The organism is Pseudomonas sp. C9-3, assembly GCF_032392015.1.
Classification (GTDB): Bacteria; Pseudomonadota; Gammaproteobacteria; order Pseudomonadales; family Pseudomonadaceae; genus Pseudomonas; species Pseudomonas nitroreducens.
In genome coordinates this window covers 3,641,657-3,698,626 of the sequence record NZ_CP135919.1, presented here as the reverse complement: position 1 = coordinate 3,698,626, position 56,970 = coordinate 3,641,657, and the positions used below count along the sequence as shown (strand labels likewise).

General features: G+C 65.1%; 49 protein-coding genes and 1 pseudogene (1 of these 50 running past the window's edge). 36 read left to right on the top strand and 14 right to left on the bottom strand.

Going from position 1 to position 56,970, the window contains the following annotated elements:
• Both moaB and glp read left to right on the top strand, forming a co-directional pair.
• Positions 1–532, top strand: the 3' portion of a protein-coding gene (gene moaB, locus RS899_RS16715; RefSeq protein ID WP_054910453.1) for a molybdenum cofactor biosynthesis protein B. Its footprint begins 8 nt before the window's first position; only the last 532 of its 540 coding nucleotides appear in the window; its start codon lies off the left edge, out of view; its stop codon occupies positions 530–532.
• Positions 529–1,743 (top strand): gephyrin-like molybdotransferase Glp, encoded by a 1,215-nt coding sequence (glp, locus tag RS899_RS16710; RefSeq protein WP_315807629.1) that lies wholly within the window; start codon positions 529–531, stop codon positions 1,741–1,743. Before moaB ends, glp begins: the two co-directional genes overlap by 4 nt.
• Before the next feature lie 211 nt (positions 1,744–1,954).
• Here the strand turns inward: glp and RS899_RS16705 are convergent, their stop codons facing one another.
• The gene (locus RS899_RS16705) at positions 1,955–2,983 is read right to left on the bottom strand and encodes an AraC family transcriptional regulator (protein WP_054910451.1); all 1,029 of its coding nucleotides are present in this window, start codon (positions 2,981–2,983) and stop codon (positions 1,955–1,957) included.
• Between the two features lie 156 nt (positions 2,984–3,139).
• On the opposite strand from RS899_RS16705, the gene RS899_RS16700 reads away from it, so the two are divergent.
• The 6 genes from RS899_RS16700 to RS899_RS16675 all read left to right on the top strand — a co-directional run bounded on the left by RS899_RS16700 (position 3,140) and on the right by RS899_RS16675 (position 10,943).
• Complete coding sequence (locus RS899_RS16700) at positions 3,140–4,735, top strand: FAD-binding oxidoreductase (RefSeq protein WP_315807628.1); 1,596 nt, start codon at positions 3,140–3,142, stop codon at positions 4,733–4,735.
• Between the two features lie 4 nt (positions 4,736–4,739).
• Positions 4,740–6,317 (top strand): glycerol-3-phosphate dehydrogenase/oxidase, encoded by a 1,578-nt coding sequence (locus tag RS899_RS16695; RefSeq protein ID WP_315807627.1) that lies wholly within the window; start codon positions 4,740–4,742, stop codon positions 6,315–6,317.
• Positions 6,318–6,342: 25 nt separating this feature from the next.
• A complete protein-coding gene (locus tag RS899_RS16690; protein ID WP_233299461.1) occupies positions 6,343–7,902 on the top strand; it encodes an FGGY-family carbohydrate kinase in 1,560 nt (519 codons plus the stop codon).
• A gap of 102 nt (positions 7,903–8,004) precedes the next feature.
• On the top strand, positions 8,005–8,928 hold the full coding sequence (gene yegS, locus RS899_RS16685) for a lipid kinase YegS (RefSeq protein ID WP_315807626.1): 924 nt from the start codon (positions 8,005–8,007) through the stop codon (positions 8,926–8,928).
• A 113-nt stretch (positions 8,929–9,041) separates the two neighbouring features.
• The gene (locus RS899_RS16680; protein WP_024766843.1) at positions 9,042–9,971 is read left to right on the top strand and encodes a chemotaxis protein CheV; all 930 of its coding nucleotides are present in this window, start codon (positions 9,042–9,044) and stop codon (positions 9,969–9,971) included.
• Positions 9,972–10,133: 162 nt separating this feature from the next.
• Positions 10,134–10,943, top strand: coding sequence for an MOSC domain-containing protein (locus tag RS899_RS16675; protein ID WP_315807625.1), 810 nt, complete (start codon positions 10,134–10,136; stop codon positions 10,941–10,943).
• 171 nt (positions 10,944–11,114) lie between these two features.
• Here the strand turns inward: RS899_RS16675 and RS899_RS16670 are convergent, their stop codons facing one another.
• Together RS899_RS16670 and RS899_RS16665 are read right to left on the bottom strand one after the other, a co-directional pair.
• Positions 11,115–11,495, bottom strand: coding sequence for a lysozyme inhibitor LprI family protein (locus tag RS899_RS16670; RefSeq protein ID WP_024766845.1), 381 nt, complete (start codon positions 11,493–11,495; stop codon positions 11,115–11,117).
• A 63-nt stretch (positions 11,496–11,558) separates the two neighbouring features.
• Positions 11,559–13,484 carry a transglycosylase SLT domain-containing protein gene (locus RS899_RS16665; RefSeq protein ID WP_315807624.1) on the bottom strand — a complete coding sequence of 642 codons (1,926 nt, stop codon included), beginning with the start codon at positions 13,482–13,484 and terminating at the stop codon, positions 11,559–11,561.
• A gap of 207 nt (positions 13,485–13,691) precedes the next feature.
• On the opposite strand from RS899_RS16665, the gene RS899_RS16660 reads away from it, so the two are divergent.
• Both RS899_RS16660 and RS899_RS16655 read left to right on the top strand, forming a co-directional pair.
• Positions 13,692–15,605 (top strand): ATP-binding cassette domain-containing protein, encoded by a 1,914-nt coding sequence (locus RS899_RS16660; RefSeq protein WP_315807623.1) that lies wholly within the window; start codon positions 13,692–13,694, stop codon positions 15,603–15,605.
• Positions 15,606–15,667: 62 nt separating this feature from the next.
• Positions 15,668–16,354 (top strand): DUF6901 family protein, encoded by a 687-nt coding sequence (locus RS899_RS16655; RefSeq protein ID WP_054910442.1) that lies wholly within the window; start codon positions 15,668–15,670, stop codon positions 16,352–16,354.
• A 44-nt stretch (positions 16,355–16,398) separates the two neighbouring features.
• Here RS899_RS16655 and RS899_RS16650 read toward each other — a convergent pair whose 3' ends face one another.
• A complete protein-coding gene (locus tag RS899_RS16650; protein WP_024766849.1) occupies positions 16,399–16,839 on the bottom strand; it encodes a universal stress protein in 441 nt (146 codons plus the stop codon).
• An 81-nt stretch (positions 16,840–16,920) separates the two neighbouring features.
• Here RS899_RS16650 and RS899_RS16645 point away from each other — a divergent pair, with 81 nt between their 5' ends.
• A complete protein-coding gene (locus RS899_RS16645) occupies positions 16,921–17,355 on the top strand; it encodes a hypothetical protein (RefSeq protein WP_315807622.1) in 435 nt (144 codons plus the stop codon).
• 5 nt (positions 17,356–17,360) lie between these two features.
• Here RS899_RS16645 and RS899_RS16640 read toward each other — a convergent pair whose 3' ends face one another.
• Positions 17,361–18,167 (bottom strand): hypothetical protein, encoded by an 807-nt coding sequence (locus tag RS899_RS16640; protein ID WP_315807621.1) that lies wholly within the window; start codon positions 18,165–18,167, stop codon positions 17,361–17,363.
• A gap of 475 nt (positions 18,168–18,642) precedes the next feature.
• On the opposite strand from RS899_RS16640, the gene fadB reads away from it, so the two are divergent.
• The 6 genes from fadB to RS899_RS16610 all read left to right on the top strand — a co-directional run bounded on the left by fadB (position 18,643) and on the right by RS899_RS16610 (position 26,018).
• Positions 18,643–20,790 carry a fatty acid oxidation complex subunit alpha FadB gene (gene fadB, locus RS899_RS16635; RefSeq protein ID WP_024766852.1) on the top strand — a complete coding sequence of 716 codons (2,148 nt, stop codon included), beginning with the start codon at positions 18,643–18,645 and terminating at the stop codon, positions 20,788–20,790.
• 30 nt (positions 20,791–20,820) lie between these two features.
• Positions 20,821–21,996 carry an acetyl-CoA C-acyltransferase FadA gene (fadA, locus tag RS899_RS16630; protein ID WP_045211692.1) on the top strand — a complete coding sequence of 392 codons (1,176 nt, stop codon included), beginning with the start codon at positions 20,821–20,823 and terminating at the stop codon, positions 21,994–21,996.
• A 123-nt stretch (positions 21,997–22,119) separates the two neighbouring features.
• Positions 22,120–22,383: a DUF1653 domain-containing protein gene (locus RS899_RS16625; protein WP_054910438.1), complete on the top strand. Its 264-nt coding sequence runs from the start codon at positions 22,120–22,122 to the stop codon at positions 22,381–22,383.
• 92 nt (positions 22,384–22,475) lie between these two features.
• Positions 22,476–25,082, top strand: coding sequence for a type I DNA topoisomerase (topA, locus tag RS899_RS16620; RefSeq protein WP_315807620.1), 2,607 nt, complete (start codon positions 22,476–22,478; stop codon positions 25,080–25,082).
• A 67-nt stretch (positions 25,083–25,149) separates the two neighbouring features.
• Positions 25,150–25,671: a DUF6586 family protein gene (locus RS899_RS16615; RefSeq protein WP_315807619.1), complete on the top strand. Its 522-nt coding sequence runs from the start codon at positions 25,150–25,152 to the stop codon at positions 25,669–25,671.
• 107 nt (positions 25,672–25,778) lie between these two features.
• The gene (locus RS899_RS16610; protein WP_024766857.1) at positions 25,779–26,018 is read left to right on the top strand and encodes a hypothetical protein; all 240 of its coding nucleotides are present in this window, start codon (positions 25,779–25,781) and stop codon (positions 26,016–26,018) included.
• A gap of 44 nt (positions 26,019–26,062) precedes the next feature.
• Here the strand turns inward: RS899_RS16610 and sulA are convergent, their stop codons facing one another.
• Both sulA and lexA read right to left on the bottom strand, forming a co-directional pair.
• Positions 26,063–26,536, bottom strand: a complete 474-nt coding sequence (gene sulA, locus RS899_RS16605) for an SOS-induced cell division inhibitor SulA (protein ID WP_054910435.1) — start codon at positions 26,534–26,536, stop codon at positions 26,063–26,065.
• Between the two features lie 13 nt (positions 26,537–26,549).
• Positions 26,550–27,164: a transcriptional repressor LexA gene (lexA, locus tag RS899_RS16600; RefSeq protein WP_315807618.1), complete on the bottom strand. Its 615-nt coding sequence runs from the start codon at positions 27,162–27,164 to the stop codon at positions 26,550–26,552.
• Between the two features lie 251 nt (positions 27,165–27,415).
• On the opposite strand from lexA, the gene RS899_RS16595 reads away from it, so the two are divergent.
• Genes RS899_RS16595 through RS899_RS16580 form a run of 4 tightly spaced genes read left to right on the top strand, consistent with a single transcriptional unit; the run spans position 27,416 to position 30,471 of the window.
• The gene (locus RS899_RS16595) at positions 27,416–28,132 is read left to right on the top strand and encodes a TetR/AcrR family transcriptional regulator (RefSeq protein ID WP_233299450.1); all 717 of its coding nucleotides are present in this window, start codon (positions 27,416–27,418) and stop codon (positions 28,130–28,132) included.
• A gap of 57 nt (positions 28,133–28,189) precedes the next feature.
• Positions 28,190–28,714, top strand: a complete 525-nt coding sequence (locus RS899_RS16590) for a L,D-transpeptidase (protein WP_315807617.1) — start codon at positions 28,190–28,192, stop codon at positions 28,712–28,714.
• An 11-nt stretch (positions 28,715–28,725) separates the two neighbouring features.
• Positions 28,726–29,724 (top strand): beta-N-acetylhexosaminidase, encoded by a 999-nt coding sequence (gene nagZ, locus RS899_RS16585; protein ID WP_315807616.1) that lies wholly within the window; start codon positions 28,726–28,728, stop codon positions 29,722–29,724.
• Between the two features lie 9 nt (positions 29,725–29,733).
• A complete protein-coding gene (locus tag RS899_RS16580; protein ID WP_233299447.1) occupies positions 29,734–30,471 on the top strand; it encodes an S-methyl-5'-thioinosine phosphorylase in 738 nt (245 codons plus the stop codon).
• A gap of 113 nt (positions 30,472–30,584) precedes the next feature.
• Here the strand turns inward: RS899_RS16580 and RS899_RS16575 are convergent, their stop codons facing one another.
• On the bottom strand, positions 30,585–31,244 hold the full coding sequence (locus tag RS899_RS16575; protein WP_315807615.1) for a CsiV family protein: 660 nt from the start codon (positions 31,242–31,244) through the stop codon (positions 30,585–30,587).
• A 12-nt stretch (positions 31,245–31,256) separates the two neighbouring features.
• Positions 31,257–34,721, bottom strand: coding sequence for a transcription-repair coupling factor (gene mfd / locus RS899_RS16570; protein ID WP_315807614.1), 3,465 nt, complete (start codon positions 34,719–34,721; stop codon positions 31,257–31,259).
• Positions 34,722–34,861: 140 nt separating this feature from the next.
• Here mfd and RS899_RS16565 point away from each other — a divergent pair, with 140 nt between their 5' ends.
• The 4 genes and pseudogenes from RS899_RS16565 to sthA all read left to right on the top strand — a co-directional run bounded on the left by RS899_RS16565 (position 34,862) and on the right by sthA (position 40,584).
• Positions 34,862–36,328 carry a glyceraldehyde-3-phosphate dehydrogenase gene (locus RS899_RS16565; protein ID WP_315807613.1) on the top strand — a complete coding sequence of 489 codons (1,467 nt, stop codon included), beginning with the start codon at positions 34,862–34,864 and terminating at the stop codon, positions 36,326–36,328.
• Between the two features lie 108 nt (positions 36,329–36,436).
• Positions 36,437–37,795 (top strand): annotated as a pseudogene (locus RS899_RS16560) (amino acid permease); the annotation flags it as partial.
• A 163-nt stretch (positions 37,796–37,958) separates the two neighbouring features.
• Positions 37,959–38,978, top strand: a complete 1,020-nt coding sequence (locus tag RS899_RS16555) for an FAD:protein FMN transferase (RefSeq protein ID WP_054911313.1) — start codon at positions 37,959–37,961, stop codon at positions 38,976–38,978.
• Positions 38,979–39,189: 211 nt separating this feature from the next.
• Positions 39,190–40,584, top strand: coding sequence for a Si-specific NAD(P)(+) transhydrogenase (gene sthA, locus RS899_RS16550; RefSeq protein ID WP_024766684.1), 1,395 nt, complete (start codon positions 39,190–39,192; stop codon positions 40,582–40,584).
• A gap of 42 nt (positions 40,585–40,626) precedes the next feature.
• Here the strand turns inward: sthA and RS899_RS16545 are convergent, their stop codons facing one another.
• From RS899_RS16545 to RS899_RS16535, 3 genes are read right to left on the bottom strand one after another with little or no spacing between them, the layout of a single operon-like run.
• Complete coding sequence (locus RS899_RS16545; protein ID WP_024766683.1) at positions 40,627–41,349, bottom strand: glycerophosphodiester phosphodiesterase; 723 nt, start codon at positions 41,347–41,349, stop codon at positions 40,627–40,629.
• Positions 41,346–41,678: a hypothetical protein gene (locus RS899_RS16540; RefSeq protein ID WP_054911329.1), complete on the bottom strand. Its 333-nt coding sequence runs from the start codon at positions 41,676–41,678 to the stop codon at positions 41,346–41,348. The genes RS899_RS16545 and RS899_RS16540 overlap by 4 nt, the downstream gene beginning before the upstream one ends.
• Positions 41,675–42,250: a PilZ domain-containing protein gene (locus RS899_RS16535; protein ID WP_064979852.1), complete on the bottom strand. Its 576-nt coding sequence runs from the start codon at positions 42,248–42,250 to the stop codon at positions 41,675–41,677. The genes RS899_RS16540 and RS899_RS16535 overlap by 4 nt, the downstream gene beginning before the upstream one ends.
• Before the next feature lie 124 nt (positions 42,251–42,374).
• Here RS899_RS16535 and RS899_RS16530 point away from each other — a divergent pair, with 124 nt between their 5' ends.
• Genes RS899_RS16530 through RS899_RS16520 form a run of 3 tightly spaced genes read left to right on the top strand, consistent with a single transcriptional unit; the run spans position 42,375 to position 45,569 of the window.
• Positions 42,375–43,628: a lipoprotein-releasing ABC transporter permease subunit gene (locus tag RS899_RS16530; protein WP_045211653.1), complete on the top strand. Its 1,254-nt coding sequence runs from the start codon at positions 42,375–42,377 to the stop codon at positions 43,626–43,628.
• Complete coding sequence (gene lolD / locus RS899_RS16525) at positions 43,621–44,310, top strand: lipoprotein-releasing ABC transporter ATP-binding protein LolD (RefSeq protein WP_024766679.1); 690 nt, start codon at positions 43,621–43,623, stop codon at positions 44,308–44,310. Before RS899_RS16530 ends, lolD begins: the two co-directional genes overlap by 8 nt.
• Before the next feature lie 11 nt (positions 44,311–44,321).
• Entirely contained in the window at positions 44,322–45,569 is a 1,248-nt protein-coding gene (locus RS899_RS16520) for a lipoprotein-releasing ABC transporter permease subunit (RefSeq protein WP_315807612.1), read from the top strand.
• Between the two features lie 145 nt (positions 45,570–45,714).
• Here RS899_RS16520 and RS899_RS16515 read toward each other — a convergent pair whose 3' ends face one another.
• Positions 45,715–46,245: a DUF2062 domain-containing protein gene (locus RS899_RS16515; RefSeq protein WP_054910766.1), complete on the bottom strand. Its 531-nt coding sequence runs from the start codon at positions 46,243–46,245 to the stop codon at positions 45,715–45,717.
• Between the two features lie 162 nt (positions 46,246–46,407).
• Here RS899_RS16515 and RS899_RS16510 point away from each other — a divergent pair, with 162 nt between their 5' ends.
• The 8 genes from RS899_RS16510 to murB all read left to right on the top strand — a co-directional run bounded on the left by RS899_RS16510 (position 46,408) and on the right by murB (position 53,262).
• The gene (locus RS899_RS16510; protein WP_315807611.1) at positions 46,408–48,618 is read left to right on the top strand and encodes a DNA internalization-related competence protein ComEC/Rec2; all 2,211 of its coding nucleotides are present in this window, start codon (positions 46,408–46,410) and stop codon (positions 48,616–48,618) included.
• A 71-nt stretch (positions 48,619–48,689) separates the two neighbouring features.
• Positions 48,690–49,325, top strand: coding sequence for a MotA/TolQ/ExbB proton channel family protein (locus tag RS899_RS16505; protein WP_315807610.1), 636 nt, complete (start codon positions 48,690–48,692; stop codon positions 49,323–49,325).
• Entirely contained in the window at positions 49,322–49,771 is a 450-nt protein-coding gene (locus RS899_RS16500) for an ExbD/TolR family protein (protein ID WP_045211644.1), read from the top strand. The genes RS899_RS16505 and RS899_RS16500 overlap by 4 nt, the downstream gene beginning before the upstream one ends.
• Positions 49,771–50,769: a tetraacyldisaccharide 4'-kinase gene (gene lpxK / locus RS899_RS16495; RefSeq protein WP_315807609.1), complete on the top strand. Its 999-nt coding sequence runs from the start codon at positions 49,771–49,773 to the stop codon at positions 50,767–50,769. The genes RS899_RS16500 and lpxK overlap by 1 nt, the downstream gene beginning before the upstream one ends.
• Positions 50,770–50,827: 58 nt before the next feature.
• Positions 50,828–51,013, top strand: a complete 186-nt coding sequence (locus RS899_RS16490) for a Trm112 family protein (RefSeq protein WP_009621404.1) — start codon at positions 50,828–50,830, stop codon at positions 51,011–51,013.
• A gap of 4 nt (positions 51,014–51,017) precedes the next feature.
• Positions 51,018–51,782 (top strand): 3-deoxy-manno-octulosonate cytidylyltransferase, encoded by a 765-nt coding sequence (kdsB, locus tag RS899_RS16485; RefSeq protein ID WP_315807608.1) that lies wholly within the window; start codon positions 51,018–51,020, stop codon positions 51,780–51,782.
• Positions 51,782–52,246, top strand: a complete 465-nt coding sequence (locus RS899_RS16480) for a low molecular weight protein-tyrosine-phosphatase (RefSeq protein ID WP_315807607.1) — start codon at positions 51,782–51,784, stop codon at positions 52,244–52,246. The genes kdsB and RS899_RS16480 overlap by 1 nt, the downstream gene beginning before the upstream one ends.
• Positions 52,243–53,262: a UDP-N-acetylmuramate dehydrogenase gene (murB, locus tag RS899_RS16475; RefSeq protein ID WP_315807606.1), complete on the top strand. Its 1,020-nt coding sequence runs from the start codon at positions 52,243–52,245 to the stop codon at positions 53,260–53,262. Before RS899_RS16480 ends, murB begins: the two co-directional genes overlap by 4 nt.
• A gap of 275 nt (positions 53,263–53,537) precedes the next feature.
• On the opposite strand, the gene rne is transcribed toward murB, so the two are convergent.
• A complete protein-coding gene (rne, locus tag RS899_RS16470; RefSeq protein ID WP_315807605.1) occupies positions 53,538–56,723 on the bottom strand; it encodes a ribonuclease E in 3,186 nt (1,061 codons plus the stop codon).
• Positions 56,724–56,970: the final 247 nt, after the last annotated feature.

Sequence of the window (56,970 nt, the reverse complement as noted above, 5' to 3'; positions counted from 1 at the left end):
CAAGGCCGAGCAGCCATTCGTCCCGCTGAACATCGCCGTGCTTACCGTCAGCGACACCCGCAACCTGGAGAGCGACACCTCCGGCCAGCTCTTCGTCGACCGCCTTAAGGCCGCCGGCCACAACCTCGCCGCTCGCGTACTGCTCAAGGATGACCTCTATCGCATCCGCGCCCAGGTCGCGACCTGGATCGCCGAGGACGAGGTGCAGGTCGTGCTGATCACTGGCGGTACCGGCTTCACCGGCCGCGACAGCACCCCGGAAGCCGTGACGTGCCTGCTGGACAAGGTGGTGGACGGTTTCGGCGAGCTGTTCCGGCAGATTTCCGTGGCCGACATCGGCACCTCCACCGTGCAGTCCCGCGCGCTGGCGGGTCTGTCCAACGGCACCCTGGTCTGCTGCCTGCCGGGCTCCACCAACGCCTGCCGCACTGCCTGGGACGGCATCCTCGGCGAGCAACTGGACGCCAGTCATCGTCCCTGCAACTTCGTGCCGCACCTGAAGAAGGCGGCGCCCTGCGAGAGCCGCGGATGAGCTGCTGCGACAGGCCCGGCCTGCTGCCGGTCGAGGACGCCCTGGCGCGCTTGTTGGCGCTGGCCGAACAGTCTCCGATCTCCGAGTGCGAAACCTTGCCGTTGGCCGACGCCGATGGCCGCGTGCTGGCCGAGCCGCTGCTGGCCGGCCTGGACCTGCCGCCCTGGCCGAACAGTGCCATGGACGGTTACGCGCTGCGCCTGGCCGACTGGCAGGGCGAAGCGCTGCCGGTAAGCCAGAAGATCTTTGCCGGCCAGGCCGGTGAGCCGCTGCAACCGGGCACCTGCGTGCGCATCTTCACTGGCGCGCCGGTGCCGCAAGGCGCCGACTGTGTGGAAATGCAGGAGAACGCCGAGGTGCTGGAGGATGGCCGTGTGCGCTTCCTCGAAGTAATGGAAGCCGGCCAGCACATCCGCCCGCAGGGCCAGGAAACCCGCAAGGGTGACTGCGTGCTGCCGACCGGCACGCGCATCGGGCCCATCGAGATCGGCCTGGCTGCGTCCCTCGGTCACGCCGAATTGAAAGTGCGCCGCCGCCCGCGCGTGGCGCTGCTGTCCACCGGCGACGAACTGGTTGAGCCGGGCACGTCGCTGGCGCTGGGGCAGATCTACAACAGCAACCGTCACCTGCTACGCACCTGGCTGCTGCGCTTCGGTTGCGAGGTGGTGGATGCCGGAATCCTTCCAGACGACCTGGAGCGCACCCGCGCCGCACTGGCTGGTCTGTCGAACGTCGACCTGATCCTCTCCACGGGCGGCGTCTCCGTCGGCGAGGCGGACTTCCTCGGTGCGGCCCTGCGCGAAGCGGGCGAACTGGCGCTGTGGAAGCTGGCGATCAAGCCGGGCAAGCCGCTGACCGTCGGCCACTACCAGGGCGTGCCGGTGATCGGGCTGCCGGGTAACCCCGCATCCACCCTGGTGACTTTCGCGCTGCTGGCGCGGCCCTACCTGAAGCGCCGTCTCGGCATGCAGAAGGTCGAGCCGCTGCGCCTGCAGGTGCCCGCCGGGTTCAACTGGACCAAGCCGGGCAACCGCCGCGAGTACCTTCGCGCGCGCCTGGAGAATGGCCGGGCAGTGCCCTATGCCAACCAGAGTTCCGGCGTGCTGCGCAGCGCGGCCTGGGCGGAAGGATTGGCAGAGGTGCGCGAAGGGACGACGGTGGCCGAGGGTGATAGGCTGACCTTCATTCCGTTCAGCGAACTCCTCGACTGATACGTTTGTTGTAGGAACGAGGGGCACGCCCAGTCCTTGCTCGCTCCTGCAGATTTCCTGTGATTATCGATGGGGGCGCAGGAGAGGGGGCATCCGTGATTCGGCCGACAGGGCGGGCCGGTTTGCCATCGCAGACGGAGTCCGCTCCTGCGCAAAGCCACCCACTGTGCGGACGCAGGGAATCACGCCCGCTCAATGAAAAACGCCGGTCTCAGACCGGCGTTTTTTTATGCTGCTGGCGATACTCGCCCGGCGTCTGGTCGGTCCAGCCCTTGAAGCTGCGGTGGAACGAGCGCGACTCGGTAAAGCCCAGGTACTGGGCGATGTCCTGGATCGGCAGGTCGCTGTGTACCAGGTAATGTTCGGCCAGCTCCTGGCGCAGCTCGTCGAGGATCTGCTGGTAGCTGGTGCCGGCCTGCTGCAGGTGGCGCTGCAGGGTGCGCACCGTCATCTCGAAACGTTCGGCGACACGCTCCTTGCGCGGCAGGCCATCCTTGAGCAGCAGGCGCAGGGCGTTCTTCACCCGCAGCGGCAGCGGTTCGTCGTCGTCCAGCTCGGCCATCAGGGCCAGGGCGTGTTCTTCCAGGGTGCGCAGCAGGTTGGCGTCGGCCTGGCGCAGGGGATAGCTCAGCAGTTGCAGGGGCACCAGCAGGGCGCTGAAGGGTTGCTCGAAACGCACCGGGCAGCCGAATAGCTGCTCGTACTCGGCGATGTCGGTGCCTTCGGGCTGTGCGTGTTCGAACCAGACTTCCTGCGGCGAGCCGCTGGTGTCGGCGATCCAGCGCGCATACAGCAGCCAGGACGCCAGCACGTTCTCCACCATGTGCCGCCGGATCTGCGCGGCCTCGTGGCGACAATTCCAGATCAGCTTAATGTGGTCTTCGCCAGGCTCCAGGCGGCTGACACCCATGTCGCCGACCAGCTTCTCGTAGGGAATGATGCGGCCCATGGCTTCGCCCAGGTTGGCGCAGTTCATGGTGATGTAGCCCAGCACGCTCCACGAGCCCGGCTGCACGAAGCGTGCGGAGTGCAGGCCGAACAGCGGGTCGCCGGAATGCGCGCACAGATGCTGCAGCAGGCGTTCGTGAGCCTCGCTGGGCAGGCGCTGGCTGTTGTCGCTCAGTTGCGAGCGCTCAAGCCCCGCGGCCTTGAGGGCGACGTCCAGGTCCATGCCGAGGGACTCGGCGTGGCGCAGGTATTTCAGCAGTGCAGGGACGGAGGTATAGCCGAGGGAATGCATGGCGTTCGTTCTTGTTCTGGTGTCTCGATCGGCAACTGCGCCTGTCTTGATCCGACAGTGACAGGGCAGGGCGGCTGGCTAGTATAGGCAGCCATCAAGCAGCACCGAAATAGCAATCGAAATTGCAGACAGAGACCCTGAATAAAAGGAGCGGGCATGCGACGCTGGAACGGCTGGGGTGAAGAAACGACGGTGGTGGAACTGCCCGACAACGGACGCGGTTTTCTCGCCGAACTGGTCGGCCCGGGCCTGACGCTGCCGGACGCGACGCTGGAGCAGGTACTGGCCAAGGTACCGGCCTCGCGCCTGCCCGAGCATCCGCTGGTGGTGCGCGAAGCCCGCGACCGCCTGCTGCACGCCCGAGGCCAGAGCCTGCCGGACTGGCTGGCGATGCGCGAAGGCGAGTTCGGCGTGTTCCCCGATGGCGTGGCCTACCCGCAGACTGCCGAGCAGATCCGCGAGCTGCTGAAGTTCGCCGAGCTCTGGGACTGCCTGGTGATCCCCTACGGCGGCGGCACCTCGGTGGCCGGCCATATCAACCCGCCTGAGTCCGACAAGGCGGTGCTCACCGTTTCCCTGGAACACATGAACCGCCTGCTGGAGCTGGACGAGCAGAGCCTGATCGCCACCTTTGGCCCCGGCGCCAACGGCCCGCAGGTGGAAAGCCAGCTGCGCGCCCGTGGCTATACCCTCGGCCACTTCCCGCAGTCCTGGGAGCTTTCCACCCTCGGTGGCTGGGTTGCCAGCCGCTCCAGTGGCCAGCAGTCGCTGCGCTACGGGCGCATCGAGCAACTGTTCGCCGGCGGCACACTGGAAACCTTCGCAGGTAGCCTGGAGATCCCGACCTTCCCGGCATCCTCCGCAGGCCCGGACCTGCGCGAGGTGGTGATGGGTTCCGAAGGCCGCTTCGGCATCCTCTCGTCGGTGAAGGTGCGGGTCACGCGCATCGCCGACGATGAGCGTTTCTACGCGGTGTTCCTGCCGTCCTGGGAGCAGGCGCTGGAGGGCATCCGCACCCTGGTGCAGGCGCGCGTGCCGCTGTCGATGCTGCGTCTGTCCAACGCCATCGAAACGACCACTCAACTGGCCCTGGCCGGCCATCCGGGGCAGATCGCCTGGTTGGAGCGCTACCTGAAAATGCGCGGCGCTGGCGAAGGCAAGTGCATGCTGACCTTCGGCGTCACCGGCGACCGTGCGCAGAACGCCACTTCCCTGCGCGCCGCACGACGCCTGCTCAAGGGCTTCGGTGGCGTGTTCACCGGCACCCTGCTGGGCAAGAAGTGGGCGCAGAACCGTTTCCGCTTCCCCTACCTGCGCGAGGCGCTGTGGGAGAACGGCTACGTGGTGGACACCCTGGAAACCGCCACCGACTGGTCCAACGTCGACAACCTGCTCAACCGTATCGAGGCCAGCCTGCGCGAAGGCCTGGCCGCCGAGGGCGAGCGCGTGCACGTGTTCACCCACCTGTCGCACGTCTACGGCGAGGGTTCGAGCATCTACACCACCTACGTGTTCCGCCCGGCCGCCAGCTATGCGGAGACACACGAGCGCTGGCGCAAGCTCAAGCATGCCGCCAGCCAGACCATCGCCCAGAACCGCGGCACCATCAGCCACCAGCACGGCGTGGGCAAGGACCACGCGCCTTACCTGCCGGTGGAAAAGGGCCCGCTGGGCATGGCGGCGATCAAGGCGCTGGCCGGGCATTTCGATCCGTCCGGCCGGCTGAACCCCGGCACCTTGCTGCAGGACTGAGCCCATGCCTGCCTGGAACGCAGCCTGGCGCGCGCAGGCGCTGCCGGAGCTAGCGGCGCGCGACTGGGACCTGATCGTGGTCGGCGGCGGCATCACCGGCGCCGGCATCCTGCGCGAAGCGGCACGGCGCGGTTGGCGCTGTCTGCTGGTCGAGCAGCGCGATTTTGCCTGGGGCACCTCCAGCCGCTCATCGAAGATGGTTCACGGTGGCCTGCGCTACATCGCCAAGGGCCAGTTCGGCCTGACCCGTGACTCGGTGCGCGAGCGCCAGCGCCTGCTGGGCGAGGCGCCGGGGCTGGTCGATCCGCTGAGCTTCATCATGCCGCACTACCAGGGCGGCTTCCCCGGCCCGCGGGTGTTCGGCACCCTGCTGTCGCTGTACGACGCGCTGGCGGGACGGCGCAATCACCTGTTCCATCGCCTGGAGGAACTGCGCTACCTGGCGCCGGGCCTGAAGGAAGATCGCCTGCTGGGCGGCACCCGCTTCCAGGATGCGGTAACCGATGACGCGCGCCTGGTCATGCGTGTGCTGGGCGAAGCGCGAGCCGAGGGAGGCGAAGCACTGAATGGTTTGAAGGTGATCGAACTGGATCGCCGCGACGGTCGCGTTCAGGGGCTGGTTGCCGAGGATCGCGAGAGCGGCGAGCGCTTCACCTTCCGTAGTCGCGCCGTCGCCTTGGCCACTGGCGCCTGGGCTGATGCGCTGCGGCAGAAGCACGGCAGCGAGCACATCCGCCCGCTGCGTGGCAGCCACCTGTTGCTGCCGGCCTGGCGCCTGCCGGTCACCCATGCGTTCAGCTTCATGCACGGGCAGGACAAGCGTCCGGTCTTTGTCTTCCCCTGGGAAGGGGCGACCGTAGTCGGCACCACCGACCTGGATCACCGGGAAACCCTGGACGATGACGCGGCCATCAGCCGCGAAGAGCTGGAGTACCTGCTGGCCGCCTGCGCGCAGCAGTTTCCTGCTGCGCAGATCACCGCCGGTGATGTGCGCTCCACCTGGGCCGGTGTACGCCCGGTGGTCAGCGATGGTGCGCCCTCGCTCAAACCGTCGGATGAAAAGCGCGAGCATGCGCTGTGGGTCGAACCCGGGTGCGTGACTCTTGCTGGCGGCAAGCTCACGACCTTCCGCCTGCTGGCGCTGGAGGTGCTTGCCGCTTGTGCGCCAATGCTGGAGCGCCAGCTGGAAACTGCGCCGGACCACGTCTTCGCGGCTGTCGAGGACGTCGTCCTGCCGGGCCTCATTCCTCCTCAGCAGCGCCGCCTGTGTGGGCGCCATGGGCGCTCCTTGCCGGAACTGGCGCGCCTCCTGAACGAGGTGGGCAGCGAGTGTATCGGCCATACCGATTCGCTCTGGGCCGAACTGGCCTGGGCGGCGGAAGGCGAACTGGTGCTGCACCTGGACGACCTGCTGCTGCGTCGCACCCGTATTGGCCTGCTGCTGGCCGATGGTGGCGCTGCCGAGTTGCCGAGGATTCGCGCCTTGTGTCAGCGCCGCCTGGGCTGGGACGACGCGCGCTGGAAACACGAAGAACAGGACTACCTGGAGCTGTGGCGCCGCAGCTACAGCCTTCCGCACTGACCGACTCTCCATGACCAAGAGCCCCATGAATAACAATAACTATCTGCTGGCCATCGACAACGGCACTCAGAGCGTGCGCGCGCTGCTCTTCGACCTCCAGGGCAACCTGGTGGGCAAGGGCAAGGTCGAGCTGGAAGCGTATTTCTCCTCGCAGCCCGGTTGGGCGGAGCAGCACCCGGACTATTACTGGGAGCAGCTGGGCGAGGCGTGCAAGCGCCTGTGGGCCAGTGTCGACATCGACCGCAGCCGCATCCGTGGCGTGTCGCTGACCACCCAGCGCGGCACGGTGATTCACGTCGACGAAGCCGGTCAGGCCCTGCGCCCGGCGATCATCTGGCTGGACCAGCGCCGCGCGGAGCTGGGCGATCCGATCAGGGGGCCCTGGGGCTGGCTGTTCAAGCTGGTGGGCGCGCAGGGCGCGGTGGACTACTTCCGCACCCAGGCCGAAGCGAACTGGGTGGCCCAGCAGCAGCCGGACATCCACCAGCGCACCCACAAGCTGCTGCTGCTCTCGGGCTTCCTCACCCAGCGCCTGTGCGGGCGTTACGTGGACTCGGTGGCCTGCAGCGTTGCCTACCTGCCGTTCGACTACAAGAAGCTCGCCTGGGCTGCGCCGCGGGACTGGAAGTGGCAGGCGATCGACGTGCGCCCCGAGCAATTGCCGGAGCTGTACAAGCCCGGTGAGAAACTGGGCGAGATCACCGCCGAGGCCAGTCGCCTGACCGGTATTCCCGAAGGCCTGCCGCTGATCGCCGCTGGCGCCGACAAGGCCTGCGAAGTACTCGGCGCGGGCGCCATCGACCCGACCGTGGCGTGCCTGTCTTACGGCACCACAGCGACCATCAACACCACCCGTTCGCGCTACCTGGAAACCATCCCGCTGATCCCGCCGTACCCGGCGGCGATTCCCGATCACTACAACACCGAGGTGATGATCTACCGCGGCTTCTGGATGGTCAGCTGGTTCAAGCGCGAGTTCGGCCTGCGCGAGATGCAGCGTGCCGAGGAGCTGGGCATCGAGCCGGAGAAACTCTTCGACGAACTGGTCAATAGCGTGCCGGCCGGCTCCATGGGCCTGATGCTGCAACCCTACTGGACGCCGGGCATCCGTGAGCCGGGCCTGGAGGCCAAGGGCTCGATCATCGGTTTCGGCGACGTGCACACCCGCGCGCACATCTACCGCGCCATCCTCGAAGGCCTCGCCTACGCGCTGCGCCAGGGCAAGGAGCGCATCGAGAAACGCTCCGGCACCCGTATCCAGCGCCTGCGCGTGGCCGGTGGCGGCTCGCAGAGCGATGCGGCGATGCAACTGACCGCCGACATCTTCGGCCTGCCGGCGGAGCGCCCGCACGTCTACGAAGCCTCCGGCCTGGGCGCTGCCATCGATTGCGCGGTGGGGCTGAAGCTTTATCCGGACTTCGCCAGCGCCATCGCCGCCATGACGCGCGTCGGCGACGTCTTCCACCCGCGCCCCGACGCGCAGCGGACCTACGAGCGGCTGTACAACGAGGTCTACCAGCGCATGTACAAGCAGCTCAAGCCGCTGTACCAGAGCATTCGGGAGATCACCGGCTACCCGGCCTGAACCGCCCATTCCCGATTCAGTGATGAAAAGCGAGGAAATTTTCCCGCGCTACTCTGGGTCCATTAGTTGACGCTCAATGGACTACTCGCGAGGAAGCCGACCATGACCCAGCCCAGGGCCCTGCTGATCCTGCACGGCAAGCAAGCCGCCAACGACGAAGTGCGTGCCGCCGTGCTGGCCACGCGCGAAGCGGGGCGCCAACTGGATGTCAGGGTGACCTGGGAGGGCGGTGATGCTAGGCGGCTGGTGGAGGAGGGCCTGGCGGCGGGATACACCACGCTGATCGCCGGCGGTGGCGACGGCACCGTGCGCGACGTCGCCGAGGCGTTGGTCCAGGCCGGCGGCAAGGCCAGCCTGGCCATCTTGCCGCTGGGCACCGCCAACGACTTCGCCCGCGCCGCCGGCGTTCCGCTTGAACCCGCGGCTGCGCTGGCCTTGCTGGACGTGCTGCCGCGCCCTATCGATCTGGGGGAGGTCGACGGGCAGTTCTTCCTGAACATGGCTACGGGTGGCTTCGGTTCGAAGGTCACCGCCAACACCCCGGAAGACTTGAAGAAGCTGCTCGGCGGCGCAGCCTACCTGCTGACCGGCCTGACGCGCTTTTCTGAAGTCCATGCGGCCCAGGGGCGCTTTACCGGACCGGATTTCGGGTGGGAAGGCGAATTCCTCGCCCTGGGCATCGGCAATGGCCGACAAGCCGGCGGCGGACATGTGCTCTGCCCGCAGGCCACGGCGGATGACGGGCTGCTGGACGTGAGCATCCTGCCCACCCCGCAGGACATGGTCGGAACGCTGGGCGCATTGCTGGGCAGCAGCGGGTTCGGCACTCAGGACGTCTTCGTCCGGGCGCGCTTGCCCTGGGTCGAGGTCGAAGCCCGCGAGGGCCTGGACGTCAATCTCGACGGTGAGCCGCTGGAGGGCCGCAAGCTGCGCTTCGAGGTGCGCCCGGCAGCGCTCTCGATGCACCTGCCGGCAGACTCGCCGCTGCTCTCGTCCACTGGGCGGCTCGCTGCCCAACAAGGCTGATCGCGCTGGTCCGGACCGGACAAGTCGTGCATGATGGCGTACGGCCAGTATCTTGTTGGCGCCGATACGGCCGATAGCTCTCCCGCACGACTCATTCCGAATCTGGAGCAGGCATGGCCGGTATTCTCGACACTGTCGATCAACGCACCCAACTGGTAGGCGAGAACCGCCTGGAAATCCTGGTCTTCCGTCTCGCCGGGCGGCAGCAGTTCGCGATCAACGTGTTCAAGGTGCAGGAAGTCCTGCAGCTGCCGCGCCTGACGCTGATCCCGCAGCGCCACCCGATGATCTGCGGGGTGATCAACCTGCGCGGCCAGACGCTGCCGGTGATCGACCTGTCGCGCGCCATTGGCATGCGCGCGCTGACCCCGGATGCCAACAGCACCATCATCGTTACCGAGTACAACCGCTCGGTGCAGGCGTTCCTGGTGGGCGGGGTGGAGCGCATCCTCAACCTCAACTGGGAGTCGATCCAGCCGCCGCCCGGTGGCGCCGGCCGCCAGCATTACCTGACCGCGATCACCAAGGTGGAAGACCGCCTGGTGGAGATCATCGACGTGGAGAAGGTGCTCGCGGAGATCGTGCCGATGAACACCCGTGTCTCCAGCGACCGCCTGGACGACACGCTGCTCAGCCAGACCCGTGGCCGCGAAGTGCTGGTGGTGGACGACTCCAGTGTCGCCATCTCCCAGCTGCGCGATACCCTTGGCCAGCTCGGCCTGCGCCTGCATGTGGCGACCGACGGCCTGCGCGCACTGCAGCAGCTCAAGCGCTGGGCCGATGAAGGCCTGGACATGGAAGAGAAGCTGCTGATGATCTTCACCGACGCCGAGATGCCTGAGATGGACGGCTACCGGCTGACTACCGAGATCCGCAACGACCCGCGCCTGCGTGACCTCTACGTGGTGCTGCACACCTCGCTGTCGGGTAGCTTCAACGACGCCATGGTGAAGAAAGTTGGCTGCGACGACTTCCTCTCCAAGTTCCAGCCGGACCAGCTGGTGGAGGTAGTACGCCGCCGCCTGCAGAAAGTTCCCGCCTAGCTGCTTTTTGTAGGAGCGAGCTTGCTCGCGAACCGCTTGATGCCGTTGCCTCCGGAAAAAAGTGTTCGCGAGCAAGCTCGCTCCTACAAGTTCGTTGCCATTGCTAGACGCCCGTTCCACACCGTATAAGGTCGCTTTCGCCTGCACGAAAGGAAGCCTCCGATGTACACCCTCAGCGAGCTCTACCGCTACCCGGTCAAATCCACTGCCTACGAGCCCCTGGAGTCCGTCCGCCTGGACGCCCTGGGCCTGGAAGGGGATCGACGCTGGATGGTGGTCGACTCCGCCAATGGGCGCTTCCTCACCCAGCGCCTGCTGCCGCAGATGGGTCGTATCGAGGCGCGCTGGCAGGACGATTTCCAGGCGTTGCGCCTGCGTGCACCGGGCATGGACGACCTGCTGGTGCAAGTGCCGGGACGCGATGACAACCTGCGTGGCGTGCTGATTTGGCGTGACATGCTGCAGGTGCCGGATGCCGGCGATGCCGCCGCCCAGTGGCTGAGCGCATTCCTCGAGCGTGATGTGCGCCTGGTGCAGATGCCCGAGCAGCGTGCGCGGCAGGTGGACACCGCCTACGCCGAGCCCGGCGAGCACGTGCACTTCGCCGATGGCTTCCCGCTGCTGCTGATCGGCCAGGGCTCGCTGGACGACCTGTCGACGAAGGTTGGCCGCCCGCTGGAAATGCTGCGCTTCCGCCCGAACCTGGTGGTAACTGGCGCCGAACCGTTTGCGGAAGACGGCTGGAAGCGCATCCGCATCGGCGACGTCACCTTCAAGGTGGCCAAGCCCTGCGCGCGCTGCATCCTCACCACCATCGACCCACATACTGGCGAGCGCGACGCCGCCCGTGAGCCGCTGGCCACGCTACTGGGTTACCGCAACGTCAATGGTGAGGCGCTGTTCGGCGAGAACCTGATCGCCCTGAACAGCGGAACACTGCGCGTGGGTATGGAAGTAGAAGTTCTGGAATAGGGCGCATAGTCACATCACGCGTAGGGTTGCGCGCCTGGCCCCAACGTGCAGGAGCGAGCTTGCTCGCGAATCCGCCTGCCGCTTGTGCCGCCGGAAACTTTTCGCGAGCAAGCTAGCGCCTGCAGGTAACCGCAGGGCGAACAACCTTCACGGTTGTTCGCCGTCAGCGCCTTACAGCTTGCTGTCGACGCAACCGGTGCTCTGACACTCGCGCTCACGCTCGCGCAGCACGGCCAGACGCTCGTTGGTCTTGTCCACTGCGCACTGCAGGTTGACGAAGTAACCGCCGTCGCGCTCGTAGCTGCACTGGGCGTCGCGGTCCTTGATCCAGGCGATCTGGCTCTTCTTCAGCGCGGCCTTCTGGCCGTCGTTGAGCATCTTGCGCAGGGTGCCGAATTCATTGTTCAGCTCGCGGTCTACCTGGGCGTACTCGGTGCTCAGGCAATACACGCTGTCGAAGGCGTTGCGCGGCTTCTCGCAGGCGGCGAGGGCGAGGTCGGCGCTGAGCAGGCCTGCGGCAAGCATGGAGAGGGAGAGAACGGTCTTGCGCATGGAAATTTCCTTTTTTCCTTGAGGGAATGAAAACCGCCCGGCGGGTGCCGGGCGGTAGATGGATCAGAGCTCGTCGAAGAAGCGTTCGTGCCAGTCGACGATGGGTTGTGGCGCATTGAGCTTCTGTCCGTAGATCACCGCGTAGGACAGCACGTTCTGCACGTAGGAACGGGTCTCGTCGAACGGAATGGTCTCCACCCATACGTCGAAGGCCAGGTGGCGCGCATCCTTCAGCCATTGCCTTACGCGGCCGGGGCCGGCGTTGTAGGCGGCGGTGGCGAGCACGCGGTTGCCGTTGAACTGGCCGTGAACCTGGCTCAGGTAGGCGGCGCCGAGCTGGATGTTCACATCCGGCACTATCAGTTGCTGCGGCGAGGCCAGCGGGATGCCGAACTTGCGCGAGGTTTCCTTGGCGGTGGCCGGCATCAGTTGCATCAGGCCGGTGGCGCCGACGCCAGAGCGCGCATCGGACATGAAGGCGCTTTCCTGGCGGGTGATGGCGAACACCCAGCTGGAATGCAGGCCGCGGTTGCGCGCCTCGCGCACCAGCGTGTTGCGGTAGGCCATGGGGAAGCGGATATCCAGGTCATCCCAGTACTTGGCCTGGCTGATGGCGCGGATCGCCGGGAAGTACCACTGCATGTCGTAGGCGATCTTGGCCTGGGCCAGCAGTTCGTCGTGACTCAGGTGACGGGCGGCGTGGTACCACTCGCGGCGGGCGTTGATGATCTCGCCGCGGGCGTAGAACTCCAGCGCGCGGCGGGTGCTCGGCGCATTGCGCACCCGCTGCATCGTCCCGGCATCCGGCGATACCGGTCGGTTGTTCAGCTGGTACGGTGCGTTGATCCGGTCGGCAGCGAGGAAGCCATAGAAGTCACGCTCGTCGGCCACCGGCTTGTACAGGCTGACGGCTTGCTTGTTCTGCGGCTGCGCCAGTTGCAGCGAACGTGCTTGCCAGTACTTCCAGCGGTTGGTCTCGGCCAGCGACGGCGGCAGCGCGCGGGTCAGTTCGTAGGCTTCTTCCCAGCGGCCCAGGCGCAGCAGCAGGCGCAGGCGCCATTCGGTGACGGTGTCGTCGCGCAGCTGCGGGTCGTACTTGACCATCATCGGCAGGGCGCGCGGATCGTAGCGGCGCGCCAGGCTCAGGCCTATCTCGCGGGCGATGGAGACCTTCTCGTCGCTGGAGAAGGGCAGCACCGAACTGTAGTAGTCCAGCAGGGTGATGGCTTTTTCCGGGTCCTGCTTGGCCAGGCGGCGCAGGCCGAGGCCGACGACGTCGGCGGTGGCGTGGTCGCGGGCGCTGAAGCGGGTGGTCTGGCTCAGCTGCGCGGGGTTCTGCGCCACGTTGACCATCAGTGCGCCCTGGCTGCCGAGGGTCGGCAAGCGTTTGGAGAGCACGGTGGCGAGGCTGTAGTTGCCTTTCTCGGCGGCCAGCTTCAGGCGCTTCCAGACCTTCTCCTCGGTGAGCTGGCCATCGGCCTGCCACATGGCGAAGGTAGTGTCGCAGGCGTCGGGCTGCGGCTTGCCGACCAGCCAGAGCTTCTCGGCGGTGGCATAGCCCTCGGCCTTGTTGCCATGGCCGAGCTGATACTGGCCGTAGAGACAGTCCAGTTCGGTGAAGTTCATCTTCGGGTCGTAATAACGGACGAAGGTGTTCCAGTCGCCCTGATCGGCCAGCTGGCGCATCCAGCGCAGCTTCAGCCAGTTGATCTGCGGCAGGTCGCCGTGCTGCTCGATGAAGCGCTCGATCTCGGCGTTGCTGGCGCTTCTCAGACGGTTGGTCAGCTCGTCATAGGCCAGGTACGGCTGCAGCGGATAATCGGCCAATGCCGACTGGTAGCGGAAATACGGGCCGCTGTCATTGCGCGCCAGTGCCTTCTGCGCCTCGTCGTACATCTGGCGCTGCTGGGGCAGGGACGCTGCATTGGCTGTCGAAGCGGACAGGCTGAGGATCAGGCAGGAGAACAGTGAGAAAAGGCGACCGCGCATGGCTCTTCCGGGAAGATGATCGGTGGGCGCTGGATGGCGCGCGCCCGCTGCCCTGTAGCTTAGCCTGTTGCGCGAGGGCGGCGAAAGCGCCACCACAGATGCATCGCGCGAAGGCGGACGCCTGTCTCGCCGCGCGAGTTTGCGCGCGACCCTCTGACTTTTCCGCGCTTTCCCTTAAACTGCGCGCCCTGTTTGTGGAGATACCCAATGACCCTGCTCAAGTTCACCGACGTGTCCCTCGCCTTTGGCACCACTCCGCTGCTGGATAAGGTGTCCTGGCAGATCGCCCGGGGTGAGCGGGTGTGCGTCATTGGCCGCAACGGTACCGGCAAGTCGAGCATGCTCAAGCTGGTCAAGGGCGAGCAGAAGCCCGACGACGGCGACATCTGGCGCGCCCCGGCGCTGAAGATCGGCGAGCTGCCGCAGGAGTTGCCGCGCGCCGACGACCGCACCGTCTACGACGTGGTCGCTGAAGGTCTGGCCGAGGTGGGCGAGCTGCTGGCGCGCTATCACCACCTGAGCATGCACATCGAAAGCGAAGAGGACCTGAACAAGCTGGCGCGCGTCCAGCAGGAGCTGGAGGCCCGCGACGGCTGGCGCCTGGGGCAACTGGTGGACACCACGCTGACGCGCCTGCAACTGCCGGCCGACAAGACCCTCGCCGAGCTCTCCGGTGGCTGGCGTCGCCGCGTGCTGCTGGCCCAGGCGCTGGTGGCCGAGCCCGACCTGCTGCTGCTGGACGAGCCGACCAACCACCTGGACATCGGTGCCATCGCCTGGCTGGAAAATGCCCTGGCCGACTTCCCCGGCGCCGTGCTGTTCATCACCCACGACCGTGCTTTCCTGCAGGCCGTGGCCACCCGTATCCTCGAACTGGATCGCGGCCACCTGATCGACTGGAACGGCGACTACGCCAGCTTCCTCGTGCATAAAGAGCAGGAATTGGCCGCGGAAGAGGTAGCCAACGCGCTGTTCGACAAGCGCCTGGCCCAGGAGGAAGTGTGGATTCGCCAGGGCATCAAGGCCCGTCGTACCCGCAACGAAGGCCGTGTGCGAGCGCTGAAGGCGATGCGCAACGAGCGTGCCGATCGCCGTGAGCGCCAGGGCAAGGCCAGTTTCCAGCTGGAGACTGCGGAAAAGTCCGGCAAGCAGGTCATCGTCGTCGAGAACGCCGGCTTCGCTCACCCGGGCGGCCCGGCGCTGATTCGTGATTTCTCCCTGGTGCTGCAGCGCGGCGACCGCATCGGCCTGCTGGGCGCCAACGGTACCGGCAAGACCACCCTGCTCAAGCTGTTGCTGGGCGACCTGCAGCCGACTTCCGGCAGCGTCAAGGAAGGCACCCGACTGGAAGTGGCTTATTTCGACCAGTTGCGTCACCAGCTGGAGCCGGAAAAGACCGTCATCGACAACATTGCCGAAGGTCGCGAATTCATCACGATCAACGGGCAGAATCGCCACGTCCTCAGCTACCTGGGCGACTTCCTGTTCTCCCCGCAGCGCGCCCGTACTCCGGTGAAGGCGCTCTCGGGTGGCGAGCGGGCACGCCTGTTGCTGGCGAAGCTGTTCAGCAAGCCGGCCAACCTGCTGGTGCTGGACGAACCGACCAACGACCTGGACGTGGAAACCCTGGAACTGCTCGAAGAAGTGCTGCTGACCTTCGACGGCACCGTACTGATGGTCAGCCACGATCGGGCCTTCCTCGACAACGTGGTCACCAGCACCCTGGTGTTCGAAGGTGAAGGTCGCGTGCGCGAATTCGTCGGCGGTTACCAGGACTGGCTGCGCCAGGGCGGCTCGCCCAAGTTGCTCGGTGTAGGTGAAGAGAAGGGTGACAAGCCCGCTGCTGCCGCCGTTGTCGAGCAGCCGGTGGCAGCGGTTGGTACGCCGGTCGATGCCGCGCCGAAGAAGAAACTGAGTTACAAATTGCAGCGCGAGCTGGAAGCCATCCCCGGGCAGATCGAGGCCCTGGAAGGCGAGATGGCAGCGTTGCAGGAAGAAACCGCGTCGCCGGACTTCTACCAGCGCCCGCAGGGCGAAACCCAGGCCGCCCTGGCGCGCCTGAGCTCCCTGCAGGAAGAGCTGGACCGGCTGATCGAGCGCTGGGCCGAACTGGAAGAATAATCCGGTCGGTCCGGCGATGTGCCCGTGCATATCGCTGATCAAAGACTGCTAGGAATGGCCGAATGGCAATCGAGTACCGCATCACCCTGGATGATGAGCACGAGTTCAGTTATCGCATCGAACTGGAGCGTCAGTACGACGCGCAGATCGCCGCCCAGGCGCCGCGCTGGACGCGCCTGGACTACAACCGTTGCAGCAACTGCCCGCTGAACCCGGCGCAGCACAGCCACTGCCCCGCAGCAGTGGACCTGCACCGGGTGATCGAGGATTTCCGTGGTTTGCCGGCGTTCAAGAAAGTGTCGGTGCAGGTGCGTACGCCGGAGCGCGAATACGTCAAGCATGCCGGGCTGGAAGAGGGCTTGCGGGCGCTGCTCGGCGTGATCATGGCGACCAGCGCCTGTCCGCTATTGGGCCGACTCAAGCCGATGGCGCAGCAGCACCTGCCGTTCGCCAGTAACCAGGAGTTCATCCTGCGCGCGGTGTCGCTCTACCTGATGCGGCAGTATTTCAATTTCCGCGAAGGGCGGCATGCGGATTGGGAGCTGAAGGGGCTGGTGAAGCAGTTCCAGCAGTTGCAGCTGGTCAACCAGGCGTTCTGGCAGCGCATTCATGAGACCTGCGACGGTGACTCGAACCTGAAGGCCTTCCTCAGCTTCTTCTCCATGGCGTCGAGCATGAGCTATTCGCTCGAGGCGCAGTTGCAGAAGGTGCGCCCGCTGTTGATGAGCGGGGACATGCTCGGGGCCTGAAACGAAGCGGGCCCCGCAGGGCCCGCTGTCTCACTCGAGTTGGCTCAGCTGGTTTTCTGCAGGCGCACGGCGAGAACGTCGCAAGGCGCACCGTGCAGCACGTCGTTGGCGGTGGAGCCCAGCAGCAGGGCGAGGCCGTGGCGGCCGTGGCTGCCGACGACGATCAGGTCGCAGTCCTGCTCATCGGCGAGGCGGTGGATTTCCTGGCGCGGTTGGCCGTAGACCAGGTGGCACTGGGAGCTGGTGATTTCGGCGTAGGTGAGGGTGAACTGGTGCAGGCGTTCCTTGGCCTGGTCGAACTGCTGCTGTTGCAGCATCGACAGGTCCATCGGCACGTCGCCACCGAAGGCCATGGCCATGGGCTCGACCACATGCACCGCCGAGAGCCGGGCATCATTGGCCTTGGCCAGCGCGACCGCCCGCTTCATCACCGGGTCGCATTCTTCGGTAAGGTCGACGGCGACCAGAATGTGTTGGTAGGGCATGAGCGTCTCCTCCGGGGGACTCGATAATTATCAGTATGGCCCTAACGGCCGTGCTTGACCTGTTTGACCGGTATACCCGATATGACCACGTGGATGGTAATTCTTCTTATCGCATTGGTGCTCAGCCCCCTGACCTGGCTGATTCCTTCGCGCGGCCAGCGCGGGCAGATGGACTTGCGCCTGCAGGCGCGGCGCCTGGGCCTGGCCATGCAGATGGCGCAGCAGGACTGGCCGCACTGGCTGGAACGGCAGCCGCCGCGCCAGTGCGCCCAGTACCACCGCGCGCGTGGCAGGAACCGCGATGTCTGGTGCTACTGGCAGAGCGAGCCGGGTGTCTGGCTGGACCGCTGGCGCGAGGCGAGCGCCCCGGCTGAGCTGGCCCAGGCGCTGGCCAGCCTGCCGAAGGATGTCTACATGGTCGAGGCCACGCCCCAGTTCCTGGCGCTGTACTGGGGCGAGCGGGGCGACAGCGGCGATCTTGAGCGTGTCGCGACCTTCCTCAAGCAGCATGCCTGAAGCGATCAGCTCTGCTGCGCGGCATAAAGGCCGGAGACCTTCTCCAGGTCTTCAATGATGCGGTCGGAGTACTTGTTGATCAGGAACGGCACGCTGTTCTGGTTGTAGTTCTGCAGCGATTTTTCGATGTAGCGCCACTTGATCGCCACGCCGCGCAGCTCCTGGCCGATCTCCGGAGTGGTCTGCGGCGCCTGCTGCAGCTTCACCAGGTTGATCGCGAAGCGGTTGGCGAGGTCGTCCAGCGGGCGCTCCTCGCCGCCGCCGAAGAAGCTGGCGCCCACCGAAGCATTGCGCGAGGCGTAATCCACCGCGATGTCCTGCATCAGCAGGCTCTGCTCACGGGTCTGCTGGGTCAGCGGCGGGACCTTGCTGCCGCTTTCTTCCTGGATCTTCGCGTAGAGCTGCTCGGCGGTGTCCAGCAGCTTGCGGTTCTGTGCGGCGAGGTCGGCCACCGGTTGCAGGTCGGTGTAGCCGCTCTTGTCCAGTGCGCCGGTGAGGGTGTGCAACTGAGCCGCGTAGGCTTTCCATTCATCCTGCAGATCGCTTCTGAGCTTCTTTGATTCGTTGCCGGGCATTTCCCCCAGCTTGCCCAGGGCGTCAGTCGCGCTCTGCGACGAGGCGTCGACCATCTTGGCGTACTTCTGGTCGCCTTCCATCGCGTTGAACATGAAGAAATCGCCAAGGCTGCGCTGGGCGGCCAGGCGCGTCTGGTGGACATTGAGCAGGTCGCTGGCGGTGTCGGCGGCAGCGATGAGGGGCAGGGCGGTGAGCGCGAGCGCGGACAGCAGACGCACGAGCGGACGGCTGGACATCGTTCCAACTCCTTGGAGCCATGGGCTTCTTGTTGTTTTGTTTTGCACAGGTTCCAGGCGTCCGCCAGCGTTGGCAGGAGGCAGATCGCCATTGCGCCCGACTCTAGCGCGGGCCATGGGGTTTGAACAGTGGCTGTCGGGACGGTGGTGCCAGGTAGCAATTGTCATGATAGGCGTGATGAATGGGGTATCAGGACTGCGCTGAATGCTCCGGCCCAGACGCCCCGGCCGCTTTGCGACTGTTACGTCTCGCCGATTGACAAGCATTGGCTTTTGCTAGAAGGTGGGCGCACCCAAATCAAACGGGCGTATGAATCGAGCGTTTGCCCTGCGCAGCGACTTGATCAGAACGCCCCGGCTATCGCGTCGGCGGGTGTGCCGCAAGCTTTGGGACTATCCTCGGCGACTGCCGGGCCGTCCCGATACACGGTGTCCGACGTGTGATTTCAAGCTTCCCTAGCGTGGAGATCAGTTGATGATTTACCAAGGTAAAGCCATCACGGTTAAGGCTCTTGAGAGCGGCATCGTCGAACTGAATTTCGACCTCAAGGGCGAGTCCGTCAACAAGTTCAACCGACTCACCCTGAATGAACTGCGCCAAGCAGTCGATACCATCAAGGCCGATGCGTCCGTCAAGGGCGTGATCGTGACCAGCGGCAAAGGCGTGTTCATCGTCGGCGCCGACATCACCGAGTTCGTCGACAACTTCAAGCTGCCTGACGAAGAGCTGCTGGCCGGCAACCTCGAAGCCAACAAGATCTTCAGCGACTTCGAAGACCTCAACGTTCCGACCGTAGCCGCGATCAACGGCATCGCCCTGGGCGGCGGTCTGGAAATGTGCCTGGCGGCCGACTTCCGTGTCATGAGCGCCACCGCCAAGGTCGGCCTGCCGGAAGTGAAACTGGGTATCTACCCGGGCTTCGGCGGCACCGTTCGCCTGCCGCGCATCATCGGCTGCGACAACGCGGTCGAGTGGATTGCCTCGGGCAAGGAAAACAAGGCTGAAGACGCGCTGAAAGTCGGCGCCGTCGATGCCGTCGTGGCTCCCGAGCAGCTGCAAGCCGCCGCTCTGGACCTGGTCAAGCGCGCCATCGCCGGCGAGCTGGACCACAAGGCCCGCCGTCAGCCGAAGCTGGAAAAGCTCAAGCTGAACGCCATCGAGCAGATGATGGCCTTCGAGACCGCCAAGGGCTTCGTTGCTGGCCAGGCCGGCCCGAACTACCCGGCTCCGGTCGAAGCGATCAAGTCGATCCAGAAAGCCGCCAACTTCGGTCGTGACAAAGCGCTCGAAATCGAAGCCCAGGGCTTCGTGAAGCTGGCCAAGACTTCGGTTGCACAGAGCCTGATCGGCCTGTTCCTGAACGACCAGGACCTGAAGAAGAAGGCCAAGCAGTACGACGAGATCGCCAAGGACGTGAAACTGGCCGCCGTACTGGGCGCCGGCATCATGGGCGGCGGCATCGCCTACCAGTCCGCTTCCAAGGGCACTCCGATCCTGATGAAGGATATCCGCGAAGAGGGTATCCAGATGGGTCTGAACGAGGCCTCGAAGCTGCTGGGCAAGCGCGTAGAGAAAGGCCGCATGACCCCGGCGAAAATGGCCGAGGCACTGAACGCCATTCGCCCGACCATGTCCTACGGCGACTTCGGCAACGTCGACATCGTCGTCGAAGCCGTGGTCGAGAATCCGAAGGTCAAGCAGATCGTTCTGGCTGAAGTTGAAGGCGTAGTGAAGGAAGATGCGATCCTCGCGTCGAACACCTCCACCATCTCCATCAACCTGCTGGCCAAGGCGCTCAAGCGTCCGGAAAACTTCGTCGGCATGCACTTCTTCAACCCGGTGCACATGATGCCGCTGGTAGAAGTCATCCGTGGCGAGAAGTCCAGCGACGTCGCCGTCGCCACCACCGTAGCCTACGCCAAGAAGATGGGCAAGAACCCCATCGTGGTGAATGACTGCCCCGGCTTCCTGGTCAACCGCGTGCTGTTCCCGTACTTCGGCGGCTTCTCCAAGCTGCTGGGCTTCGGTGTGGACTTCGTGCGTATCGACAAGATCATGGAGAAGTTCGGCTGGCCCATGGGCCCGGCCTATCTGTCCGACGTGGTCGGCATCGACACCGGCCACCATGGCCGTGACGTGATGGCTGAAGGCTTCCCGGACCGCATGGCCGTGGAAGGCAAGACTGCCGTCGACGTGATGTACGACGCCAACCGCCTGGGCCAGAAGAACGGCAAGGGCTTCTACGCCTACGAGACCGACAAGCGCGGCAAGCCGAAGAAAGTCACCGACCCGCAGGCTTATGAGCTGCTGAAGTCCATCGTCACCGAACAGCGCGAGCTGAGCGACGAGGACATCATCAACTACATGATGATCCCGCTGTGCCTGGAAACCGTGCGCTGCCTGGAAGACGGCATCGTCGAGACCGCTGCCGAGGCCGACATGGGCCTGATCTACGGCATCGGCTTCCCTCCCTTCCGTGGCGGTGCCCTGCGTTACATCGACTCCATCGGTGTGGCCGAATTCGTCGCACTGGCCGACAAGTACGCCGACCTGGGTGCGCTGTACCACCCGACCGCGAAGCTGCGTGAAATGGCCAAGAACGGCCAGAAGTTCTTCGGTTGAGTGCGCAACGAATAGAGCGAGAGTGAATTTATGAGCCTGAATCCGAGAGACGCCGTCATTGTCGACTTCGGCCGCACCCCGATGGGCCGTTCGAAGGGTGGCATGCACCGCAACACCCGCGCGGAGAACATGTCCGCGCACCTGATCAGCAAGCTGCTGGAGCGCAACCCGAAGATCGACCCGGCGGAAGTCGAGGACGTGATCTGGGGCTGCGTGAACCAGACCCTGGAGCAGGGCTGGAACATCGCGCGCATGGCGTCGCTGATGACCCAGATCCCGCACACCAGCGCCGGCCAGACCGTCAGCCGCCTGTGCGGTTCGTCCATGAGCGCCCTGCACACCGCCGTGCAGGCGATCCAGACCGGCAACGGTGACGTCTTCGTCATCGGTGGCGTGGAGCACATGGGCCACGTCGGCATGATGCACGGCGTCGATCCGAACCCGCACATGTCCCTGTACGCCGCCAAGGCGTCGGGCATGATGGGCCTGACCGCCGAGATGCTGGGCAAGATGCACGGCATCACCCGCGAGGCGCAGGACAAGTTCGGCGTGCGTTCGCACCAGCTGGCCTGGAAAGCGACCCAGGAAGGCAAGTTCAAAGACGAAATCATCCCGATGGAAGGCTACGACGAGAACGGCTTCCTGAAGATCTTCGACTTCGATGAAACCATCCGTCCGGAAACCACCCTGGAAAGCCTGGCCGCCCTGAAGCCGGCCTTCAACCCCAAGGGCGGCACCGTGACCGCGGGTACTTCCTCGCAGATCACCGACGGCGCTTCCTGCATGATCGTCATGAGCGCCCAGCGCGCCCAGGACCTGGGTGTACAGCCGATGGCCGTGGTTCGCGCCATGGCCGTGGCGGGTGTTGATCCGGCGATCATGGGCTACGGCCCGGTTCCGTCGACCAACAAGGCGCTCAAGCGCGCCGGCCTGACCATCAACGACATCGACTTCTTCGAGCTCAACGAAGCCTTCGCCGCACAGGCCCTGCCGGTGCTGAAGGACCTCAAGATCCTCGACAAGATGGAAGAGAAGGTCAACCTGCACGGCGGCGCCATCGCCCTGGGTCACCCGTTCGGCTGCTCTGGTGCGCGTATCTCCGGCACCCTGCTGAACGTGATGAAGCAGAACAGTGGCACCCTGGGCGTGTCCACCATGTGCGTGGGCCTCGGTCAGGGCATCACCACCGTCTTCGAACGCGTCTAAGCTTTCGTTGATGGGAGAGCCGGGGCCTTGTGCCCCGGCTTTCGTTTTTGTCGGGTGGGGATTGCCCGGCGGCCGCGCAATCAGCACAATCGCCGCCTTTTGGCCGGCGGAGGGAGAACCGACATGCACTTGCAGCCCGGATTGTATCGACACTACAAGGGACAGCAGTACCGCGTGCTCGGCGTCGCCCGGCATTCGGAGACCGAGGAAGACCTGGTGATCTACCAGGCGCTTTACGGCGAATTCGGTCTCTGGGTACGCCCGCTGAGCATGTTCACCGAGGCGGTGGAAGTGAATGGCGAGAAGGTTCCGCGATTCGCTCTGATCAGCGCCGAAGATGATCCGTTGGGTCTCCAGACCGGCCCGTCCGGCGAAACCCAAGCTTGACCTTGGCGCGACCGCCACTATATATAGCGGTGCCGCTCCAAGCGCCTCCCTCCTTGTAAATTCATCTTTTCGACGCAGGAATCTTCCGATCCATGGGTAAATCGCTGGTCATCGTGGAATCACCGGCCAAGGCCAAGACCATCAACAAGTACCTGGGCAACCAGTACGTGGTGAAGTCGAGCATCGGCCACATCCGCGACCTGCCCACCAGCGGCTCGTCCGCGTCGAAGGAGCCTGCGGCGAAAGCGCGCAAGACCGCTTCCGAGGCGCCGGCCCTGTCGCCGAAGGAGAAGGCCAAGCGCCAGCTCGTCACCCGCATGGGCGTCGACCCGGAGCACGGCTGGAAGGCCAAGTACGAGATCCTGCCCGGCAAGGAAAAGGTGATCGAGGAACTGCGCCGCCTGGCCAAGGACGCCGACACCATCTATCTCGCAACCGACTTGGACCGCGAAGGGGAGGCCATTGCCTGGCACCTGCGCGAGGCTATCGGTGGCGACGACTCGCGCTACAAGCGCGTGGTCTTCAACGAAATCACCAAGAAGGCCATCCAGGAGGCCTTCTCCCAGCCCGGCGAGCTGGATATCAATCGCGTGAATGCCCAGCAGGCGCGCCGCTTCCTCGATCGCGTGGTGGGCTACATGGTCTCCCCGCTGCTGTGGGCGAAGATCGCTCGTGGCCTGTCCGCCGGCCGTGTGCAGTCGGTGGCGGTGAAGCTGGTTGTGGAGCGCGAGCGCGAGATCCGCGCCTTCGTCCCGGAAGAGTACTGGGAAGTGCATGCCGACCTCGGTACGCCGAAGAACGACAAGGTTCGCTTCGAAGTGGTGCGCGAGAAGGGCGAAGCCTTCAAGCCGCTCAATGAAGCACAGGCCATGGCTGCCCTGGAGAAGCTCAAGGCTTCCAGCTACAGCATCGCCAAGCGCGAGGACAAGCCGACCTCCAGCAAGCCCTCGGCACCGTTCATCACTTCCACCCTGCAGCAGGCCGCGAGCAATCGCCTGGGCTTCGGTGTGAAGAAGACCATGATGATGGCCCAGCGTCTCTACGAAGCCGGCTACATCACCTATATGCGTACCGACTCGACCAACCTGTCGGCCGACGCCATCGATATGGTGCGCGGCTTCATCGACAGCGAGTTCGGCAAGAAATACCTGCCGGCCAAGCCGAACTTCTACTCCAGCAAGGAAGGCGCCCAGGAAGCGCACGAAGCGATTCGTCCTTCCGACGTCAACCTGCGTCCGACCCAGCTGTCGGGCATGGAGCGCGACGCCGAGCGCCTGTACGACCTGATCTGGCGCCAGTTCGTGGCCTGCCAGATGCCGCCGGCCGAGTACCTGTCCACCACCGTCAGCGCCGCTGCCGGTGACTTCGAGCTGCGTGCCAAGGGCCGCATCCTCAAGTTCGATGGCTATACCAAGGTGCTGCCGCAGCAGAGCAAGCCGGGCGAGGACGACGTCCTGCCGGTCATGAACCAGGGCGACGCGATGAAGCTGCTCAAGCTCGACCCGAGCCAGCACTTCACCAAGCCGCCGGCACGCTTCTCCGAAGCCAGCCTGGTCAAGGAGCTTGAAAAGCGCGGCATCGGTCGCCCGTCCACCTACGCGGCGATCATCTCCACCATCCAGGAGCGCGGCTACGTCACCACCCACAACCGCCGCTTTTACGCGGAAAAGATGGGCGACATCGTCACCGACCGTCTCAACGAGAGCTTCTCCAACCTGATGGACTACGGCTTCACCGCCGGCATGGAAGAGAACCTCGATGACGTGGCCCAGGGCGAGCGCGACTGGAAAAATGTGCTGGACGAATTCTACGGCGACTTCCGCAAGAAGCTCGACCTGGCCGAAGCCTCCAACGACGGCATGCGCGCCAACCAGCCGACCCTGACCGACATCCCCTGCCGCGAGTGCGGCCGGCCGATGATGATCCGTACTGCCTCCACCGGCGTGTTCCTCGGCTGCTCGGGCTACAGCCTGCCGCCGAAAGAGCGCTGCAAGGCGACCGTGAACCTGATTCCGGGCGACGAGATCGCCGCGGATGACGAGGGCGAATCCGAGTCCCGCGTGCTGCGTGGCAAGCATCGCTGCCCGATCTGCAGCACCGCGATGGATGCCTATCTGGTCGACGAGAAGCGCAAGCTGCACATCTGTGGTAACAACCCGGATTGCGCCGGCTACGAGATCGAAGAAGGGCAGTACCGCATCAAGGGTTACGAAGGCCCTAGCCTGGAATGCGACAAGTGCGGCAGCGAGATGCAGCTCAAGACCGGCCGCTTCGGCAAGTTCTTCGGCTGCACCAACCCGGCCTGCAAGAACACCCGCAAGCTGCTGAAGAATGGCGAGCCTGCACCGCCGAAGATGGACGCCATTCGCATGCCGGAACTCAAGTGCGAGAAGGTGGACGACATCTACGTACTGCGTGACGGCGCTTCCGGCCTGTTCCTGGCCGCCAGCCAGTTCCCGAAGAACCGCGAGACCCGTGCTCCGCTGGTGGTCGAACTGCTGCCGCACAAGGACGAGCTGGATCCGAAGTACCACTTCCTGCTCGCCGCGCCGGCAAAAGACCCGGATGGCCGCCCGGCGGTGATCCGCTTCAGCCGCAAGACCAAGGAGCAGTACGTGCAGTCCGAAGTCGACGGCAAGCCCACCGGCTGGCGTGCTTTCTTCGACGGCGGCAAGTGGAAGGTCGAAGACAAGCGCTGATGGAAGGCGCGCCCCGCTGAGGCGGGGCGTGCTTATACTGCCGAAGTCGACTGCAGAGGGCCCGGTCATGGCGAACGAACTCTATACCCGCACCAACCAGAAGCTGTTCTTCGCCGGCCTTGCCCTGGAAGCCTGGCGCAGCGCCGAAACGGCGCGTGCGATGAATGCCCAGGCGCGCATTCAGGCCGAGCGCGAATCGGCGCTGTTCCATCTCTATGGTGCCGTGCTGGGCGTGGCCCATGAGATCGCCGGCTACTACCGCCTGCCCCAGGCCGGTGCGCCGCGCGTCGATATGCTGCTGAATGCCGAGGTGCTGGCCGCCGCTCCAAGCCCGGAGCTGGCCGAAATGGTCGAGTTGGCGCAATCGCCCGAAGCCTGGCTGGGTCGCCTGCTGGCCGCCTATGCCGCGCTGTTCCAGCCCCCGAGCGAGCCGAAGAAAGCCAAGGTCGATCCGACCCAGCCGCTGATCCAGGCGGTGAATGTCGACGACGAGACGCCGCACGAACTGGGCAATGAAGAGCTGGAAGCCTGGCGCAAAGCCCTGAAGGATCTGGTGCTGCGTTTCCGCGCTTCGCTCACCGAGCTCTGATTCCCGCTTCACACTGTGCCGGCCTTCCGGTCGGCCGATGCGCGCTTTGGCTAGGGCGTAGTGGGTGTGGCTGTTACACTACGCGTTCTGCTGTGGAGAACTTCGCTATGCCAACCTCATTTCTGGAAATTGTCGAGCTGCCTGACGGGCGCATTGTGCTGCGTCGCGCGGACGAGGAGGAGGCGCTGGTGACCCTGGAGTTCTCCGCCGATGCCAAGGGCTTCCTGCAGGGCCAGCACATCGAGATCGCCAAGGCGATGTTCAATGTCGGTGTGCAGATGGCTGGTCGTCTCGCCGAAGGTGGCGACATGGGCATGGACGACGAAGGTCCGCGCGTCCTGCACTGAGTCCTGCCGCCTCACCGCGCTCGCGGTGAGGCTTCTTGTTCAGTTCATCCCAGACGAATATTCAGACTCTGCGCCTGGCCGGCAACGGCAGCGCGGGAAAGCTGCCTGCGCGCGTTTTCGCTGAGATTCAGCCAGCTCACCACCGTGTGGCTGTTGCCCAGGCGTAGCGCTTCGCAGGCCAGGGCCTGTGCTGCAGCCTGGTCGCGGGCAGGCAGCAGGAGGATGCGTTCGCGGTTCAGGCCGGCCTTGCGCAGCCAGTCCGGCGTCAGGCTGGAGGGTGGGGCGATCAGTGTCAGCCAGCGGGAATCGCTTTCCTCGCTGAGTCCACGGAGCATCGGCGCCAGCAGCGTCAGGCATTGGCCGGGTAGTCCGCGCAGGGCAATCTCGCTGAAGGCGCTATCGTCGGCAACCGGTTCGGCTTCCAGCAGTTCAGGGAGCAGGGGAGCAGTACCGCTCGCCCAGAGTGCTTCCTGGAACAGCGGGAGTTGCGGCAGGTTCTGTGGCTGCGGGTACTGCATGGTTGTCTCCTGTTCAGCGACGGATCACGCCGACGCTCAAGCCTTCGATGACCAGTTCCTGTTCCTTGAGGTCCACCTCGATGGGGGCGAACTCCGGGTTCTCGGCGAGCAGCCAGACCTTGCTGCCTTCGCGCTTGAAACGCTTCACCGTGACTTCTTCACCCAGGCGAGCGACCACGATCTGGCCGTTGCGCGCCTCGCGAGTGACGTGCACGGCGAGCAGGTCGCCGTCCATGATGCCGACGTCCTTCATGCTCTGGCCGCGTATGCGCAGCAGGTAGTCCGCCGGCGGATTGAAGAAGGTGGGGTTGATCCGGCAGGTGTCGTCGACGTTCTGCTCGGCGAGGATCGGCGCGCCGGCAGCGACGCGGCCGATGATCGGCAGTTCGTCGTCATTGGCAGCGGCCTTGGGCTCGAAGCCAGGGATGCGAATGCCGCGGGAGGCGCCTGGGGTCATCTCGATGGCGCCTTTGCGGGCGAGGGCTTTCAGGTGCTCCTCGGCGGCGTTGGGCGACTTAAAGCCGAGTTCCTGGGCGATCTCCGCGCGGGTGGGCGGATAGCCGTTGGCTTCCAGGCAGCGTTTGATGAAGGCGAGGATCTCGGCTTGGCGCGGCGTGAGCTTCAGCATGTCCATACTCTGGCTTTTTATACAGTGCCTGGAATTATATACAGTGATGGCGGGCTGGCAATGCTTTTATTGGGCGAGGCTGTTGGTGGAACGTTCGTGCATGTAACCTTTGGACGCTGGCAGGCGTCTTGCTGTACATACGGTCTCTCGTCGCATTGCCATGATATTGGTAACAATCCATCGCACTTTGCTTGACAATAGAAGACGCTGAAACGTATGTTTCAAACAAGTGTTTGTCAGGCGGAGTAGCCATGGCCCAGTCGGAAACCGTCGAACGCATCCTGGATGCTGCGGAACAGCTGTTCGCGGAGAAAGGCTTCGCCGAAACCTCCTTGCGTCTGATCACCAGCAAGGCGGGGGTGAACCTCGCGGCGGTGAACTACCACTTCGGCTCGAAGAAGGCGCTGATCCAGGCGGTCTTCTCGCGCTTCCTCGGCCCGTTCTGCGCCAGTCTCGAGAAGGAGCTGGATCGCCGCCAGGCCAAGCCCGATGCGCCGCGTGCCACGCTGGAAGAGCTGCTTGAACTGCTCGTGGTCCAGGCCATGGCCGTCAAGCCGCGCAGCGGCAATGACCTGTCCATCTTCATGCGCCTGCTGGGCCTGGCGTTCAGCCAGAGCCAGGGGCACCTGCGCAAGTACCTCGAAGAGGTCTATGGCAAGGTGTTCCGCCGCTACATGCTGCTGGTGAACGAGTCCGCGCCGCGTCTGCCGCCGCTGGAACTCTTCTGGCGCGTGCACTTCATGCTGGGTACTGCGGTGTTCAGCATGTCCGGCATCAAGGCGTTGCGCGCCATGGCCGAGAACGATTTCGGGGTGAATACTTCGATCGAGCAGGTGATGCGTCTGATGGTGCCGTTCCTGGCCGCCGGGATGCGCGCCGACAGCGGCGTCAGCGATCCTTCGCTGGCTGGCGCCCAGCTCAAGCCGCGCACCAAATCCAGCACCGCGCCGGCACCCGCCAAGGTTTGATCCAGGGCCCGGCCTTGCGCTGGGCTGTATCGGCCTGATCGGCTACAGTAGCCGGCCATGGCTGATCTCGATCTTCTGCATATCTCCCTTGCTGACCAGATGCTCTACGGCTTTGCCGCTGGGCACCTTGTCGTGCGTTTTCCTATATCCAGCGCCGCCAACGGCGGGGGCGAATGCAACGGTTCCGGCTGCACGCCGCGCGGCTTGCACCAGATTCGCGCGCGTATCGGCGAGGGGCTGCCCAAAGGTGCGGTGCTGAAAGGGCGCCGCTGGACTGGCGAGACCTGGACGGCCGCTCTTCACGATGAGTTTTCCGGCCGTGACTGGATCCTCTCGCGAATCCTCTGGCTCAGTGGCTGCGAGCCGGGGCGCAACCGGTTGGGCAAGATCGATACCTTCCGCCGCTACATCTACCTGCACGGTACGCCGGACTGCGAGCCCATGGGCACGCCGCTGTCCCATGGCTGTATCCGCCTGCGCAACGACGACCTGCTGGAACTCTTTCCCAGGGTTCCCCTCCATTGCCGGGTCCGAATCGAAGAGGCCGCCTGTCCCGAGTGGCGCGTGGCGCAATTGAATTGAAAGGAATGTACATGCAAGGCTCACTGATGCTCGACATCGGCGGCACCTGGCTCACCGCCGAGGACCGCCAGATCCTGCGCCAGCCGGAAGTCGGCGGCCTGATCATCTTCGCCCGCAACATCGAGTCTCCGCGCCAGGTGCGCGAGTTGATGGCCGCCATCCGTGCGGTGCGCCCCGATTTGCTGCTCGCGGTGGACCAGGAAGGTGGCCGCGTGCAGCGCCTGCGCCAGGGCTTCCTGCGTCTGCCGGCCATGCGTGCCATCGCCGATAACGCCAATGCCGAACGACTGGCCGAGCAGTGCGGCTGGCTGATGGCGACCGAGGTGCTGGCGGTGGGGCTCGACCTGAGCTTCGCTCCGGTGCTGGATCTGGACCACCAGCGCAGCGCCGTCGTCGGCAGCCGCGCCTTCGAAGGCAATCCGGAGCGTGCCGTTGCGCTGGCTGGTGCGTTCATTCGTGGTATGCGCGCCGCCGGCATGGCCTCTACCGGCAAGCACTTCCCCGGCCACGGTTGGGCGGAAGTCGATTCCCATGTGGGGATTCCCGAGGACGAGCGCACGCTGGAGCAGATCCGCGCCGTGGACCTGGTGCCGTTCCAGCGTCTTTCCGGCGAGCTGGATGCGCTGATGCCGGCCCACGTGATCTACCCGCAGGTCGACCCGAATCCAGCCGGCTTCTCCCGTCGCTGGCTGCAGGACATCCTGCGCGGCGAACTGGGCTTCGACGGCGTGATCTTCAGCGATGACCTGTCCATGGCCGGCGCCCATGTGGTCGGCGATGCCGCCAACCGCATCGAGGCGGCCCTGAGTGCCGGCTGCGACATGGGGCTGGTGTGCAATGACCGCGCCTCCGCCGAGCTGGCCCTGAGTGCCCTGCAGCGCCTGAAGGTCAGCGCGCCGCAGCGCCTTGAACGCATGCGTGCCAAAGCCTGGCCGGGCATCGAATACAAGCAACTGCCGCGTTGGCAACAAGCCGTCGGCGAACTGCGTGCCGCACAACTGATCGACTAAGGATTTGCCATGACTGTCTACGCCATCATCGGCGGTACCGGCCTGACCCAATTGGAAGGGTTGACCCTGAAGGATGCCATCGAGCTGGAGACGCCCTACGGTGCCCCCTCGGCGGCCGTTCAGCGCGGCGAGTTCGCCGGCCGCGAGGTGCTGTTCCTCGCTCGCCACGGCCATCCGCACCGTTTCCCGCCGCATCAGGTGAACTACCGCGCCAACCTCTGGGCGCTGCAGCAGGCTGGCGCCCAGGCTGTGCTCGCGGTGAACGCCGTGGGCGGCATCCATGCTGCGATGGGGAGTGGTCACCTGTGTGTGCCGCACCAGATCGTCGATTACACCTGGGGGCGCGAGCACACCTATTTCGCCGGCGACATTGACCATGTCACCCATATCGACTTCAGCCACCCCTACGATGAGCCGCTGCGCCAGAAGCTGATCGTCGCACTGCAGGCGTTGGGTTATGCGTACAGCAGTCATGGTGTCTACGCGGCAACCCAGGGGCCGCGCCTGGAAACCGTGGCGGAGATCGCCAAGCTGGAGCGCGACGGCTGCGACATCGTCGGCATGACCGGTATGCCCGAAGCCGCGCTGGCACGTGAGCTGGATCTGCCATATGCCTGCCTGTCGCTGGTGGTGAATCCGGCGGCGGGCAAGTCCAGCGGCATCATCACCATGGCCGAGATCGAGCAGGCGCTGCACGACGGCATCGGCAAGGTGCGCGAGGTGCTGGGGCGCGTGCTGGTGAGCTGAGCCTATACTGTAGGAGCGAGCGAACCGCTTGGCACCGCGCCTTGCGGGTTCGCGAGCAAGCTCGCTCCTACGAAGAGCAAAAGAAAAAGCCCGGCGATTGCCGGGCTTTTTCTTTATTGCGCGGGCTGGGCCGGCGGTGGGGCGTCGAAGCCACCGTCTGCCGGAGCGGCCGGTGCAGGCTGCTGCGGTGCGTCCGGGCCGGTCGGCGCCTCGTCTTCCATGCCCGGCGGTGGGGCGGCGGCCGGCTTGGCGTTGAGCGGGGTCACTTTAATCAACATGCCCAGGCTCGGGTGGTCGAGGTAGGTCAGCACGCTGTTCTTCAGGCTGGCTTCCTGGACCATGTGCTGGCTGGCGGCGAGCAGGCCGTCCTGGCCGAACTGGTTGATCCAGAAATCGGTCTGGGTGTTCACGAAGCGTTGTTGGCTGAGAGTGACGGTACCTTCCACCGGGAAGTGGCTGTCACGCTGGGTGCCCTCCGTCAGGGAAACCTTCACCGGGTTGGCATCGATCTCCTGGCGCCAGGCCTTGTGCATCAGCACCTGGAAGCCTTCGTTCTGCTTGAGCTTGGCGACCTGGGCGTCCATGGCGGTAGGGCGCGAGCTGTCCGGGCCGGGCGGTTGCGCACCCTTGGCCCAGTCATCCGGGGCGGGGCGACTGGCGAGCACGACGTCGCCGGACTGCTGGAAGAGGATCAGCTCTACCTGGTAAGGCTCGGCAAAGGCCGCCGGCGACAGCAGTGCCAGCGACAGCAGCAGGGGTTGGAACAGGCGCATTGCACGGAATCCTTAGTGAGTCTGTGGCGTGAGGCGCTCGAGCAGCGCTTCCAGCGTGTTGAACCGTTCTTCCGGGCGCTCCATGGGCACCTGGAACTTGAAGAGGGTGGCCCCTTCGAATTTGTACCGATTGGGCTGGCTCTGGATCATCTTGATCAGCACCAGCGGGTCGACGCAGGTATCGGCGGCGAATTCTACCCGGCCTCCCTGGGGCCCGGCATCTACCTTCACTATCCCGAGCTTTTCCGCCTGCAGTTTCAGCAAAGTCAGACGGATCAGGTTCTTCGCCGGCTCTGGCAGCAGGCCGAATCGGTCGATCATTTCCACCTGCAGTTCGCGCAGGCCGTCTTCGTCGGCGGCGTTGGCGATGCGCTTGTAGAGGATCAGGCGGGCGTGGACGTCCGGCAGGTAGTCTTCCGGGATCAGCGCCGGTACGCGCAGGTTGATGTCCGGGCCGCCGCCCAGCGGCTGTTCCAGGTTCGGCTGCTCGCCCTTGCGGATGGCCTTTACGGCGCGCTCGAGCATTTCCATATAGAGGGTGAAGCCCACCGCCTGGATCTGCCCGCTCTGGCCATCGCCGAGCAGTTCGCCGGCGCCGCGGATCTCCAGGTCATGGGTGGCCAGCACGAAGCCGGCGCCGAGGTCCTGGGCGTTGGCGATGGCTTCCAGGCGCTTCTCGGCGTCCGGGGTCATCTGCTTGCGTGGCGGGGTGAGCAGATAGGCGTAGGCCTGGTGGTGGCTGCGGCCGACCCGGCCGCGCAGTTGGTGCAGCTGGGCCAGGCCGAATTTGTCGGCGCGCTCGATGAGGATGGTGTTGGCGCTGGGCACGTCGATGCCGGTCTCGATGATGGTCGAGGCCACCAGCACGTTGAAGCGCTTGTGGTAGAAGTCGCTCATCACCCGTTCCAGGTCGCGCTCGTTCATCTGCCCGTGGCCGATGCCGATGCGCGCTTCGGGAACCAGCTCCGCCAGGTCGCGGGCGCACTTCTCGATGGTCTTCACTTCGTTGTGCAGGAAGTACACCTGGCCGCCGCGCAGCAGCTCGCGCAGCAGGGCTTCCTTGATCACCGACTTCTGCTCTTCCATGACGAAGGTGCGCACGGACAGCCGGCGCGCCGGTGGCGTGGCGATGATCGACAGGTCACGCATGCCGGCGACCGCCATGTTCAGTGTGCGCGGGATCGGCGTGGCGGTGAGGGTGAGGATGTCCACCTCGCTGCGCAGCGCCTTGAGCTGCTCCTTCTGGCGCACGCCGAAGCGGTGCTCTTCGTCGATGATCACCAGGCCGAGGTTCTTGAACTTCACATCGTCCTGCAACAGTTTGTGGGTGCCGATGACGATGTCGACCTTGCCCTCGGCGAGCTGACCTACGGCGCCTTCGACCTCCTTGGCGGACTTGAAGCGGCTCATCACCTCGACCGTTACCGGCCAGTCGGCGAAACGGTCGCGGAAGCTGTTGTAGTGCTGCTGGGCGAGGAGGGTGGTCGGCACCAGCACGGCGACCTGCTTGCCGCTGTGCACCGCAACGAAGGCCGCGCGCATGGCCACTTCGGTCTTGCCGAAGCCCACGTCGCCGCAAACCAGGCGGTCCATCGGCTTTTCCGAGAGCATGTCGGCGACCACCGCTTCGATGGCGGTCTGCTGGTCCGGGGTTTCCTCGAAGGGGAAGCCGGCGGAGAAGGTGGCGTAGTCGACCTGCGGGTCCTTGAAGGCGTAGCCCTTGCGCGCGGCGCGGCGGGCATAGATGTCGAGCAGTTCGGCGGCGACGTCGCGGACCTGTTCTGCGGCCTTGCGCTTGGCCTTCTGCCAGGTTTCCGAACCCAGCTTGTGCAGCGGCGCCAGGGCATCGTCGCTGCCGGTGTAGCGGGCGATCAGGTGCAGATTGGCCACCGGCACGTAAAGCTTGGCTTCGTCGGCGTATTGCAGGGCGAGGAATTCGGCGTTCTGGCCGTCGATCTCCAGGGTGATCAGGCCCATGTAGCGGCCGACGCCGTGGTCGATGTGCACCACCGGCGCGCCTTCGCGCAGCTCGGTGAGGTTCTTGATGACGTTCTCGCCACCGTCGCGGGTCTTCTCGCGGCGCCGACGCTGCATGACGCGCTGGCCGAACAGCGGGCTCTCGGCCACCAGGGCGATGCCCGGCTGGCCCTTGTCGGCGTCCAGCAGCAGGCCTTCGTCCATCGGTGCGATGGTGATCGCCAGGCGGTCCTTGTGCGCCAGGAAGCCCGGCCAGCCTTCGACCTCGACCGGGCGCAGCTTCAGTCGCGCCAGCAGTTCCAGCAGCACTTCGCGGCGGCCGGCGGACTCGGCGGTGAAGAGGATGCGTCCGTCGAACTGCTCGATGAATTGGCGCAGGCGCGCCAGCGGCTCGGTGGCCTTGGCCTCGATGGCCAGCTCCGGCAGCGGCTCGGCAGGGAAGCGCTCGCGTCCGACGCCGGTCTCGATGGGCTCGGGGCTGACCACCACGCGCGGCCAGTTCTTCAGGCGGGCGAAGCAGTCCTCTACCGGCAGGAAGACTTCAGCGGGCGGCAGCAGCGGGCGTTCCGGGTCGTAGCGGCGGTCTTCGTAGCGGTTGCGTACGTCGGTCCAGAACTGCTCGGCGGCGGTTTCGATGCCCGGCAGGGAGAACACCTGGGTGTCCTGGGGCAGGTAGTCGAACAGCGTCGATGTCTCGCCATCTTCGAAGAACAGCGGGATGTAGTACTCGATGCCGGCAGGTGTCAGGCCGCTGGCCAGGTCCTGGTAGATCGGGCAGCGGCGATAGTCGACGTCGAAGCGCTCGCGGAAGCGGCCGCGGAAGCCGGTCACCGCTTCCTTGCGCAGCGGGAACTCGCGCGCGGGCAGCAGGCGAATGCTCTCCACCTTGTCGATGGAGCGCTGGGTTTCCGGATCGAAGGTACGAAGCGTCTCGATTTCGTCGTCGAACAGGTCGATCCGGTAGGGCAGTTCGCTGCCCATGGGGAACAGGTCGATCAGCGCGCCGCGCACGGCGAACTCGCCGTGTTCGTAGACGGTATCTACGCAGAGATAGCCGGCGGCTTCGAAGCGGCTGCGCATCTGCTCGACGTCAAGCTTCTGGCCGACGTCCAGCACCAGGCTGCTGCCAAGCAGGAACTTGGCCGGCGCCAGACGGTGCAGGGCGGTGGTGATGGGCACCACCAGCACGCCGCGGCGCAGTTCGGGTAGCTGATAAAGGGCGGCGACGCGCTGGGAGATGATGTCCTGGTGCGGCGAGAAGACGTCGTAGGGCAGGGTTTCCCAGTCCGGCAGCTGCAGAACCGGCAGGTCTGGCGCAAAGAAGCGCAGCTCCTGCTCCAGGCGCTCGGCGCTCTGGCTGTCGGCGGTCAGCAACAGGGTGAAACGTTTGGCTGGGCCGGCCGCTTCAGCGATGGCCAGGCTCAGGGCGGCCCCGGGGAGGTTGCCCCAGGATTGCTTGCCGGCAGCTGTCGGCAATGTAGGGATACGCAATACGGACACGGGCGTTCGTGGCTCCGGTCGAGGGATTTGACCGGTCGGATTGTAACTATCCCGATTGACGGATGTCAGTCATACGACCGCTGCGGATTGCCGGCGATTGTTCACGCCGTCATAATGTAGCCCCTTTTTTCTTCTCCTACATGTGGAAGGTATTGCCCGTGACCCAGAAGCCCGACCAGTGTCTCGGTGAGTGGATCGATCGTGAAGCCCTCGCGGAAGCCATGATTCCGCTGATCGGCCAACTCTACCGTAACAACAACGTGGTGACCTCGATCTACGGCCGTGGCCTGATCAACCGTTCGGTGATCGCGATTCTCAAAGCGCACCGTTTCGCCCGTCACCGCCTGGCCGAAGAAGGCGGGCTGTCGGTTCACGACACTTTCCCGATCCTCAAGGCGATGAGCGAGCTCAAGCTGGGCGCCGCTTCCGTCGACCTGGGCAAGATGGTCGCCAAGTTCAAGAGCGAAGGTAACGGTCGCAGCATCGAGCAGTTCACCAAGGACGAGCTGGCTGACGTGGTCGGCAAGCAGAATGGCGGCGCCCGCGAAGGCACCGACGTCGTCCTGTACGGCTTCGGTCGTATCGGCCGCCTGCTCGCGCGCATCCTCATCGAGAAGACCGGTGGTGGCGACGGCCTGCGCCTGCGCGCCATCGTCGTCCGCAAGGGCGCCGAGAACGACCTGGTCAAGCGCGCCAGCCTGCTGCGCCGTGACTCCGTGCATGGCCCGTTCGATGGCACCATCACCATCGACGAGGAACACAACACCATCACTGCCAACGGCAACCTGATCCAGGTGATCTACTCCAACGACCCGGCGTCGATCGACTACACCCAGTACGGCATCAAGAAAGCCCTGCTGGTGGACAACACCGGCAAGTGGCGTGACGCCGAAGGCCTGGGCCAGCACCTGAAGTGCCCGGGTATCGACCGCGTGATCCTTACCGCTCCGGGCAAGGGCGCGCTGAAGAACGTCGTGCACGGCATCAACCACGGCGACATCACCGCTGACGACAAGATCGTTTCCGCCGCTTCCTGCACCACCAACGCCATCGTGCCGGTGCTGAAAGCCGTCAACGACCAGTACGGCATCGTCAACGGCCATGTCGAAACCGTTCACTCGTTCACCAACGACCAGAACCTGATCGACAACTTCCACAAGGGCAGCCGCCGTGGCCGCGCTGCGCCGCTGAACATGGTGATCACCGAGACTGGCGCCGCGACCGCTGCCGCCAAGGCTCTGCCGGTTCTGAAGGGCAAGCTGACCGGCAACGCCATCCGCGTTCCGACGCCGAACGTTTCCATGGCGATCCTGAACCTGAACCTGGAAAAGGCCACCACCCGCGAAGAGATCAACGAGTACCTGCGCCAGATGGCCATGCACTCGGACCTGCAGAAGCAGATCGACTTCGTTGCTTCCCAGGAAGTGGTCTCCACCGACTTCGTCGGCTCCCGCCACGCGGGCGTCGTCGATGCCGAAGCGACCATCGCCAACGACAACCGCGTCGTCCTGTACGTGTGGTACGACAACGAGTTCGGCTACAGCTGCCAGGTCGTCCGCGTTATGGAAGACATGGCTGGCGTGAACCCGCCGGCTTTCCCGCGCTGATCCAGGCGGTCTAGATAAACGGGAGCTCTCGGGCTCCCGTTTTTCGTTACTGGCTCCACCATAATCATCAATAAAATCTGCCAATTCCTGAACCTGGAAAGACTTCAAATGGATGGACAACATCTGCATGAAGGCGAGCTGAAGCGCGGTCTGAAGAACCGCCACATCCAGCTGATCGCCCTCGGCGGCGCCATCGGTACCGGCCTGTTCCTGGGCTCGGCCGGCGTCCTGCAATCCGCCGGCCCGTCGATGATCCTCGGCTACGCCATCGGCGGCTTCATCGCGTTCCTGATCATGCGCCAGCTGGGCGAGATGATCGTCGAGGAGCCTGTCGCCGGTTCCTTCAGCCACTTTGCGCACAAGTACTGGGGTGGTTTCGCCGGCTTCATGTCGGGCTGGAACTACTGGGTGCTGTACATCCTGGTGGGCATGTCGGAGCTGACCGCGGTCGGCAAGTACATCCAGTTCTGGTGGCCGGACTTCCCGACCTGGGCGACGGCGGCCGTGTTCTTCGTGCTGATCAACGCCATCAACCTGTTCAACGTGAAGGCTTTTGGCGAAACCGAGTTCTGGTTCGCGATCATCAAGGTCGTCGCCATCATCGGCATGATCCTGCTCGGCGTCTGGCTGCTGGTCAGCGGCACCGGCGGCCCGCAGGCCTCGGTGAGCAACCTGTGGGCCCACGGCGGCTTCTTCCCCAATGGCTGGAAGGGGCTGATCATGGTCCTGGCGATCATCATGTTCTCCTTCGGTGGTCTGGAGCTGGTCGGTATCACCGCCGCCGAAGCCTCCGAGCCGAAGAAGGTGATCCCCAAGGCGATCAACCAGGTCATCTATCGAATCCTGATCTTCTACATCGGCGCCCTGGCCGTGCTGCTCTCGCTGTACCCGTGGGATGCCCTGCTGCAGAGCATCAACAGCGCTGGTGACCCCTACAGCGGCAGCCCGTTCGTGAAGGTCTTCTCGCTGCTGGGCAGTGAGTACGCGGCGAACATCCTGAACTTCGTGGTGCTCACCGCCGCGCTGTCGGTCTACAACAGCTGCGTGTACTGCAACAGCCGCATGCTCTACGGCCTGGCCGAGCAGGGCGACGCGCCGCGCGCCTTCGCCAAGGTCGATGACCGTGGCGTACCGCTGCTGGCCATTGGCGTGTCGGCCTTCATCACCCTGGCGTGCGTCGTGGTCAACTACGTGATCCCGCACCAGGCGCTGGAGCTGCTGATGTCCCTGGTGGTCGCCGCGCTGGTGATCAACTGGGCGATGATCAGCCTGGCCCACATGAAGTTCCGCAAGGCCATGGCGGCCAAGGGTGTGCAGCCGTTCTTCCGCGCGCTGTGGTATCCCTTCGGTAACTGGCTGTGCCTGGCCTTCGTGGTGTTCATCCTGGGCATCATGCTGCAGATCCCTGGCATCGACGTGTCGGTGTATGCGATCCCGGTGTGGATCGTGCTGATGGGCGCCTGCTATTTCCTGTTCAAGCGCAAGTCCCCGGCCAAGGCTGACGCCTGAGCCGGTTGAGGAACGGGAGCTTCGGCTCCCGTTTTCTTTTGGTAATGCACCTTTGCCACAGCGGAAACAGTGCGGCGGGGTGCTTGCGGTAGAATGCCCGGCGCCGCGCGCCTGCCGGCTGATGGAGAAGACCTTGTCCCGTGCAAGCCTGTTGATCGTGCTACTGGTCGCGACCTTGACTGGCTGCGGGCAGTCCATCGAACGCTTCGGCGGCCCGACCATGGGCAGCAGCTACACGGTGCAATACGTGCCCACCGGCAAGGCGCCGGACGCTGCGAAGCTCAAGGCGGAGGTCGATACGATTCTGGCCAGCCTCGACGAGCAGTTCTCTACCTACCGCGACGATTCCGTGGTCTCCCGCTTCAATGCCCTGCCGGCCGGCGCCTGTATGGCTTTGCCGGCGGACATGCTCAAGCTCTGGCGCTATGGCGAGGAGCTGTCGCAACAGAGCGGAGGCGCCTTCGACCTGACCGTCGAGCCGCTGATGAACCTGTGGGGCTTCGGCCCGCAGTCGCGCCGCGAGCAGGTACCGGCCCCGGCCGATCTGCAGCGTGAACGCGCCCGCGTTGGCCATCAGCATCTGCGCCTGGAGGGCGAGCAGCTGTGCAAGGACGTCAATGCACAGTTGGACTTCGACAGCATCGTTGCGGGCTATGCGGTGGACAAGGTCAGTGCGCGCCTGGCCGAGATAGGGCTGACCGACTATCTGGTGGAGATCACCGGAGAACTCAGGGCCGTGGGCCGCAAGCCGGACGGCACGCCCTGGCGCATTGCCCTGGAAGTGCCCAGCGGCGAGCGCGAGCGGCAGGTGGAGCGCTCGGTGGCGGTGGATGGTTTCGGCCTGTCCACCTCGGGCGACTACCGCAATTATTTCGAGGAAGGTGGGCAGCGCTACTCGCACACCTTCGATCCGCGCAGCGGCACGCCGGTCAGGCACTCGCTGGCGGCGGTCACAGTGGCCGATGCACAGGCGCTGCGGGCCGATGGCCTGTCGACCCTGTTGATGGTGCTGGGGCCGGAGGAGGGCTATACCTTTGCCGAGCGCAACGGGCTGGCAGCTTTCTTCATCGTGCGCCAGGGCGAAGGTTTCGTGACCCGCGCGACGCCGCGCTTCGAAGCGCTGTTTCCGTCGCCTGAATGAAAGCTTCGGCGGGCATGATGGCGGCCCGCAGTGAGGGGCAAGGCTTGTAGTGGCGGCAAAATTCGCCTACCTGCCGACCAACCGCTAATGTGCAGCCTTTTGCCGCAGGGCTAAGCTGCGCCAATGATTTCGATCCGCCTCGGCGCATGTGGTGCCGGGGCTTCGCCGGGAGCGCCAAGCGGGCGCCCCGGCCTGTTCTGAAGGAGTACGCATGGCTGTCTACAACTACGACGTGGTGATTCTCGGCACGGGCCCGGCAGGCGAGGGGGCGGCGATGAACGCCTCCAAGTACGGGCGCAAGCTGGCGGTGGTGGACAGCCGTCGCGTGGTCGGCGGCAACTGCACGCACCTGGGCACCATCCCGTCCAAGGCGCTGCGTCACTCGGTGAAGCAGATCATCGAGTTCAACACCAACCCGATGTTCCGCCAGATCGGCGAGCCGCGCTGGTTCTCCTTCCCGGACGTACTGAAAAGCGCCGAGCGGGTGATCTCCAAGCAGGTTTCCTCGCGCACCGGCTACTACGCGCGCAACCGCATCGACATGTTCAACGGCACCGCCAGCTTCGTCGATGAGCGCACTGTCGAAGTCGTGACGCCCAGCGGCGCCGTGGAGCGCCTGGTGGCCGACCAGTTCGTCATCGCCACCGGTTCGCGCCCGTATCGTCCCTCGGACATCAACTTCAATCACCCGCGCGTCTACGACAGCGACACCATCCTCTCGCTGAGCCACACCCCGCGCCGTCTGATCATCTACGGAGCCGGCGTGATCGGCTGCGAGTACGCCTCGATCTTCAGTGGCCTGGGTGTGCTGGTAGACCTGATCGACACCCGCGACCAGTTGCTCAGCTTCCTCGACGACGAGATCTCCGATGCGCTGAGCTATCACCTGCGCAACAACAACGTGCTGATCCGTCACAACGAGGAATACGAGCGCGTGGAAGGCCTGGACAACGGGGTGATCCTGCACCTGAAGTCCGGCAAGAAGATCAAGGCGGATGCCCTGCTGTGGTGCAACGGCCGTACCGGCAACACCGATCGCCTGGGCCTGGAAAATATCGGCATCAAGGTCAACAGTCGCGGCCAGATCGAGACGGACGAGAACTACCGTACTTCGGTCTCGAACATCTATGCCGCGGGCGACGTGATCGGCTGGCCGAGCCTGGCCAGCGCCGCTTACGACCAGGGCCGTTCCGCCGCCGGCAACATCGTCGAGCACGATGGCTGGCGCTTTGTGAATGACGTGCCGACCGGCATCTACACCATTCCGGAGATCAGCTCCATCGGCAAGAATGAGCAGGAACTGACGGTCGCGAAGATTCCCTACGAGGTAGGCAAGGCCTTCTTCAAGGGCATGGCCCGCGCGCAGATCTCCAACGAGCCGGTAGGCATGCTGAAGATTCTGTTCCACCGCGAGACCCTGGAGATCCTCGGCGTGCATTGCTTCGGCGACCAGGCTTCGGAGATCGTCCACATCGGCCAGGCGATCATGAACCAGCCGGGTGAGTTGAACACCCTGAAGTACTTCGTCAACACCACCTTCAACTATCCGACCATGGCCGAAGCCTACCGCGTAGCGGCGTTCGACGGCCTGAACCGGATTTTTTGAAATACCCCGACCGGCGGCCTGAGCCGGTCGGGGGGAACCTGCTCAGCGATTCCCGATCGTGGCAGTGGCCAAACCGGGAAAGTCTGTGATCAGGCTATCCACGCCAAAATCGGCGAGCCGGCGCATCAGGGCCGGCTCGTTGACCGTCCAGACCGACACATGCAGCCCCTGCTTCTGCGCTTTCAGCAGGCGCTCCGGGGTGCACAGCATCCAGTTCAGCGCCAGCAGATCGCAGCCGTAGTGCGCGGCGACCTTCAGTGGGTCGAGCCAGGCGTATTCGGCCACCAGCCCGCGTGACAGGTCCGGCGCCAGTTCCTCCAGCGCGCGCAGCACCGTGCGCGAGCTCGATGTCACGGTAATCCGGTCGCGCAGACCGAAACGGCCCACCAACTGGTGGATCGCTTGTACCGTGCGGCTGGCACGATCCTTCGACGCGCTTTTGACTTCCAGCTGCCAGTGTTCGAACTCGCAACGCTCGAACAGCTCCGCCAGGCGCGGGATCGGGCAGGGGCGCAACCAGCCGGGGCCGCCTTCGCGGGCGTCCATGGTCACCAGGTCATCCGCCAGTTGCTCGGAGACCTTGCCGCGGCGACCGGTAGTGCGCTTGAGCGTCGGGTCGTGGATGACCATCAGCTCGCCGTCGCGGGACAGGTGCAGGTCCAGCTCACAACGCTTCACGCCGTGCTCCAGGCAGTGCAGGAAGCTGTTCAGGGTGTTTTCCGGTGCTTCGCCTTTGGCGCCGCGATGGCCATAGATCAGAGTCACTGGGGCTCCTTGGGAGTCGGTGAAAGGTCCTTGAGGTACTGCGAGCGGTGCTGGCGGACGGCATCGACCACCACCCCGCTCTCGAAATAGACGCTGAATTCGCGGTAGTCCCAGCGGGTGATCGGTGGCTTGCCCACCGCCGGGTGTTCCTCGTCCGGCAAGCCGAAGCGTTCCAGCACGGCTTTCTGGCTCTCGCCGCGGTTCGGCAGCACGATATGCGGATCGCCCTGGTCGCCCACGGGTATCGAGAGGGTATCGGCCAGCAGTGGCAGCGGGGTGACAAGGCTCAACAGGAGCAGCAGGTAGCGCAAGCAGATGCGTTTTTTCATTCTTCGCGGGCCTTGGCCTGCCGGCGCTCCAGTGCCTGGCGCTGGAGGATGTGACGAGCCAGCAGCTGACGCGGGGCGTCGCCGAGCATCTCGAATTCGGTGCCGATCTCGTAGTCGCCCTCGGCTTGCTGTTGGCAGTGGGTGACCTTCGCGCGCAGCAGCAGGCCCAGACCGTGGGGTAGCAGGACGATCTTCAGCGCCAGGTCCTGGCCGACCGGGAGCGGCTGGGCATCGCGGAAGTTGATGCCGCCTTCGGATAGCGTCACCCGGCGCGCCGGGCCGATCTCGCTGAGCAGGCTCTGGGTGAGCGCCTGGGCGATCAGGTCGATGCGCTTGTTCATCACCTTGAGATAGCTGGCCAGGGGGCGGTCGCGTTCGTGAATATGCCGCAGCAGGTGCTGCGACTCGAAGTCGGCCAGGTGCAGGTCGCTGAGCAGATTGAACAGCGCGGAATCATCCTGAAGCACTTCTTGCGACTGGATTTCGTCCTCGCGCAGCGGGCGAAATTCCAATGCGAGCGTATCTTCAATACGATAGTATTCGCGGCGGTTATCCGCGTCTGGAGTGGACATGGCGAACCCACGGCGGCAGTGATGGTCTGAGTGTAAAGCCGCCTGCCCGGCCTCGCCACACGGAAGTCGCACGCCAGAAGGATCTGACGCTCGACGCACTCTTCATCTTCTCAATCGGCCCCTCATGTTCAGACCACTTTCCGTCTACATCGGAACGCGCTACACACGCGCCAAACGCCGCAGCCACTTCGTTTCCTTCATTTCGCTCACATCCATGATCGGACTCGCGCTGGGCGTGGTGGTGATGATCGTGGTTCTGTCCGTGATGAACGGCTTCGACCATGAGATGCGTACCCGCGTGCTGGGCATGGTGCCCCACGCCACGGTCGAGTCCTACCAGCCGATTTCCGACTGGCAAGGCATCGCCGGGCAGATCAAGACGCAGCACCCCAACGTGCTGGAGGTCGCGCCCTTCATCCAGATGCAGGGCCTGCTCAGCGCCGGCGGCACAGTGCAGAAGGTGCTGATCAACGCCGTCGACCCGAACGAGGAGAGCAAGGTCTCGATCATCGACCAGTTTTTCCAGGAAGGTTCGCTGCAGAGCCTCAAGCCCGGCGAGTTCGGCATCCTGATCGGCGACAAGGCGGCGAAGAACCTCGGCGTGAAACTGGGCGACAAGGTCACCTTCATCGCTCCGGAAGTCTCGGTCACGCCGGCGGGTATGTTCCCGCGCATGAAGCGCTTCACCGTAGTCGGCACCTTCCACGTCGGCGCCGGCGAGCTGGACGGCTACGTCGCGATGGTCCACATCGACGACGCGGCGCGCATGCGCCGCCTCAAGGAAGGCCAGGTCGAAGGCCTGCGCCTGAAGCTCGACGACCTGTTCCAGGCGCCGCGCACTGCCTGGGAAATTGCCCGCACCCTGAAGGGCAACGACTACTTCGCCCGTGACTGGACCCGCAGCCACGGCAACCTGTACCAGGCCATCCGCATGGAGAAGTCCATGATCGGCCTGCTGCTGTTGCTGATCGTCGCGGTCGCCGCGTTCAACATCATTTCCACCCTGGTGATGGTCGTCACCGACAAGAAGGCCGACATCGCCATCCTGCGCACCCTGGGCGCCACGCCGGGGCAGATCATGGCGACCTTCATGGTCCAGGGCACGGTGATCGGCGTCATCGGCACCTTCATCGGCGGCGTGCTGGGCATCCTCGCGGCGCTCAACGTCAGCTCGGCCATCGCCCTGCTGGAGCGGTTGCTGGGCCACAAATTCCTCAACGCGGACGTCTATTTCATCGATTACCTGCCCTCGCAACTGATGAGCGAGGACGTGATCCTGGTCTGCAGCGCCGCGTTGATCCTGAGTTTCTTCGCCACCCTGTATCCGGCCTGGCGTGCGGCGCGCACCCAGCCCGCGGAGGCATTGCGTTATGAGTAACAACGATCAGGCCGTCCTGAGCTGCCGCGACCTCGGCAAGCGTTACGAGGAAGGCCCGCAGTCGGTCGAAGTGCTGTCCAACGTGCAGCTGGAACTGCTGCCCGGCGAGCGCGTGGCCATCGTCGGCAGCTCCGGCTCGGGCAAAAGCACCCTGCTGAACATGCTTGGCGGTCTCGATACGCCCAGCACCGGCAGCGTCTGGCTGGCCGGCGAGCAGCTGTCGGCGCTAAACGAGAAGCAGCGCGGCCTGCTGCGCAACCGCGCGCTGGGCTTCGTCTACCAGTTCCACCACCTGCTGCCGGAGTTCACCGCGCTGGAGAACGTCTGCATGCCGCTGCTGATCGGCAAGACGCCGATCCCCGAGGCACGTCAGCGCGCCACCGCGCTGCTGGAGCGCGTGGGCCTGGGGCATCGCCTGAGCCACAAGCCGTCCGAGCTGTCCGGCGGCGAGCGCCAGCGCGTGGCCATCGCCCGCGCCCTGGTGAACACGCCCAAGCTGGTGCTGCTCGACGAGCCTACCGGCAACCTCGACCAGCATACCGCCCACGGTATCCAGGAGCTGATGCTGGAGCTGTCGCAGTCCCTGCGCACCGCCTTCCTGGTGGTGACCCACGACACCCACCTCGCCCAGCAGATGGACCGTGTGCTGCGTCTGGAGGAGGGTCGGCTGGTCGCCGCCTGAGGGATACCGGAATGTTCAGACCCCTGTCCGTCTTCATCGGCACCCGCTACACCCGGGCCAAGCGGCGCAACCACTACATCTCGTTCATTTCCCTGACCTCGATGATCGGCCTCGCCCTGGGCGTGCTGGCAATGATCGTGGTGCTCTCGGTGATGAATGGCTTCCAGAAGGAAATGCGCTCGCGGATCCTCGGCATGGTCCCCCATGCTGTGCTGCAGAAGACCAGCGGCCCGCTGGACGACTGGCAGCATGTGGCCGAGGTGGCGAAGCAGAACCCGAAGATCGTCGGCGCGGTGCCCTACACCGAGGTCGACGGCATGCTCTCCTATAAGGGGATGATGCAGCCCATCGAGGTGGATGGCGTCGACCCGGCGCTGGAAACCCAGGTGTCGATCATCGGCCAGCACATGGTTCGAGGCAGCCTGGACGGCCTCAAGGCTACCGAGTTCGGCGTGGTCATCGGCGAGATCACCGCGCGGCGCTTCCACGTCAATGTCGGCGACAGCCTGCTGCTGATCGTGCCGGAGCCGAGCACGGCGCCCGGCGGAATCACCCCGCGCATGCAGCGCCTGAACGTGGTCGGTATCTTCAAGGTCGGCGCCGAGTTGGACAGCACCCTGGCGCTGATCCACGTAGACGACGCCGCCAGCCTGCTGCGCTGGCAACCGGGCCAGGTACAGAGTGTGCGCATCGCCCTGAAAGACCTGTTCCAGGCGCCGGAAGTCGGTGCGGCCATCGCCAAACAGTTGGGCGACGACTACCGCTCGGTGGACTGGACCCACACCCAGGGCAGCCTGTTCAGTGCGATGAAGATGGAAAAGACCATGATCGGCCTGCTGCTGTTGCTGATCGTTGCGGTCGCCGCCTTCAACATCATCGCCACACTGATCATGGTGGTGGCCGACAAGCGCGCGGATATCGCCATCCTGCGCACCCTGGGCGCCACGCCGAAGCAGATCATGGCGATCTTCATGGTGCAGGGCACGGTGATCGGCCTGATCGGCACCGTCATCGGCTGCGTGCTGGGCGTGCTGGCGGCGTACAACGTCACCGCCATCGTCTCGACCCTGGAGCGCATCGCCGGCACCCACGTGTTCAATTCGGATATCTACTTCATCAACTACCTGCCGTCCGACCCGCAGATCAGCGATATCGTCCTGATCTGCGTCGCCGCGCTGTCGATGAGCTTCCTCGCCACGCTGTACCCGGCCTGGCGCGCGGCCTCGACCCAGCCGGCGGAATCACTGCGCTACGAGTGATTCATCGGCCCATGAAAAAGCCGCCCCTCGGGGCGGCTTTTTCGTTTCAGGGATCACCCTAAGAGCGAACTTGCTCGCGAACAAACCTGTCCACGGCTCCGGGGCTTGGCGGTTCGCGAGCAGGCTCGCTCCTGCAAGGAAGTGCCTAAAGCCCGCGCTGCAGATTCCGCAGCGCCCGACGCCGCCGCCAGCTACGGCCGATCCACCAGCGCCAGTACCCCTCAGTGAGCAGGTAACCGAGAAGGCCGACCAGGATGCCGCAGATCACCGAGCCCAGCAGGAAGGGCTGCCAGAGCAGCGACAACTCGCCGCTGATCCACTCCCAGGTCAGGTGCTCGGGCAGGGCGCGCGCCGGAATGCCCATCATCCAGGCGCCCATCTTGTAGGTGCAGTAGAACACCGGCGGCATGGTGATCGGGTTGGTCAGCCAGACCAGCCCGACCGAGATCGGCAGGTTGGCCCGTACCCAGACGGCCAGCGAGGCGGCCAGCAGCATCTGCAGCGGGATCGGGATGAACGCGGCGAACAGCCCCATGCCCATGGCGCGGGACACGGAGCGGCGATTCAGGTGCCAGAGGTTGGGCGACTGGATCAGCGGTCCGAGAAAGCGCAGGCCCTTGTGGTTCCTGATGCTCTCCGGATCCGGCATGTAGCGCTTGAAGATTCGGCGCGGCATGAAGGAAATCTCTGGCAGACGGACGACGCCACATTATGCCTAGCTAGGTGACAGTCATTCGTTGCCAACTATGTCCGTGTGTAACCGCCGCCGGCCTGTCGGATCGGTGGTCGTGCGAGGCCTCGGTGGCGCTGGGGGATAAAGTCGTTGCCACGTGCAGGGATGTTCGCTCTGGCCCTGGGACTGCTGGCGCTGCGCTGGCTGCCGGCGCTTCCATCCGGTTGGGTTCTGCTGCTTCTCGCACTGTGCGCTTTGCCTCTGTTGTTCACTCGCGGCTACTTCGTCGGGCTGTTCCTGCTCGGCTTCGCCTGGGCCTGCCAATCGGCCCAGTGGGCGCTGGATGACCGGCTGGCGCCGGAGCTGGACGGCCGCACGCTGTGGCTGGAGGGCAGGGTAGAGGGCCTGCCGGATCGTTCGGGGCCTTCAGTGCGCTTCGTGCTCTCCGAGGTTTCCAGCCCGCGCGCGCAGGTTCCGGCAACACTGCGCCTGTCCTGGTTCGGCGGGCCGCCGGTAGAAGGCGGCGAGCGCTGGCGGCTGGCGGTGAAGCTCAAGCGTCCCCATGGCATGGCCAATGGGGCGGGCTTTGACTATGAGGCCTGGCTCACTGCCCAGCGTATTGGCGCCACCGGCAGCGTAAAGGATGGCCAGCGCCTGGAAGCCTCCAGCGGCCCGCGCGCCTGGCGTGAGGCCTGGCGCCAACGCTTGCTGGCAGTGGATGCCCAGGGTCGCTCCGGCGCACTTGCCGCGTTGGTACTGGGCGACGCTTCCGGCTTGACCACGGCGGACTGGCAGATCCTGCAGGACACCGGAACATTGCACCTGATGGTGATTTCCGGCTCACACATTTCTCTGCTGGCGGGCCTGCTCTACGCCGTCGTGGCGGGGCTGGCGCGCCTGGGCTGCTGGCCATCCCGTGTGCCCTGGTTGCCCTGCGCCTGCCTGCTGGCTGCCAGCGGCGCCTGGGCCTACAGCCTGATGGCGGGTTTCGAAGTGCCGTTGCAGCGGGCCTGCATCATGGTCTCCATCGTCCTGCTGTGGCGCCTGCGTTATCGCCATCGCGGCCTGTGGACGCCATTGCTCGGCGCGTTGCTGGCCGTGCTGGTAGCTGAGCCGCTGGTGGTGTTGCTGCCAGGATTCTGGTTGTCCTACGCGGCGGTCGCTTTGCTGATCTTCGGCTTCTCCGGCCGCCTGGGGCGCTGGACGGCCTGGCGCACCTGGTTGCGCGCGCAGTGGCTGATGGCGATCGGGTTGTTGCCGGCGTCCATCGCGCTAGGCCTGCCACTGAGCATTTCCGGTGTCGCCGCCAACCTGATTGCCGTGCCCTGGGTGGAGCTGGTCGTGGTTCCGCTCGCCCTGTTGGGCAGTCTGGCGCTGGGGATTCCCTGGTTGGGCGAGGCCCTGCTGTGGGTGTCCGGCGGCCTGCTGGAGTGGCTGTTCCGCCTGTTGGGCTGGATGGCCGAACTGGCACCCGCCTGGCAGCCGGTTGCGACCCCGACCTGGACGCTGCTACTGGCGATGCTCGGTGCGCTCCTGCTGCTGGCGCCGGCGGGAGTACCGCTGCGCTCGCTCGGGCTGGCGATGTTCCTGCCGGTGTTCTGGCCGACCATTCCGCTACCCGCGCCGGGCATGGCTGAGATCCGCGTACTGGACGTGGGGCAGGGGCTTTCGGTGCTGATCCGTACCCGCAGCCAGACCTGGCTCTACGACACTGGTGCGCGCAATGGAGATTTCGATATCGGCGAGCGAGTGGTGGTGCCGACCTTGCGCAGTCTTGGCGTCGGCAAGCTCGATCTGCTGATGCTCAGCCATGCGGACAATGACCATGCCGGCGGCGCGGTGGCGGTAAAGCGCTCGCTCCGGCCTGCGCAGGTCATCAGTGGCGAGCCGGAAAGGCTGGCGCCAGAGCTGCAGGCGCAACCTTGCCGAATCGAGGAATGGACTGTCGATGACATTCGCCTTTCCAGTTGGACGTGGGCAGGCGCCAGGGAAAGCAACGACCGCTCCTGCGCGCTGGAGGTCGAAGCCAATGGCGAGCGCATCCTGCTCACTGGCGATCTGCCGCAATCCGCCGAACTGGCTTGGCTGGCGGCGCATCCGGATGAACACATCGATTGGTTGCTGGCCGGGCACCACGGCAGCCGCAGCTCCTCCGGGCCGGCCTTCCTGCGAGCGATCCGGCCGTCCACGGCGATCATTTCCCGCGGCGCCAACAACCCCTACGGGCACCCGCATCCGTCGGTCGTCGAGCGCTTCCGCGCGCTGGGCATCCGGATTCAGGATACGGAGGAGCGGGGCGCGCTGGTCCTGACCCTCGGTGCCCATGGCGAGCTTGGGGGAGTGCGGGAAGGCGCACATTTCTGGCAGGAAAATTGAGCCTCGGGCGGTCGGCTCGCCACGGCCCCTGTGCTAGAGTGGCGCCACTTTTTTTCAGGGGATTCACCACTGTGTGGGAACTGGTCAAAGCTGGCGGCTGGATGATGCTGCCGATCTTGCTGAGCTCCGTCGCTGCCATGGCGATCGTCGCCGAACGTCTCTGGACCCTGCGCTTGGGCCGCGTGGCCCCGCCGCAGTTGCTCGGCCAGGTGTGGAAGCAGATCAAGGACAAGAAGATGAACAGCCAGGCCCTCAAGGACCTGCGCGCATCCTCCCCGCTGGGTGAAATCCTCGCCGCCGGCCTGGCCAACTCCAAACACGGCCGCGAAATCATGAAGGAGTGCATCGAGGAAGCCGCCTCCCGCGTCATCCACGAGCTGGAGCGCTACCTCAACGCCCTGGGCACCATCGCCGCCATGGCGCCGCTGCTCGGCCTGCTGGGTACCGTGTTCGGCATGATCCAGATCTTCAGCGCCTTCATGGGCGACGGCATGGCCAACGCGCCGATGCTCGCCGGCGGCATCTCCAAGGCCCTGATCACCACCGCGGCCGGCCTGATCGTGGCGATCCCCGCAGTGTTCTTCCACCGTTACCTGCTGCGCCGCGTCGATGAGCTGGTCATTGCCATGGAGCAGGAAGCCATCAAGCTGGTGGAAGTGACCCAGGGCGACCGCGAAGTCGACTTCGTCGAGGAAGGCAAAGCGTGAAATTCCGCCGCAGAGCGGGCGGAGCGGCCCGCGAGGACGTCTTCATCAACCTGGCGTCGCTGATCGACGTGATCTTCGTGCTGCTGCTGTTCTTCGTGGTCGCCACCTCGTTCACCAAGCCGTCGCAGCTCAAGGTCGAGCTGCCCGAGGCGGTCAGCGGCACGCCGCCCGAAGCCACCGAGATCAAGCAGCTGGAAATCTCCATCAGCCTCGAGGGTCACTACGCGCTCAACGGCCAGAGCCTTGCGCGCGACGACCTGGAAAACCTGATGAACGCCATGCAGCGCGAATCTGCCGGCGACAACAGCCTGCCGGTGGTGATCACCGCCGATGGCAAGGTGGACTACCAGTCCGTGGTCACCGCGATGGATGCCGCAGGCAAGCTGGGCTTCACCCACCTGCGCATCACCACCATCGAGTCCCGGGCGGACAAGAAGACCCCCTGATGGCGTTCTCCGATCGCCTGCTCGACGCCTGGTACAAGGGCCACCCGGCCCTTGCCCTGCTCAGGCCGCTCGAACTCCTCTACCGGCGAGTAGCCCAAGGCCGCCGGCAGGACTTCCTCTCCGGCGCCAAGCCGGCCTATCGCGCGCCGGTGCCGATCATCGTGGTCGGCAACATCACCGTCGGCGGCACCGGCAAGACGCCGATGATCCTCTGGCTGATCGAGCACTGCCGCGCCCGTGGGCTGAAGGTCGGCGTGGTCAGCCGCGGCTACGGCGCCAAACCGCCGCAGACGCCCTGGCGCGTGCGCGCGGAGCAGTCGGCAGCAGAGGCGGGCGACGAGCCGCTGATGATAGTGCGCCGTTGCGGCGTGCCGCTGATGATCGACCCGGACCGCTCCAGCGCAGTGCGCGCACTGCTGGCCGAAGAACCGCTGGACCTGATCCTCTGCGATGACGGCCTGCAGCATTACCGCCTGGCCCGTGACCTGGAGTTGGTGCTGATCGACGCTGCGCGCGGACTGGGCAACGGCCATTGCCTGCCCGCCGGGCCGCTGCGCGAGCCGGCCGAGCGCCTGGGTGAAGTTGACGCCGTGCTGCATAACGGCGCGCCTAGCGACCCGCCGGGTGCCTTCTCCTTCGTCCTGCGACCATCTGCCCTGATCAACCTGGCCAGCGGCGAACGCCGTGGCGTCGAGCATTTCCCCGCCGGTCAGGCACTCCATGCCCTGGCCGGCATCGGCAACCCGCAGCGTTTCTTCACGACGCTCGAGGCGCTAAACTGGCGGCCGATTCCGCATCCCTTCCCCGACCATGCGGCCTTTACCGCCGAGCAGCTGCGCTTCACGCCGGAACTGCCGCTGGTCATGACCGAGAAGGATGCGGTGAAATGCCGGTCCTTCGCCGCGCCCGACTGGTGGTACCTCGCCGTCGAAGCGCAGCCCTCGCCGGCCTTCGTCGCCTGGTTCGACGCCCAGCTCGAGCGCCTGGTCGCCCGCTGATTCGACGTCGTAACCTGCGCCGCCAGCTTTCAATCCTTTCAAGCTCAAGGAACGCACCATGGACCCGAAACTCCTCGATATCCTCGCCTGTCCGCTGTGCAAGGGCCCGCTCAAGCTCACCGACGACAAGTCCGAGCTGATCTGCAAGGCCGACGGCCTGGCCTACCCGGTGCGCGACGGCATCCCGGTGATGCTCGAAGGCGAGGCGCGTACCCTGAACGTCGACGAGCGTCTGGACAAGTAATCCCATGAGCCAGGCCTATACCGTCGTCATCCCCGCGCGCTACGCCTCCACCCGCCTGCCCGGCAAACCGCTGCAGGACATCGCCGGCAAGCCGATGATCCAGCATGTCTGGGCGCAGGCCGGCAAAAGCTCGGCCACCCAGGTGGTGGTCGCCACCGACGACCAGCGCATCTTCGATGCTTGCCAGGGCTTCGGTGCCCAGGTGGTGCTGACCCGCCCCGACCACAACTCCGGCACCGACCGCCTGGCGGAAGTGGCCGACGCGTTGGGCCTGGCCGACGACGCCATCGTGGTCAACGTGCAGGGCGACGAGCCGCTGGTGCCGCCGTCGATCATCGACCAGGTGGCGGCCAATCTTGCGGCGCATCCGGAGGCTGGCATCGCCACCCTGTGCGAGGAAATCCATGATCCGGCCGCGCTGTTCAACCCGAACATCGTCAAGGTGGTCAGCGACAAGAGCGGCCTGGCACTGACCTTCAGCCGCGCCACGCTGCCCTGGGCGCGCGATGCCTTTGCCGTGGATCGCGAATCGCTGCCGGCCAACGTGCCCTACCGCCGCCACATCGGCATCTACGCCTATCGCGCGCGCTTCCTGCGTGATTTCGTGGCCTGGGGGCCGTGCTGGCTCGAAGACACCGAATGCCTGGAACAGCTGCGGGCGCTCTGGCATGGCGTGCGCATCCATGTGGCGGACGCCCTGGAAGCGCCGCAGGCCGGCGTCGATACCCCGGAAGATCTGGAGCGCGTGCGGCGCATCCTGGGGGCCTGATGAAGGTCCTGTTCGTCTGCCTGGGCAATATCTGCCGCTCTCCCACCGCCGAAGGCGTGTTCCGCCACAAGGTCCGCGAAGCGGGCCTTGTGGATCGGGTGGAGATCGATTCGGCCGGTACTGGTGACTGGCATGTCGGCAAGGCGCCGGATGCGCGCACCCGTGCCGCGGCGCTGCGCCGTGGCTATGACCTGTCCGGCCTGCGGGCGCGGCAGGTCAGCGCGGCGGATTTCTCCCGCTACGACCTGGTGCTCGCCATGGACAACGCCAATCTGCGTGACCTGAAGCGGCTGCGCAGCAGCGGCGGCAAGGCCGAATTGGACCTGTTCCTGGCTCGCTACGATCTGGAAATCGACGAAGTCCCCGATCCGTACTACGGCGGCGAGGATGGTTTCGAGCAGGTGCTGGACCTGGTAGAAAGGGCCTGCGATGGCCTGCTGACGGAAGTGAAGGGGCGCCTGTGACGCTGCAACTGCAAGAACGCATTTCCCTCAAGCCCTACAACACCTTCGGTGTCGAGGTTGCGGCACGCTGGTTTGCCCAGGCCCACGACGACATCGAAGTGCGCGAAGGTATTGCCGCTGCTGCGCAGAAAGGGCTGCCGCTGCTGGTGATCGGCGGCGGCAGCAACCTGCTGCTGACCCGCGACGTCGAGGCGCTGGCGCTGCGCATGGCTTCCCGCGGCGTTCGCGTCCTCAGTGATGATGGCGAGCGTGTGGTGGTCGAGTCGGAAGCCGGCGAGGTGTGGGACGACTTCGTGCGCTGGACCCTGTCCCAGGGCTTCGCAGGGCTGGAAAACCTCAGCCTGATTCCGGGTACCGTGGGCGCTGCGCCCATGCAGAACATCGGTGCCTATGGTGTGGAGATCAAGGATGTGTTCGCCGGCCTGACCGCGCTGGACCGCCAGACGGGCGAGCTGCGCGAGTTCGACCTGGAGGACTGCGCCTTCGCCTACCGAGAGAGTCGCTTCAAGCGCGAGCCCGGTCGCTGGCTGATCCTGCGTGTGCGCTTCGCCTTGAGCCGTGTGGCAAAACTGCACCTGGACTACGGTCCTGTGCGTCAACGCCTGGACGAGGAGGGCGTGACCGCGCCGACGGCGGCCGATGTCTCGCGGGTGATCTGCGCGATTCGTCGCGAAAAGCTCCCGGACCCGGCCGTGCTGGGCAATGCAGGCAGCTTCTTCAAGAATCCGGTGGTGTCCGCGGATCAGGCAGTGGCCCTGCGTCAGCGCTACAGCGACCTGGTGGCCTACCCGCAGGGTGACGGCCAGAGCAAGCTGGCCGCTGGCTGGCTGATCGACAAGGCAGGCTGGAAGGGCTTCCGCGAAGGTGCTGCTGGCGTCCACGCGCAGCAGGCGCTGGTCCTGGTCAACTACGGCGGCGCTACCGGGTCGCAGTTGCATGATCTGGCGCTGCGCATCCGCACTGACATCCAGCAGCGTTTTGGCGTGGAGCTGGAGATGGAGCCGAATCTCTACTGAGATTGCTTCAGATGGAAAAGGGATGCTTCGGCATCCCTTTTTTGTGCCTGTTCACCAGCGCAAATCAGGGCGGCGCCTTGTAGGAGCGAGCTTGCTCGCGAACCGTCCCTAGCTGCTGAGTCAGGCCGAACGCAGGAGCGGGTTTGTCCGCGATATCGGCACGACGGCGAGCCAATCGCGGACAGGGTCCGCTCTTACTCAAAGGGGGAGGTTACGCATTGAGGGCAATAAAAAAGGGGATGCCTAGGCATCCCCTTTTTCATGCTCGGAAGCTATCAGCTGTGGTGTTTCTCAACCACGGTACCTTCTTCCTCGGTCTTCTCGGCCTTGCCGCCTTCAACCTGTTCGGCAGCCGGCTCGGCCTGCTCTACGGATTGTGCTTCGGCTTCATTCACCGCCTCGGCCACAACGGTCTCGGCAGTGACGTCGACAGCCGGTTCGGCCACGACTTCAGCTTCGACGACGGCAGCTTCCTCGATCACCGCTTCGACAACCGGAGCCTGCTCGACCTGCGGGGCAGCAGCTGCAGCAGCGGCGGCTTCGCGGGCCAGGCGCTCCTGACGACGGCGCTCGCGCGGGTCGTTGGAAGCGCGGCCGGTAGCGTTGGCCGGAACGGCCGGGGCGGCCTCTTCGGCAGGTGCCGGAACAGCAGCCGGGGCTTCTTCGGCAGCGGCCGGAGCTTCTGCCTTGGGCTCTTCGACCAGTTGGGCGACGGCTTCGATCACGGCTTCAGCTGCCGGGGTCGGCGCTTCTTCCGCAATGGTCTGCTCGGTAGCCACCACTTCAACGGGCTCGACCGGCTCGGCAGCCTGATCGGCGGGCTTGGCCAGGAACTCGATGGTCTGCTCCAGGGCGCTCTCGGTGCGAACGGCCTCGACGACGCCGGACTCGACCGCAACGGTCTCGACCTGGGCTTCGGCAGCCGGTTGCTCCTGCTCGCCAGCAGCTTCGGCTACGGCAACGGCGGTAGCGGCGGCAGCGACCATGGCGGCGGGCGACGGAGTGTCGGAAGCAGCCTGCTCGGCAGTGCCTTCGGCGCCAGTCACTTCACCTTCAACACCATCCACGCCGGCTTCACGCTGGCGCTCGCGGCGGTTGCTGCGGCGGCGCTGGCCACGGGAGCGGCGACGCGGACGCTCGTCATCCGAACCTTCGTCGTCCTGTTGCTCCAGCAGTTCCTCGTTCGGCAGCTCTTCTGCCTCGAGGGCGGCCGCATCGCGAGCCTGACGGTCTTCACGTGGTTGACGCTCTTCACGGGGCTGACGCTCGGCGCGCTCGCCACGCTCACCGCGAGGCTGGCGCTCTTCGCGCGGCTGGCGTTCTTCACGCGGTTGACGCTCGGCGCGCTCGCCACGCTCTTCGCGGGGCTGACGCTCCTCGCGCGGCTGGCGCTCGGCGCGTTCTTCACGCGGCTGGCGTTCTTCGCGGGGCTGACGTTCGGCGCGCTCTTCACGCGGCTGGCGTTCCTCGCGCGGCTGACGCTCGGCACGCTCTTCGCGCGGCTGACGCTCCTCGCGGGGTTGGCGATCTGCACGTTCTTCGCGCGGCTGGCGCTCTTCGCGGGCCGGGCGTTCGGCGCGGTCGCCGCGCTCTTCGCGACGACCGCGTTCTTTGCGCTCGTCATCACGGCGACCGCCGTCACGACCGTCGCGGCGACGATTCTGCTGGCGGCCGTTGCGACGCTCGCCCTGGCCTTCGCTGCGCTCGGTAGCCGGTTTCTCGGCGACCACCGGGGTCGGCTCCGGCTTGCTGCCGGCGAACAGGCCCACCAGCGACTTCACCAGGCCCTGGAACAGGCTCGGCTCAGGCATGGGTTTGGTGGCTTCGGCAACCGGTGCTTCGGCGGCGGTCTGCTGCGGGGCAGGGGTCTGCGGGGAAACGGTCTTCACCGCGGCTTCCTGGCGAACCAGGGTGCGGGTGGCGCTGACCGGCTGGACTTCCTCGTGCTCTTCCGGGGCCATCTCGTAGCTGGCGTGGCCGGACAGCAATTCGGGGTTGTCGTCGCGCAGGCGCTGGACTTCGAAGTGCGGAGTTTCCAGGTGGTCGTCCGGCAGGATGAAGATGCGTGCACGGGTACGCAGCTCGATCTTGGTGATGGCGTTGCGCTTCTCGTTGAGCAGGAAGGCGGCAACCTGGAACGGCACGCGCGCACGAACTTCGGCGGTGCGGTCCTTCAGGGCTTCTTCCTCGATCAGGCGCAGGATGGCCAGCGACAGGGACTCGACGTCGCGGATGATGCCCTGACCGTTGCAACGCGGGCAGACGATGCCGCTGGTTTCACCCAGGGACGGACGCAGGCGCTGGCGGGACATTTCCAGCAGGCCGAAGCGCGAGATGCGGCCGACCTGGACGCGGGCACGGTCGGCTTCCAGGGCTTCGCGGACGCGTTCTTCCACGGCGCGCTGGTTCTTCGCCGGGGTCATGTCGATGAAGTCGATGACGATCAGGCCGCCGATGTCACGCAGACGCAGTTGGCGGGCGATTTCCTCGGCCGCTTCCAGGTTGGTCTGCAGGGCGGTTTCCTCGATGTCGCCGCCTTTGGTGGCGCGCGCCGAGTTGATGTCGATGGACACCAGGGCTTCGGTCGGATCGATGACGATGGAGCCGCCCGACGGCAGCTTCACTTCGCGCTGGAAGGCGGTTTCGATCTGGCTCTCGATCTGGAAGCGATTGAACAGCGGTACGCTGTCCTGGTACAGCTTCACCTTGCTAGCGTACTGCGGCATGACCTGCTGGATGAAGTTCAGGGCTTCTTCCTGGGCGTCGAGGCTGTCGATCAGCACTTCGCCGATATCCTGGCGCAGGTAGTCGCGGATGGCGCGGATGATGACGTTGCTTTCCTGGTAGATCAGGAACGGGCCGCTGCGCTCACCGGAGGCTTCCTTGATGGCGCCCCACAGTTGCAGCAGGTAGTCCAGGTCCCATTGCAGCTCTTCGGAGCTGCGGCCCAGGCCCGCGGTGCGGACGATCAGACCCATGTCGCCGGGAACGGTCAGGCCGTTCAGGGCTTCGCGCAGTTCGTTGCGCTCTTCACCCTCGATGCGGCGGGAGATGCCGCCAGCGCGCGGGTTGTTGGGCATGAGCACCAGGTAGCGGCCGGCGAGGCTGATGAAGGTGGTCAGGGCGGCGCCCTTGTTGCCACGCTCTTCTTTCTCGACCTGGACGATGACTTCCTGGCCTTCGCTCAGGACGTCCTTGATGTTGATGCGGCCTTCGGGGTTCTTCTTGAAGTATTCGCGGGAGATTTCTTTGAGGGGGAGGAAGCCGTGGCGTTCGGCGCCGAAGTCGACGAATGCAGCCTCGAGGCTCGGCTCGATGCGGGTAATGCGGCCCTTGTAGATGTTGGCCTTCTTCTGTTCGCGTGCGCCGGACTCGATGTCCAGGTCGAACAGGCGTTGGCCGTCTACCAGCGCTACACGCAACTCTTCGGGTTGAGTCGCGTTGATCAGCATTCTTTTCATGTAGTACCAATGGTTTCCGGGGCCACCGGAAACGGCGATCGGCACACACGACTCTCACGGTCGGTGCTAAGGCACGTACTCAGGAATGGCGGACCATTCCAGTGTCCAGCGGCAGCAGGATAGATCTGCTGTGCCGCGACTACGTTTCCTGCTTGTTGTGTAAGAACAAGCACTCATCAGGAGGAGGAATTGACTGTCAGATGCGGACGATAAGTGCGTCTACGTTCAAGGCATGCGTTCAAGGCAT

Coding starts and splice junctions, on each gene's coding strand:
- glp (WP_315807629.1), top strand. CDS start 529: ATGAGCTGCTGCGACAGGCCCGGCCTGCTGCCGGTCGAGGACGCCCTG.
- RS899_RS16705 (WP_054910451.1), bottom strand. CDS start 2,983: ATGCATTCCCTCGGCTATACCTCCGTCCCTGCACTGCTGAAATACCTG.
- RS899_RS16700 (WP_315807628.1), top strand. CDS start 3,140: ATGCGACGCTGGAACGGCTGGGGTGAAGAAACGACGGTGGTGGAACTG.
- RS899_RS16695 (WP_315807627.1), top strand. CDS start 4,740: ATGCCTGCCTGGAACGCAGCCTGGCGCGCGCAGGCGCTGCCGGAGCTA.
- RS899_RS16690 (WP_233299461.1), top strand. CDS start 6,343: ATGAATAACAATAACTATCTGCTGGCCATCGACAACGGCACTCAGAGC.
- yegS (WP_315807626.1), top strand. CDS start 8,005: ATGACCCAGCCCAGGGCCCTGCTGATCCTGCACGGCAAGCAAGCCGCC.
- RS899_RS16680 (WP_024766843.1), top strand. CDS start 9,042: ATGGCCGGTATTCTCGACACTGTCGATCAACGCACCCAACTGGTAGGC.
- RS899_RS16675 (WP_315807625.1), top strand. CDS start 10,134: ATGTACACCCTCAGCGAGCTCTACCGCTACCCGGTCAAATCCACTGCC.
- RS899_RS16670 (WP_024766845.1), bottom strand. CDS start 11,495: ATGCGCAAGACCGTTCTCTCCCTCTCCATGCTTGCCGCAGGCCTGCTC.
- RS899_RS16665 (WP_315807624.1), bottom strand. CDS start 13,484: ATGCGCGGTCGCCTTTTCTCACTGTTCTCCTGCCTGATCCTCAGCCTG.
- RS899_RS16660 (WP_315807623.1), top strand. CDS start 13,692: ATGACCCTGCTCAAGTTCACCGACGTGTCCCTCGCCTTTGGCACCACT.
- RS899_RS16655 (WP_054910442.1), top strand. CDS start 15,668: ATGGCAATCGAGTACCGCATCACCCTGGATGATGAGCACGAGTTCAGT.
- RS899_RS16650 (WP_024766849.1), bottom strand. CDS start 16,839: ATGCCCTACCAACACATTCTGGTCGCCGTCGACCTTACCGAAGAATGC.
- RS899_RS16645 (WP_315807622.1), top strand. CDS start 16,921: ATGACCACGTGGATGGTAATTCTTCTTATCGCATTGGTGCTCAGCCCC.
- RS899_RS16640 (WP_315807621.1), bottom strand. CDS start 18,167: ATGTCCAGCCGTCCGCTCGTGCGTCTGCTGTCCGCGCTCGCGCTCACC.
- fadB (WP_024766852.1), top strand. CDS start 18,643: ATGATTTACCAAGGTAAAGCCATCACGGTTAAGGCTCTTGAGAGCGGC.
- fadA (WP_045211692.1), top strand. CDS start 20,821: ATGAGCCTGAATCCGAGAGACGCCGTCATTGTCGACTTCGGCCGCACC.
- RS899_RS16625 (WP_054910438.1), top strand. CDS start 22,120: ATGCACTTGCAGCCCGGATTGTATCGACACTACAAGGGACAGCAGTAC.
- topA (WP_315807620.1), top strand. CDS start 22,476: ATGGGTAAATCGCTGGTCATCGTGGAATCACCGGCCAAGGCCAAGACC.
- RS899_RS16615 (WP_315807619.1), top strand. CDS start 25,150: ATGGCGAACGAACTCTATACCCGCACCAACCAGAAGCTGTTCTTCGCC.
- RS899_RS16610 (WP_024766857.1), top strand. CDS start 25,779: ATGCCAACCTCATTTCTGGAAATTGTCGAGCTGCCTGACGGGCGCATT.
- sulA (WP_054910435.1), bottom strand. CDS start 26,536: ATGCAGTACCCGCAGCCACAGAACCTGCCGCAACTCCCGCTGTTCCAG.
- lexA (WP_315807618.1), bottom strand. CDS start 27,164: ATGCTGAAGCTCACGCCGCGCCAAGCCGAGATCCTCGCCTTCATCAAA.
- RS899_RS16595 (WP_233299450.1), top strand. CDS start 27,416: ATGGCCCAGTCGGAAACCGTCGAACGCATCCTGGATGCTGCGGAACAG.
- RS899_RS16590 (WP_315807617.1), top strand. CDS start 28,190: ATGGCTGATCTCGATCTTCTGCATATCTCCCTTGCTGACCAGATGCTC.
- nagZ (WP_315807616.1), top strand. CDS start 28,726: ATGCAAGGCTCACTGATGCTCGACATCGGCGGCACCTGGCTCACCGCC.
- RS899_RS16580 (WP_233299447.1), top strand. CDS start 29,734: ATGACTGTCTACGCCATCATCGGCGGTACCGGCCTGACCCAATTGGAA.
- RS899_RS16575 (WP_315807615.1), bottom strand. CDS start 31,244: ATGCGCCTGTTCCAACCCCTGCTGCTGTCGCTGGCACTGCTGTCGCCG.
- RS899_RS16565 (WP_315807613.1), top strand. CDS start 34,862: ATGTGGAAGGTATTGCCCGTGACCCAGAAGCCCGACCAGTGTCTCGGT.
- RS899_RS16555 (WP_054911313.1), top strand. CDS start 37,959: ATGGAGAAGACCTTGTCCCGTGCAAGCCTGTTGATCGTGCTACTGGTC.
- sthA (WP_024766684.1), top strand. CDS start 39,190: ATGGCTGTCTACAACTACGACGTGGTGATTCTCGGCACGGGCCCGGCA.
- RS899_RS16540 (WP_054911329.1), bottom strand. CDS start 41,678: ATGAAAAAACGCATCTGCTTGCGCTACCTGCTGCTCCTGTTGAGCCTT.
- RS899_RS16535 (WP_064979852.1), bottom strand. CDS start 42,250: ATGTCCACTCCAGACGCGGATAACCGCCGCGAATACTATCGTATTGAA.
- RS899_RS16530 (WP_045211653.1), top strand. CDS start 42,375: ATGTTCAGACCACTTTCCGTCTACATCGGAACGCGCTACACACGCGCC.
- lolD (WP_024766679.1), top strand. CDS start 43,621: ATGAGTAACAACGATCAGGCCGTCCTGAGCTGCCGCGACCTCGGCAAG.
- RS899_RS16520 (WP_315807612.1), top strand. CDS start 44,322: ATGTTCAGACCCCTGTCCGTCTTCATCGGCACCCGCTACACCCGGGCC.
- RS899_RS16515 (WP_054910766.1), bottom strand. CDS start 46,245: ATGCCGCGCCGAATCTTCAAGCGCTACATGCCGGATCCGGAGAGCATC.
- RS899_RS16510 (WP_315807611.1), top strand. CDS start 46,408: ATGTTCGCTCTGGCCCTGGGACTGCTGGCGCTGCGCTGGCTGCCGGCG.
- lpxK (WP_315807609.1), top strand. CDS start 49,771: ATGGCGTTCTCCGATCGCCTGCTCGACGCCTGGTACAAGGGCCACCCG.
- RS899_RS16490 (WP_009621404.1), top strand. CDS start 50,828: ATGGACCCGAAACTCCTCGATATCCTCGCCTGTCCGCTGTGCAAGGGC.
- kdsB (WP_315807608.1), top strand. CDS start 51,018: ATGAGCCAGGCCTATACCGTCGTCATCCCCGCGCGCTACGCCTCCACC.
- RS899_RS16480 (WP_315807607.1), top strand. CDS start 51,782: ATGAAGGTCCTGTTCGTCTGCCTGGGCAATATCTGCCGCTCTCCCACC.
- rne (WP_315807605.1), bottom strand. CDS start 56,723: ATGAAAAGAATGCTGATCAACGCGACTCAACCCGAAGAGTTGCGTGTA.